We start from the raw sequence: 55,491 nt of genomic DNA on the forward strand, positions 1-55,491 counted from the left end.
TCTCGAAACCGGTCGCTCACTCAAAGCTGACAGGTTCTGAATCAAATTCAAAAACCTGACTTACTTTTGTGTGAGACTCTTGATACTTTCGCTACTCCCGGCCATTCCCGAAAGAATCACCAGGTCACGAAACCCATCAAGCGCCCACACTTATCGGCTGTAAATTTTTAAAGATCGCGTCGCACAAGGCACCGGAACAGCTTCGAACTACCCGGCGCTTTCTGCGTTGCTGCGTCAGCAGCAGAGAAACGAGATTATGCAGACTCTCTGGCGTTTCGTCAACATCTTTTTTAACGTCACCGTTTAAAAACTGAAGACTTTCCCGCCCCCCCGCCGTTTCTCGCGGCGGGCTTCGCTGGCATACATCGGCTGGCGAAGGGGGCGAATCTTAGCGCTAGCGAAGCCGGCGCGCAAGCCCCTCTGCACAAAATCCTTACTTCCCGCTCAGCGCCGCCAGCGGCACGGCGTTCGCCATCGCCGCGTAGCCCGCGTCGCTCGGGTGAATATGATCGCCGCTGTCGTATTCGCTGCGCAGGCGCAGCGGGTCCGCTGGGTTGCGCAGCGCCCCATCGAAGTCCACCACGCCGTCGAACGCATGGCTCGTGCGGATCCACTCGTTCACCTGCGCACGGATTGCTTCGCGCTCCGGCGGCAGTGCCGCGGGCGTGAGCGTTGCACCGAGAATGCGCACGCCGCGGGCATGCGCCGCCGCAATCACGCGGCGATACCCTGCGATCAGGTCATCGGCATTCACGCGCGTGTGCGGGAAATCGCAGTCGAGGCCAGAACGCGCCGGCATCGCCTGGAAGTTGATGTCGTTGATGCCAATGAGCAGCACAGCCGTCCGCACGCCCGGGCGCAGCGCGTCGCGCTCGAAGCGCCGCTCGAGCGCCTCGCCATAGCAAGGAGAATCGCTCAACAGACGGTTGCCGCTGATCCCCATGTCGATCACGGCCAGACTGGCGCCCTGCTCGCGGACGAGACGACGCGCCAGCGCATCGGGCCAACGCCGGTTTTCATTGAGCGAAGAGCGCATGCCGTCGGTGATGGAGTCGCCGATCGCGGCAATCGTCGACGCCCCCGGCGCGTCCACCGCCAACCCCGTCACCCACGCGTATTGCGTGAAGCGCTGGGTGAACGCGCCGGTCGACGAATCAGCCACGTGGTCGCCGGGCCGGGACACATAATTCAACTGGCTCGCCACCCGATGCCAGGCGACCATCTTCTGCTGCGGTCCCATATAGGTGCTGACCGCGTACGGCGCGCCACGCTTCAGGCCGATTCGAACCGGATCGCTATCGAGCTCGGCGCCGGGCGGCAATGACACCGACGCCCGCCCACCAAACGTCACTCGCACCGTTCCAGCCTCGCTGACCGCCGCGCCGCCGGCCGACGGCGCAATCGCCATTGCCTCGATCACGAGTGGCGTGCGTCCATAGAGATTGCTGATATGCACGCGAGCGACCTCGCCACCAAGCGTCGGATAGACGATCTGCCTGACGGTGCGGCCGGCGACATCCGGGGCGCGATACAGCGGCGGCAGCGCATCGCGCTGGGGAATGGACTGGAGCGGCGTCGCCCAGCTCGTCACCCATGGGGCGCCGGGAGGCTGTTCGGCAAAAACACGTGCGGAAAAAGCGAGTGCAACGAGCAGCGCGGAAGCAGCCGCGGTGGTGGCGAGGGAAATCTTCATCCGGAAACGAGAGGGAGTAAGCGGGCAAAGCGCCCATTGTGCCGCATAGCCGGCTCACGACCTTCCATCGTCATGACAAAACCGTGCCCCCGACGTTAGTGCATGCCACGCGCGAAATCGGCCTCGCCCAGTTGTCTATCTACTAAAACTCAGTAGCGAAGCATCCGATGTTCGCCTGCGACTCGAACCCTTTTTTGACAAAGCGCAAAAAATTGATTTACCGACCGGTCGGTTGGTTTATACTGCGCCATACCCAACACCGAAGAGAGCGTCTCCATGTACACGCAATCCCTCGATATTCCCGGCAATGTCGCCCCGCTCGATGCTGACGCGGCGTCGCCAGAGCAGGCGCAGTTCGACGCCATCATGGCCGCGGACGGCAAGATCGAGCCGCAGGACTGGATGCCCGAAGCCTATCGCAAGACGCTCGTGCGCCAGATTTCGCAGCATGCGCACTCGGAAGTGGTCGGCATGCTGCCGGAAGGCAACTGGATTTCGCGTGCGCCGAGCCTCAAGCGCAAGGCCATCCTGCTCGCCAAGGTCCAGGACGAAGCGGGCCACGGCCTCTATCTCTATAGCGCAGCGGAAACGCTCGGCGTTTCGCGCGACCAGTTGGTCGATGCGCTCCACGCTGGCAAGGCCAAGTATTCGAGCATCTTTAATTATCCGACGCCCACGTGGGCCGATGTCGGCGTGATCGGCTGGCTGGTCGATGGCGCCGCAATCATGAACCAGATCCCGCTGTGCCGCTGCACCTACGGGCCGTATGCACGCGCGATGATCCGCATCTGCAAGGAAGAGTCGTTCCACCAGCGTCAGGGCTTCGACGCCCTGCTCGCCATGATGCAAGGCACCGAAGCGCAGCGTGAACTGGTCCAGCAGGCGGTGAACCGCTGGTGGTGGCCGGTGCTGATGATGTTCGGCCCGAGCGACGCCGATTCGGTCCACAGCAACCAGTCGGCCAAATGGGGGATCAAGCGCATCTCGAACGACGATCTGCGCCAGAAGTTCGTCGATGCCACGGTCGAACAGGCCAAGGTGCTCGGCGTCACACTGCCCGACCCCGATCTGAAATGGAACGAGGCACGCGGCCATTACGACTACGGCGTAATCGACTGGGAAGAATTCTGGCGCGTCGTGAACGGCGACGGCCCGTGCAATCGCGAGCGTCTCGGCACGCGCGTGAAAGCGCACAACGAAGGCGCATGGGTGCGCGAAGCCGCCCTCGCCCACGCCGAAAAACAGCGTCAGCGCGCCGCAAAGCACGCCGCGTAACCCATACACAGGAAGCAAGGAGATCCACGGTGAACAAGGAATGGCCGATCTGGGAAGTGTTCGTGCGCAGCAAACAGGGCCTCGACCACAAGCATTGCGGCAGCCTGCACGCCAGCGACGCGTCGATGGCGCTGCGTATGGCGCGCGACGTCTACACGCGCCGTCAGGAAGGCGTGAGCATCTGGGTGGTGCCGTCCTCGGCGATCACGGCTTCGGATCCGAGCGAGAAGGCGGAGCTCTTCGAACCGGCTGGCGACAAGATCTACCGCCACCCGACGTTCTATACGCTGCCCGACGAAGTCAACCACATGTAAGAGCGCCAACATGACGACGCCCACGCAAGAACATCTGGCGTATGTGCTGCGCCTCGCCGATACCGCGCTGATCCTCGGTCAGCGCAACACGGAATGGTGCGGCCACGGCCCGATTCTCGAAGAAGACATCGCGCTCGCCAACATGAGCCTCGACCTGATCGGCCAAGCGCGCCTGCTCTACACGCACGCTGCCACGCTCGAAAAGGCGCTCAACGGCCGCGAACGCACCGAGGACGATTACGCCTATTTCCGCGCCGAGCGCGAGTTCGCGAATTACACGCTCGCGGAATTGCCGCACTTCGGCCCGCTCGTCGGCACCACGCATTCGGCCAACGATTACGCCGTGACGATTGTGCGCAACTTCCTCTACGCCTCGCTGATGGCGCATCTGTGGACCGCGCTGCTGCGTTCCGCCGATCCGCAACTGGCCGCGATCGCCGAACGCTCGATCAAGGAAACGCGCTATCACGTCCATCACGCGCGCGAATGGCTGATCCGCTTAGGCGACGGCACCGAGGAATCGCATCGCCGCGCTCAGGCCGCGCTCGACTGGCTGATGCCATACACGCGCGAGTTCTTCAGCACCGATGCAGTGGAAGCGGCTGTCGCCGAAGCCGGCATCGCGCCGCTTGCCGCGCAGCTCGAAGCCGCGTGGCGCGCGGACGTGGAAGCGGCGCTCGAAGAGGCGACGCTCACGGTGCCCGCGCCGGTCAAGCACGTCACAACCGGCAAGCTCGGCGAGCACTCGGAGCACATGGGCTACGTGCTTGCCGAGATGCAGAGCCTCGCGCGTCAGCATCCGGACGCACGCTGGTAAGCCGCCCAAGTACCCACGCCTGAAGAAAGGAAGTCACGATGCAAGCGACAGCAGATCAAGCGCTCGAGCGCGCCTGGAAAGCGCTGGAATCGGTGCCCGATCCGGAAATTCCAGTCGTGTCGATCCGCGAACTGGGCATCCTGCGCGACGTGCGCCGCGCCGCCGACGGCCAGATCGAAGTGGTCATCACGCCCACGTACTCGGGCTGCCCGGCGATGTCGCAGATCGCCGAAGACGTCGCGCACGCGCTCGACGTCGCCGAACTCGCGCCGTATCGCATCGCAACGACCTTGACGCCCGCGTGGACCACCGACTGGATCACCGACGAAGCGCGCGAGAAGCTGCGCGCCTACGGCATCGCGCCGCCCACGGGCAACTGCGGCTCCACCCAGCAAGCGGGCGAACAGACCATCACCTTCATGGCGAAACCGAAGCCGCTGCCCGCGCCCGCCTGTCCGCACTGCGGCTCGCACCATACCGAGCGCCTCGCGCAATTCGGCTCGACCGCGTGCAAGGCGCTGTACCGCTGCATCGACTGCCGCGAACCCTTCGACTACTTCAAACCGTACTGATATGGCCACTCCGCAATTCCATTCGCTGCGCATCCGCGAAGTGCGGCCCGAAACCGCGGACGCGGTCTCTGTCGCTTTCGAAGTCCCGCCCGAGCTGCGCGACGCGTATCGCTTCACCCAGGGGCAGTTCGTCACGCTCAAGACCCACATCGAAGGCGAGGAAACGCGACGCTCGTACTCGATCTGCGTCGGCGTGACCGATTACGACCGCGACGGCGAGTTGCGCATCGGCATCAAGCGCGTGCGCGGCGGCCGCTTCTCGAACTTCGCGTTCGAGCAGCTTGCACCGGGCCACGAAATCGATGTGATGACGCCCGATGGCCGCTTCTTCACGCACCTGAACGCCGAGCACGGCAAGCACTATGTGGCGTTCTCGGGCGGCTCGGGCATCACGCCCGTGCTCGCGATCATCAAGACGACGCTGGAAACAGAGCCGCGCAGCGCGTTCACGCTGGTCTACGGCAACCGCAGCGTCGACCAGATCATGTTCGCCGAAGAGCTGGAGGACCTGAAGAACCGTTACATGGACCGGTTCCGGCTCTACCACGTGCTTTCCGACGACCTCCAGGACGTCGAGCTCTTCAACGGCGTGCTCGATCAGGCCAAATGCGCGGAGTTCCTCGCGACGCTGCTGCCGGCCGACGAAATCGACGAAGCGTTCATCTGCGGCCCGGCGCCGATGATGGATGCCGCCGAAGCCGCGCTCAAGGAAGCTGGCGTGCCGCAGCAGAAGGTGCACGTCGAGCGCTTCGGGTCGCCGCTGCCGCAAGCGGGCGTGCCCGCGGTCGAGATCACCGAAAGCACGCCGGCCGCCGATCTGGAGATCGTCATCGATGGCAAGAAGCGCAAGCTGCGTCTGCCGTACGAGGGCGTGAGCCTGCTCGACGTCGGCCTGAAAGCAGGGCTCGCGCTGCCCTACGCGTGCAAGGGCGGTGTGTGCTGCACCTGCCGCGCGAAGGTGCTCGAGGGCGTTGTGAAGATGGACAAGAACTACACGCTGGAAGAGCAGGAAGTCCAGGATGGTTTCGTGCTCACGTGCCAGTGCCATCCGGTCAGCGAGCGCGTGGTGGTGAGCTTCGACGAACGATGATGAAAGCGGCGGGGGCCTGTTCGCGCCCCGTCACACGGTCCAGCATCATCAGGATGGGGGAATAAGCCTTAGATCGACGCCAAGCTTTCGGCCCTCAGGCGATCCGCTTACACTAGGGGCCGCCCGCTGGTGTTGCAGCGCAACGCTGCACGCTCGCGGGCGGCCCCTTTTGTCTTTGGCGCGCTTTCAGGCGCCTTCGGCATTCGCCCCGAACGCAACGAGTTGTCGATGACCACGATTCACCTCATCCACGGCGAGCCGGCAGCAGCTGCGCTGCGCCAGGCCCTTCTGGCCAGCGAAGCTCCGCGCGGCGGCGAAACCGCCCCTGCAGCGTGCACGGCCGGGCACGTGATCGCACTGGCCGACGACCTGACGGTCGGGCCGCTGCGCGACATCGACGAGGCCGGCGACCCGGGCGCGGCACAGCGCGCGGCTTTCTGGCAGCGCCTCGGCGGTGTATCGGAGATGCTCGTGCAGGACGACTGCGTGGCGCTCGCCGCTCTGGAGGCCGCCGATTCTCACGTGGTGATCTGGCACACGCCCGACGCCGCCGACCAGCTCGCGCTTCGGCGCGTCTGTTACCGGCTGCGCACCGCGCCGCAGCGCCTGAATGAGGTGCGCCTCGCGGCGGAAGATCTGGCCGGCCCGCCCGACGCCGCTGCCACACGCCTTCTCGCACATCTGCCGGACGCTGCGCCGATTTCGGTGCTGCGCATCACCCGGCTCGCGCTCGAATGGCAGGAAGCGAAATTCGCCAACGGCGAGATGCGCCGGTGGCGCAACAATACGTTCACGAGCGGCACGTGGGCCGATCTGGATACGCTGATCATCGAGGCCCTTGCCGCAGCCGCGCTGGATGGTACGCACGCCATGCCGGGTGCAACTGGCGCCCCCTGGCTCGCATGCGACACGCTCGGCGCGGCGCTTGTGCGGCGCGGTGCGGGCTTCACGGTCGGCGAGCCGCTGGTGCTCTGGCGCCTGCGCGAACTGGCCGCGGCAGGCGAGTTGCGACTGCGCGACGACATGTACGCCGCATGCGAGAGCCCTGCCGAAGCCGGTGCAGGCGTCGCCACCCAAAACTCACACGCCGCACGCGCCTCGCTACCGCACGCCGCAGCCCATCTTTCCCTTTCCCGCTGACACCCATCCATGGCACGCACCCGAGCGCCCGACCACGAAACGCAACGCGACCAGATTCTCGAGCTCGCGGCAGCCAAATTCGCCCAGACGAGCTACCCGAGCACATCGATGTCCGACCTCGCGGCAGCGAGCGGAACCTCGAAAGCACGCCTCTATCACTATTACGAGAGCAAGGAAGCCATCCTTTTCGATCTGCTCGACCGCTACACGAAGCGGCTGATGCTGATCATCGCGGAGGTGGAAGGCGCCAGCCAGCGGCGGGGCCTGGACGAGCGCGAGACGTTCGCCGAGCTGATCCGCGCATTCCTCGCCGAATACGAGACTTCGCACAGCCGCCATGTGGCGCTGCTCAACGACGTGAAGTATCTCGTCGACGCACAGCGCGAGATCGTCCTGAACCGCCAGCGCGACGTGGTCGCCGCGTTCACGCGCCAGCTTGCGCGCGCCTATCCCGGCCGCGTCACGGCTGAGAACCAGACCTCGCTGACCATGATGGTGTTCGGCATGATCAACTGGACGTTTACCTGGCTCAAGCCGGGCGGGCGCATGGGCTACCGGGACTTTGCGGAGCAAGTCATCGAGATGATCGACCACGGCCTGAAGGCCGCCTGAGCCGCCACAATTTTTCAGATCAAATTGACGCAACGCAACAAGATGTGCCGACACAACGGTTGATACGTCAAGTTATCCAAAAATAATATTCGTTTAAAATCAATTATTTATAGCTTAACACAGAAAAATTAGACGCAACCCTCAGACCGAAAATACGGGTTTTCCCTAGATCGCCCCCAGGGTTTCCGCTAGAATTCGTTTTGCATCGCATCATGCATGCGCTGCGCCTCGTATTCTAAGGAGAACCCATCATGACCCAGTATCCGACCCCAACCAACGAGCCCATCCTGCCGTCCGGCCGCTCGCTGTCGTCCGGTCATTCGCCGGCCATGGTGCGCGTCCTCACCTCCGCCGATCGGGAGCGCCTGCTGACCCACTTCCTCGCGCTCGACGTCGAGGACCGTCTCCTGCGCTTCGGCCAGGCCGCACCGGACCACGTGATCGAAAACTATGTCCGCTCGATGGACTTCACGCGCGACACCGTCTTCGGCGTGTTCGACCATCAGTTGCAGCTCGTAGGCGTCGGCCATCTGGCTTATCTGCCGGCAGACGGCAACGGCCGCACGGCCGAGTTCGGCGTCTCCGTGCTCGAATCCGCGCGCGGCCAGGGCATCGGCACGAAGCTGTTCGAGCGCGCCGCTATTCGCAGCCGCAACACGCACGTCACGACGCTCTATATGCACTGCCTGTCGCGTAACTCGACCATGATGCATATCGCGAAGAAGTCGGGCATGAAGATCGAGTACGCCTATGGCGAAGCCGATGCGTACCTCTCGCTCGAACCCGCCGACCAGAGCAGCATCATCGCGGAAATGCTCCAGGAGCAGGCTGCCGTGTTCGACTACGCGCTCAAGCGCCAGGCCCGCCAGGCGTCCAGGCTGATCGAGACGATCCTCCCGCAAGCGGTTGCGGCGTGACTCCTGCCCCGTTGGGTGAAGTAGATCGAAAAAGCGGCTTCGGCCGCTTTTTCGCCATCTGCGGGGCGGAATCGGCGCGCGCACGCTCAAAGCGAGGTTTCACAGGATCGGCAACGCCGTCGTCTCCTTGAAGGTCTGAAGCGAGAAGCTCGACTTCACGTCGATCACGGACGGGTGATGCAGCAACTGGTCCTGCACGAAGCGCGAGAAGTGCGCCATGTCCTCAACCTGCACCCGCAGCAGGAAATCCATGTCGCCTGTCATCGCGTGGCACGCCACCACTTCCGGCCAGGCCTGCACCGCCGCGCGAAAGAGTTCCGCGTGGGTGACGCCTTCGCGCCCCCCCGCCGTGGGCCCGCGCTTTTCCAGCCGCACGTTCACGTAGGCCAGCAGATCGAGCCCGAGCTTCTGCGCGTCGAGCAGCGCCACGTAGCCCCGTATCACGCCAATCTCCTCGAGCCGCCGAATGCGCCGCAAGCAGGGGCTGGGCGAAAGATTCACACGCTCGGCAATTTCCTGATTCGAGAGCCGGCCATTCTCCTGAAGAATCGCCAGAATCCGCCGGTCAATCGCGTCTAGTTCGAAGTTCGCCATTTTCTGCCATCTCATGTATCGACAATGGCAGTTTATAGCTCAAATTGCTGATCTATCGACCCAACTCGCAAGTTTTCGCCCAATCTGGACAGCTACACTTTGTCGCACGAAATCACCATTCTGCGATCGGCGCCAATCCGGTCGGCACAGGAGACAGTCATGCACATTCCCAACTGGGAGAACCCCGTCGGCACCGACGGCTTCGAGTTCATCGAATACACCGCGCCGGACCCCAAGGCGCTCGGCAAGCTGTTCGAACGCATGGGCTTCACCGCCGTAGCGCGCCATCGGCACAAGGACGTGACGCTGTACCGCCAGGGCGACATCAACTTCATCGTCAACGGTGAGCCGGATTCGTTCGCACAGCGTTTCGCACGCCTGCATGGTCCGTCGATCTGCGCGATTGCGTTCCGTGTGCACGACGCCGCCAAAGCCTACAAGCACGCGCTCGAACTGGGCGCCTGGGGCTTCGACAACAAGACCGGCCCGATGGAGCTGAACATCCCGGCGATCAAGGGCATTGGCGACTCGCTGATCTATTTCGTCGACCGCTGGCGCGGCAAGAACGGCGCAGCGCCGGGCAGCATCGGCGACATCAGCATCTACGACGTCGACTTCGAGCCGATTCCGGGCGCCGAGCAAAACCCGGCCGGCCACGGCCTCACCTACATCGACCACCTCACGCACAACGTGCACCGCGGCCGCATGAACGAATGGGCAGAGTTCTACGAACGCCTCTTCAACTTCCGCGAAATCCGTTACTTCGACATCGAAGGCAAGGTGACGGGCGTAAAGTCGAAGGCGATGACCTCGCCCTGCGGCAAGATCCGCATTCCGATCAACGAGGAAGGCGGCGAGACGGCCGGCCAGATCCAGGAATATCTCGACGCGTACCACGGCGAAGGCATCCAGCACATCGCGCTCGGCACCAATGACATCTACCGCACGGTGGATGGCCTGCGCGCCTCGCAAATCGCGCTACTCGATACGATCGATACCTATTACGAACTCGTGGACCGCCGCATTCCGAACCACGGAGAGCCGCTGGACGAGCTCAAGAAGCGCAAGATCCTGATCGACGGGATGCCCGAAGACCTGCTGCTGCAGATCTTCACGGAAAACCAGATCGGCCCGATCTTCTTCGAGATCATTCAGCGCAAGGGCAATCAGGGCTTTGGCGAGGGCAATTTCAAGGCGTTGTTCGAATCGATCGAGCTCGACCAGATTCGCCGCGGTGTGGTGAAAGACAAGGCCTGAAGTAGCGCGAAATTCCGCGCGTCAGTATGCAAAAAGGGCGAAGATCGCGTGATCTTCGCCCTTTTTAGTTTTTGGAGTCCGCCGCCGCACACCCGGCAACGGATTCGGATGAATGGAATGCTGCGCGGATCAGCGCGGCATTGAGATTAACGTTTGGCGCTCGGCCCGACCTTCACAGCCGGCATGGCGCTCGAATCAGCCTTTGCACACAGCGTGTACTGCGCGCACGACGTCGATGCATTCGCGCCGCTTTTCGTGCTGGCGTTCGAATGCAGGGGCGCGCTCATGGCGAAGAACGCGGCCGAGACCGTCAGAAAGGTCTGGATATGTCGATTGTTCATGCGGTACTCCTATTTTGAAACAGCCTTTCACTGCGCAATGGCGCGTTCGCACCCTGAATTTCTCGGGCGCGTCGCGATCTGCACAAATGAGGGAGTAGAGAGGATATTCAAGGGGAGCCTGTTGCGGTGCAACTTTTACATGCCGTTACCTCGCGCCTAACTCTGACACATCCTTTGTTACACAGCCCCTCCAGGCCTTTCAGCGTTTCTTACCCGGCTGCTGAACCAGACCCGACAGAGTCCGGCGACGCGCACGATTCATGCAGGGTTTCCCGTGGGGGCGGTGGGTTTGCCCGAGTGCTACCATCGCTCAAAAGCAGCCACGATGGCGAGCCTCGGCCGACGCGTTCACAAGACGCCAAGGCCTCCCGAAGCTCTGGCGATCCCACAATGGATTGAACGGATTGGTTCGATGGAGGAAGACACATAATGAATGCCCCGCTAGACGCAGGTCAGCGCGCTTCGCTCGAAGCCGCACTCGCTTCCGTCACGCTCGACGACAAATACACCCTCGAACGCGGCCGCGCGTACATGAGCGGCATCCAGGCGCTGGTCCGCCTGCCGATGCTGCAGCAGGAACGCGACAAGGCCGCCGGTCTCAATACCGCGGGGTTCATTTCAGGCTATCGCGGCTCGCCGCTGGGCGGGCTCGATCAGTCCCTCTGGAAGGCCAAGCAGCATCTCGCCGCCCATCAAGTCGTATTTCAGCCCGGCGTCAATGAGGACCTCGCCGCGACCGCCGTGTGGGGTTCGCAGCAGGTGAACCTGTACCCATCGGCGAAATACGACGGCGTGTTTTCCATGTGGTACGGCAAGGGCCCCGGCGTCGACCGCTGCGGCGACGTGTTCAAGCACGGCAACTCTGCCGGCTCGTCGCCGCACGGCGGCGTGCTCGTGCTCGCCGGCGACGACCATGCCGCCAAGTCGTCCACGCTCGCGCACCAGTCCGAGCACATCTTCAAGGCCTGCGGACTGCCGGTGCTGTTCCCCTCGAACGTGCAGGAATATCTCGACTTCGGGCTGCACGGCTGGGCGATGAGCCGCTACTCGGGCCTCTGGGTGGCTATGAAGTGCGTGACCGACGTGGTCGAATCGTCTGCATCGGTGGAGATCGATCCACATCGCACCAGCATCGTCCTGCCCGAAGACTTCGCGATGCCCGAGGGCGGCCTGAACATCCGCTGGCCCGATCCGCCGCTCGTGCAGGAAGCGCGTCTGCTCGACTACAAATGGTATGCGGGCCTCGCTTACGTGCGGGCCAACAAGCTCGATCGCATCGAGATCGATTCTCCGCACGCGCGCTTTGGCATCATCACCGGCGGCAAGGCGTATCTCGACGTGCGCCAGGCGCTCACCGACCTCGGCCTCGACGACGAAACCTGCTCGCGCATCGGTCTGCGGCTCTACAAGGTCGGCTGCGTGTGGCCGCTCGAAGCTCAAGGCGCGCATGCATTCGCGCGCGGGCTCGAAGAAATTCTCGTGGTCGAGGAAAAGCGCCAGATTCTCGAATACGCGATCAAGGAAGAGCTGTACAACTGGCCCGACGCGCAGCGCCCGCGCGTGTACGGCAAATTCGACGAAAAAGACGGCGCCGGCGGCGAATGGTCGGTGCCGATGGGCAACTGGCTGCTGCCCGCGCACTATGAACTGTCGCCCGCGATCATCGCCAAGGCCATCGCCACGCGTCTGGACAAGTTCGAGATTCCCTCCGACGTGCGCGCGCGCATCGCGTCGCGCATCGCGGTGATCGAGGCGAAGGAAAAGGCGCTCGCGAAGCCGCGCGTGCAGGCCGAGCGCAAGCCCTGGTTCTGCTCGGGCTGCCCGCACAACACGTCGACCAACGTGCCCGAAGGCTCGCGCGCGATGGCCGGGATCGGCTGCCATTACATGACCGTGTGGATGGACCGCAGCACGAGCACCTCCAGCCAGATGGGCGGCGAAGGCGTGGCCTGGGTCGGCCAGGCGCCGTTCACGAACGAGAAGCACGTGTTCGCGAACCTCGGCGACGGCACCTACTTCCATTCGGGCTTGCTCGCAATCCGCGCGGCAATCGCCTCGAAGGCGAACATCACCTACAAGATCCTCTACAACGACGCGGTCGCCATGACGGGCGGCCAGCCCGTGGACGGCGTGCTCACCGTGCCCCAGATCACGCATCAGCTCGCCTCCGAAGGCGCGGCGAAAATCGTGATCGTGACCGACGAGCCCGAGAAGTATCAGGGTGCGGCGGGCAATCCGATCACCACACTCGCGCCGGGCGTGACGATCCACCATCGCGACCAGCTAGACGCGATTCAGCGCGAGCTGCGCGAGATTGCCGGCACGACCATCCTGATCTACGACCAGACCTGCGCGACCGAGAAGCGCCGCCGCCGCAAGCGCGGCACCTATCCCGATCCGGCGAAGCGCGTCGTCATCAATGAGGCGGTCTGCGAAGGCTGTGGAGATTGCTCCGTGCAATCGAATTGCTTGAGCGTCGAGCCGCTCGACACCGAATACGGCACCAAGCGCAAGATCAACCAGTCCACCTGCAACAAGGACTTCTCGTGCGTGAAGGGCTTCTGCCCGAGCTTCGTCACGGTCGAAGGCGGCCAGTTGCGCAAGCCGAAATCGAACACCGTGGTGAGCGACGCGATGCCGCCCGTGCCGATGCCCGAGGTGCCCGCGATCGGCCAGCCCTATGGCGTGCTCGTGACGGGCGTGGGCGGCACCGGCGTGGTGACGATCGGCGCACTGCTCGGCATGGCCGCGCACCTCGAGGCGAAGGGCGTAACCGTGCTCGACGTCACCGGTCTCGCGCAAAAGGGCGGCGCGGTGATGAGCCACGTGCAGATCGCCAACCGTCCGACGGACATCCACGCGACGCGCATCGCCATGGGCGAGGCGGGGCTCGTGATCGGCTGCGACGCCATCGTGACCGCCAGCGACGACTGCGTTTCGCGCATCCAGGAAGGCCAGACGCACGTCGTGCTCAATAGCGCGCCCACGCCCACCGCCGAGTTCATCAAGAACCCGCAGTGGCGATTCCCTGGCGCCAACACCGAAGCCGACGTGCGCGCGGCAGCCGGCGCCGACAACGTCGCCACCGTCGATGCGAACCGCTATGCGCTCGCCCTGCTCGGCGACGCGATCTACACAAACCCGTTCGTGCTCGGCTACGCGTGGCAGCGCGGCTGGCTGCCGCTCATGCACGAATCGCTCACGCGCGCGATCGAGTTGAATGCGGTGCAGGTCGAAAAGAATCTCGCCGCGTTCGAATGGGGCCGGCGCGTCGCGCACGACCGCGAGACCGTGGACCGGCTCGTGAAATCGCCAGCACCGGATGCCGATGCCGGCGGCGCGAAGATCGTTTCGCTGCACACGCCCAAGGCGCTCGACACGCTCATCGAAAAGCGCGCGCAGTATCTCGCCGCATATCAGAACAAGGCCTATGCGCAGCGCTATCGCGCGTTCGTCGACGAAGTGCGCCGCGCCGAAGCGAAGCTCGAGCGCGCCGATATCAGCCTGAATAGTGGCCTGAACGAGCAGCCGTTGGCCGAAACGGTCGCGAAGAACCTGCACAAGCTGATGGCGTACAAGGACGAGTACGAAGTCGCGCGCCTCTACGCCGATCCGGCATTCGTCGAGAAACTCAAGGCAAGCTTCGAGGGCGACTGGAAGCTCAACTTCCATCTCGCGCCGCCGTCGTTCGCGAAGCACGACGAAAAGGGCCATCTGGTGAAGAAGCAGTACGGCCCGCGCATGCTCACGGCCATGCGCGGGCTGGCGAAGCTCAAGTTCTTGCGCGGCACGGCCCTCGATCCGTTCGGCCGCACCGAGGAACGCCGCCACGAGCGCGCATTGATCGGCGAGTACGAGGCGCTCGTGCGCGAAATCATTGGCGGATTGAGCGAGGCGAACCTCCCACTCGCGATCGAGCTTGCGAATCTGCCCGATGCGATTCGCGGCTACGGCCATGTGAAGGAGAACAACCTCAAGGCCACACGCGCGAAGTGGGCAACGCTGCTCGCGAAGTGGCGCTCGCCGGAGAACGGGGCCGCGCGCCACGCCGCTTGATCTCGTGGGTTGACCGCAAATTCGAAGCTGCAAAAACGAAGGGCGCTCCGCCAAAAGCGGAGCGCCCTTTTCATCCAGCCCGCAAAACCCCGCTTAGCGCGCGGCCTTGTTCACCGTGGCGTTCGCCGAAGCCACCGCCGTCATGTTGATGATGCGTCGCACCGTCGCCGCCGGCGTGAGGATATGCACCGGCTTCGACGCGCCCAGCAGGAACGGGCCCACCGTCACGCCTTCGCCGCCCACCACCTTCAGCAGGTTGTAGGCGATGTTCGCCGCTTCCACGTTCGGCATGATCAGCAGGTTCGCTTCGCCCGAGAGCGTCGTGCCCGGGAACGACTGCTTGCGGATCAGCTCCGAGAGCGCCGCGTCGCCGTGCATTTCGCCATCGACTTCGAGTTGCGGCGCACGCTCGGCGATCAGCTCGCGCGCGGCCTGCATGCGCTGCGAGGTCGACGAACGCACGCTGCCGAAGTTCGAGCTCGACAGCAGCGCCACCTTAGGCGTGATGCCGAACTTCTCGATCTCGCGCGCAGCGAGGACCGTCATGTCGGCGAGTTGCTCGGCACTTGGCACTTCGTTCACGTAGGTGTCGCTGATGAAGATGTTGCGGCCCGGCAGCATCAACAGGTTCATCGCCGCGTAGTTCTGGGCTTCCCTGGCCTTGCCGAACACCTGATCGACGAACTTGAGGTGATAGTCGAAGCTGTTGAGCAGACCGCATATCATGCCGTCCGCATCGCCCAGATGCACGAGAATCGCGCCGATCAGCGTGTTGAACTTGCGCACCGAAGCCTTCGCCACGTCAGGCGTGATGCCCTGGCGCGCGCCGAGTTCGTGGTACGCCTGCCAGCTTTTCTGGAAGCGCGGATCGTCTTCGGGATCGACGATCTCGAAGTCGGTGCCCGGGCGCAGCTTCGAGCCCATCTTCTTCAGGCGCATCTCGACCACCGAAGGACGGCCCACGATGATGGGCTTCGCGATCTTCTCGGTCAGCACGAATTGCGCGGCGCGCAGCACGCGCTCGTCCTCACCCTCGGCGAACACGATGCGCGCGCAGTTGGCCTTGGCCGCCGCGAACACAGGACGCATCACCATGCCCGAGCGGTAGACGGTCGCGCCGAGCTGCTCGCGGTATGCGTCCATGTCGGCGATCGGGCGCGTGGCCACGCCCGAATCCATCGCGGCTTGCGCAACGGCCGGTGCGATCTTGATGATGAGGCGCGGGTCGAAGGGCTTTGGAATCAGGTATTCCGGACCGAATTCGAGCGTGTGGCCTTCATAGGCCTTGGCCACTTCGTCGCCCTGATCGGTTTCCTCGGCGAGTTCCGCGATCGCGCGCACGCACGCGAGCTTCATCTCTTCCGTGATGGTGGTGGCGCCCACGTCGAGCGCGCCGCGGAAGATGAACGGGAAGCACAGCACGTTGTTGACCTGGTTCGGATAGTCCGAACGGCCCGTGGCGATGATCGCGTCCGGACGCACCTTCTTCGCTTCTTCCGGACGGATTTCCGGCTCCGGGTTGGCGAGCGCCAGGATCAGCGGCTTGTCGCCCATCTCCTTGACCATCTCGGGCTTGAGCACGCCGGCGCCCGAGCAGCCGAGGAACACGTCGGCGCCCTTGGTGGCGTCGCCGAGCGTGCGCGCTTCCGTGTTGGCGGCGTAGCGCGCCTTGGACGGATCGAGATTGCCGCGGCCTTCGTAGATCACGCCCTTCGAGTCGGCAACGAGGATGTTCTCTTTCTTCAGACCCAGCTTCACGAGCAGATCCAGACAGGCGATGGCCGCCGCGCCCGCGCCCGAGCACACGAGCTTGACGCTGCCGAGGTCCTTGCCCACGACCTTCAGGCCGTTGAGGATGGCCGCCGAAGCGATGATGGCGGTGCCGTGCTGGTCGTCGTGGAAGACGGGGATCTTCATGCGCTCGCGCAGCTTCTGCTCGATGTAGAAGCACTCGGGCGCCTTGATGTCTTCGAGGTTGATGCCGCCGAGCGTGGGCTCGAGCATGGCGATGGCTTCGACGAGCTTGTCCGGATCGTTCTCGTCGAGCTCGATGTCGAACACGTCGATGCCGGCGAACTTCTTGAAGAGGCAGCCCTTGCCTTCCATCACGGGCTTGGCCGCGAGTGGGCCGATGTTGCCGAGACCGAGCACGGCCGTGCCGTTGGTCACGACGCCGACGAGGTTGGCGCGCGACGTGTACTTCTGCGCATCGAGCGGATCGGCGTGGATTGCCTCGCAAGCCGCGGCCACGCCCGGCGAATACGCGAGCGAGAGATCGAGCTGGTTGGAGAGCGGTTTGGTAGGCGTGACCGAAATCTTGCCGGGCTTCGGATTCTGGTGATACGCGAGCGCGCTTTGCTTCAGTTGTTCATCCATTTTCGGGCCTGCCAGGACGTGAGAGACGAGTGAAATTTTATGTTCGTAGGCCCGCCGGTTCACGCGACGCTCGGGCTCTCGGCAATGGCAGGTCCTGCGCACGTGCGGCAAACGCGGCAGCGGCAGGCCCGGACCATAGGCGAAACGGCGCGGGCGAAATGGCGGGGGATTAGTGTACACCTCGCCATGATCGCGGCGAGTCGGGGCAAAGACTGATACCGGGAATTTGTCGCGCGCCGGAGTCACTGCCGAGATTGCCGCGCATCACGCAGCATCACGCGGCATCAGGCCCCATACGCGCGCCAGCGAGACGCGAGATGCGACGTTGCGCCGCATCCGATATGCCGTCTCCGCGAAATTCAGCGCTTATTCGAGCGCTGCGCCGCGCCGTTCGGGAATCAAGAGGAGCGTCGCGAGAATGTCCAGCACGTAGATCGCCGCGAGCATGCCGAGCGCCGCCGTGAACGAATAGCGGGCCGCCATCGCGCCGACCGCGAGCGGCCCGAAGCCGCCCACCGCCCGACCGATGTTGAAAAGGACATTCTGGGCGGTGGCGCGCGCGGCCGTCGGATAGAGCTCCGAAATAAGCGCGCCATAGCCGCCGATCATGCCGTTCACAAACACGCCCATGGCCGCCCCGCCGATCAGCAAGGCGAACGGCGTGCTCAGATGCGCATAGACATACACCATTGCCACCGCCCCCACCTGATAGAACAGGAACGTGGGCCGGCGCCCGAAGCGGTCGGCCGCCACGCCGAAAAGCCAGATCCCGAGCGCCATGCCCGCGACAGTCGCGGCGGTCCAGAGGCCGGACTTCGTGAGCGAATAGCCAAAGGACTTCGAAAGATAGGCGGGCAGCCAGATCATGAGCCCGTAGTAGCCAAAGTTCTGCACCGAGCAGAGCACCGTTACGCCGAGACTCGCGCGCGCCGTGCGGGCGTCGGCAACCAGCAAACGGACCGCGCGCAGCCATGCGCCGCGCTCGCGTGCAGGCGCCTCGGCCAGCATCCGTTCAACGCGCGCCCGATGGGCCACGAACAGCTCGGGTTCCTCCACGCTCCGGCGCACGATGAACGACACCACCGCGGGCAGAAGACCGATGGCGAACATGCCGCGCCAGCCGATCAGCGGCAGGAGCCACGGCGTGAGCAGCGCCGCGGCGAGCACGCCCACTTGCCAGCCCAGCCCGACATACGACGACGCCCGCGCGCGCAGCCGGTCGGGCCACGCCTCGGCAACCAGCGCCATGCCGATGCCGAACTCGCCGCCAAGCCCGATGCCGGCGATCGTCCGGTAGATCAGCAAATCGGCATAGCCGCGCGAAAGCGCGCACAGCCCGGTGAAGACGGCGAAGACCAGAATCGTCCAGGTGAGCACGCGCACACGCCCGAAGCGGTCCGAAAGCAACCCGAACACGATGCCGCCCACCACAGCGCCCACGAGCGTCCACGTGACAAGCGAGCCGGCCTGCGCGCCCGAGAGATGCAGATCCGCGCTGATGGCGGGCAGCATGAAGCCGAGCATCAGCAAGTCGAAACCGTCCATGGCGTAGCCGAGCACCGAGGCAATCAGCGCGCGCACGGCGTGGCCGCCCACGGGCGCCGCGTGCAGGGCTTCATCTGCGGTATGCGGGACGGCAGCGGGCGCGATGGCGGTATCGGCGGGCGAGAGTGCCGAAGACCCGGAAGCGGGTTCGGGATACGGTTCAGGACGGGAGGCGGCAGTCATTCGGACAATCCTTTGCGGGGCGCGGGCCAGACGAAAACCGGCGTGAGTTTACTGGCGCGCCTGCGCAGCCACAACCAGGACCGCGTGGCCGGCGCGCTCCCCGGCGCGACCCCGATCCCACCCCAGATCCCACCCTGCAAAGCCGGCGGGCGCTGTCAGTGCGACTCGTCGGCGAACGTCAAGTCGGGTAAAATACCCGGCTACGCGCGCAAGAAATACCGTCCGGAGCGAGCGAGTCGCCAGAAGCCAAACCTCTGGCGATCGACGCCATCCGGGCCGCGCATCGCGAGTTCCGCTACATGCCAGACTCGCCGTGCCAGCGCCACCGGGCCCAGCGCCCACCCTCCTCCGCATTCATCTATCCAAGGATTCGCCCATGACAGGCAACGATCGCCAGACGATCTCGGACGCAACCGCGAAAATGCTGCTCGAAGTGAAGGCCGTGCACTTCAATGCCGAAAAACCCTTCATCTTCACTTCCGGCTGGGCGAGCCCGGTCTATATCGACTGCCGCAAGCTGATCTCGTATCCGCGCGTGCGCCGCGGCCTGATGGAAATGGCCGAGGCCACCATTCTGCGCGACGTCGGCTACGAGCAGATCGACGCCGTGGCCGGCGGCGAAACCGCGGGCATTCCGTTCGCGGCATGGCTCTCGGACCGCCTGATGGTACCGATGCAGTACGTGCGCAAGAAGCCGAAGGGCTTTGGCCGCAACGCGCAAATCGAAGGTCTGCTCACCGAAGGCCAGCGCGTGCTGCTGGTCGAGGACCTGACCACCGACAGCCGCAGCAAGATCAACTTCATCAACGCGCTGCGCACCGCCGGCGCGCAGGTGAACCACTGCTTCGTGCTGTTCCACTACAACATCTTCAAGGAAAGCGTCTCGGTCCTCAAGGATATCGACGTCGACCTGCACGCGCTCGCCACGTGGTGGGACGTGCTGCGCGTTGCCAAGGAATCGGGCTACTTCGAAACGAAGACGCTCGACGAAGTGGAGAAATTCCTCCACGCGCCGGCCGAATGGTCGGCGGCGCACGGCGGCGCGACCTCGGCACCGCAATAAGCCTGCGAGTGGGCTCGCGCGCGGCTCACGCTCGGCGCGCCCCGATCACAAGCCAAAAAAGCCATCTGTCCGAAAGGCAGATGGCTTTTTTCATGCGCCGCGCAAAACGTCGTGCGGCGGCGCGCGCTCAGGACGCGGCTTCGCCCGTCGCACCTTCTTCAGGCGCATGCGATGAGAGATTGAGCAGGCCGTTGCTCTGTGCGTACTGGAACAGTTCCGAATCGCGATCGAGCCCGAGCTTGCGCATGGCCGTGTTCTTCTGAGTGCTGATCGTCTTGATGCTGCGGTTGAGCTTCTCGGAAATCTCCTTGATCGTCATGCCCGAAACGAAAAGCCGCACTACTTCGAGTTCGCGCTTCGAGAGGATGACTTCCTCGTTCTTGCCGCCGCTGTTGATGCGCAATGATTCGAGTGCCACCTTCACCTGCGGGCTCATGTATTCGAGATTACGGCTCACGTGCTGTACGGCTAACCCGATATGGCTCAGGTCATCGGACTTGTGAACCACCGCGATCACGCCGAGTTCGCCCAGCCGCTTCAGGAGCGCCGCGTTTTCGAGCATCGTAAGGACGACGATGGGAATATTCGGGAAATTGCGGCGCAGATAGCCAATGAGCGGCAGGCCGTCGCCGTACTGGCCGCCCGGCATGGCGAGGTCGGTCACGAGCACGTCGCATGGCGTGGTCTGCAGCGCCTTGATCAGTTCCGTGGACTGACGGGCACGGCCGACGACCTGAATACCCGGGAACTTGAGTAGCGCATGCTCGGCGCCGAACAAGATCACCGGATGATCGTCCGCGACTACGACCCTGATTGGCTGCTGCATTACCCCTCCGTGGAAACCGTCCTGGTCATCTTTCTTTGTGGTCGGCCAGTTGCCCGAGAAACCTCTCGTTGCCGAAACATCGCCTTTTGCGCAGGCAGGAAAGCAGGCGACTATAGCTGATTTCCCCGCGCGCGCGGCCTTCAGACGGCCAAAACATATTAGCTTAACGCTTTAATATTGAACGAAGTTCAGTGTGGCACACAATTCGAAACACCCCGTCGGCAGTGTGTCATGCGTCTTTGACAAACATATAGGAGAACGGACCCATGCCAGCTCCACGCATCCATGCGCGCGCATGTACCCCGATGCTGTCCAGCAAGTCCTGGCGCGCCACCGGCGCACGGACGACTTGTCTCGTCGGCTCAGGCCTGGTTGTCTTGGCGCTGGCATGCGCAAATGTACACGCGCAAGCCCCATTTGCGCTCAGCAGCGCGGACTTTCGCGACGGCGGAGCGGTTGCCGCGCCGCAGGTGTTCAACGACAACGGCTGCACGGGCACGAATCGATCACCGCAACTGGCATGGCGCAACCCGCCGGCAGGCACGCGCAGCTACGCGGTCACGGTTTTCGATCCCGATGCGCCGGGCCGCGGCTGGTGGCACTGGGCCGTCGCCAACATTCCAGCGCGCGTGAATGAGCTGGCCCAAAACGCCAGCGCCTCGGGCGCGCTAACGAAACTCGGCGCGCTCGAGGCGCGCAACGACTTCGGCAGCACCGGCTACGGCGGCCCGTGCCCGCCGCCGGGCAAGCCGCACCGCTATGTCGTGACCATCTACGCACTTGGCGTCGACAAACTCGCGCTCTCCGCAGGCGGGCCCGCGATGGCGTTCGATCACGAGATTCACAGCGCGGCGCTTGGCAGCGCGCGGATAACTGTCATGTATGGGCGCTGAAATATACGCCTGCCGCGCGGTTTGTGCGTAGTCCGGACGAATCGCAACCAATAAGATGTCATGCGATGTCCCAGCGCAATCCGGGCGCTCCTTCCGTCGTCCAACCTTTCTGTTGGAGTCTTACATGTCTCGAATCGTCATTGCTTATCACAGCGGCTACGGCCACACGAAGAAGCTGGCCGAGGCCGTTTTCGCCGGCCTGCAAAGCGCGGGTGCCGATGCAAAGCTGCTCGCGGTCGCCGAGATCGACGATGCGGGCTGGGCCGATCTCGACGCCGCCGATGCCATCGTGTTCGGCGCGCCGACCTACATGGGCGGCCCGTCGGCCGACTTCAAGAAGTTCGCCGACGCAAGCTCCAAAGCCTGGTTCACGCAAAAGTGGAAGGACAAGATCGCCGCGGGCTTCACGAACTCCGCCACCATGAACGGCGACAAGTTCTCCACCATCCAGTATTTCGTGACGCTCGCGATGCAGCACAGCATGATCTGGTCGGGCACCGGCATGATGCCCTCGAACACGAAGGCGGCCACGCGCAACGACCTGAACTTCGTGGGCGGCTTCACGGGCCTGCTCGCCCAGTCGCCCGCCGACGCCCCGCCCGAAGAAGCGCCGCCCGCCGGCGATCTCGAAACCGCTCGGGCGTTCGGCGCGCGCATCGCCGCCGTTACGGCACGCTGGCTGGCCGGGCGCGCCGCCACCGTTTGATACGGGTTCCTCCCGATTTTTTCCGCCGGCCGCCGCACGTCGCGCGGCCATCGGCCTCAAATCGGTCTTAAAATACCGTTCCGGCGCCGCATGAGTGAGCGCCGCGCGGCGACCCTCGCCAGCGCGGCGGGTAGCGCCCGCAATCCCCGAGTTTCAGAGAGACCGAGATGAGCACGAAAGTTTTTGTCGACGGACAGGAAGGCACGACCGGCCTGAAGATTTTCGAATACCTGTCGCAGCGCGCCGACGTCGAGATCCTGCGGATCGACGAAGCGAAGCGCAAGGACGTCGAGGAACGCCGCCGCCTCATCAACGCGTCCGACGTGACCTTCCTGTGCCTGCCGGACGTCGCCTCGCGCGAGTCGGCGTCGCTGGTCGAGAACGAGCGCACGGTGCTCATCGACGCGAGCACGGCCTTTCGCACCCATGCCGACTGGGCCTACGGCCTGCCCGAGCTAACCCGCGCGCAGCGCGAGCGCGTGCGCAGCGCGAGGCGCATCGCCGTGCCGGGCTGCCACGCGTCGGCATTCGTGCTGGCCATGCGTCCGCTCGTCGAGGCGGGACTCGTGGCACCCGATTTCGCGGCGCACGCCTACTCGCTCACCGGCTACAGTGGCGGCGGCAAGAAGATGATTGCGGAGTACGAAGCCGGCGGCAACGCCAAGCTCATGAGCCCGCGCCCCTACGCGCTCGGCCTCACGCATAAGCATCTGCCGGAAATGGCGTTCCACGGCGGCCTGAAAAGCGCGCCCGTATTCACACCGATCGTGGGCCCGTTCTACAAGGGCCTCGCGGTCACGACCTATTATTCGCCGCAGCAGCTCGCGCGCCGCGCCAAGCCCGAAGACGTGCTGGCGCTCTACGCCGAGTACTACCGCGGTGAACAATTCGTTCGGGTGATGCCGTTCGACGCCGAGGCCAATCTGGATTCGGGCATGTTCGACGTCCAGGCGAACAACGACACCAACCGCGTCGACCTGTTCGTGTTCGGCAACGACGAGCAGTTCGTGACCGTCGCGCGTCTGGACAATCTGGGCAAGGGCGCTTCGGGCGCGGCGATTCAGTGCATGAACCTTGCGATTGGCGCGGCCGAAGACACCGGACTGAAGGCCTGAGGCTCCGGCAAGCTACCCGGCATCCCTGCGGCGGATAACAGCAAAAGACCCGGCACTGCGAAGTGTCGGGTCTTTTTGTTTGCGCGCGGATACGAGTACTAGTACGAAGCGCACAGGCAAAAAAAAGCCCGCCATGGTTGGCGGGCTGAATCCATATCAGAGGAGACATGGAGGAGACAGAAACAAGTATAGCGAACTACTTGGTGCAATGCAACATGTAAAGTAGTATGGACCCTGAACGTTGCAAATAAGCAACAAAATAGTAATCAGGATTACCCGGATAGGGTTCCACGGGCTCGCGTGGCGCGGCAGCCGTGTGCGGGAGCGGGCCGGGATGGCCGTGAGAGACCCCGGCAGCCGCTACTGGGAAACCATCGAGAGGATGAACGCCAGCTGGTCGAGCCCCACCGGGCGCACCAGATGCACGTCGAAGCCGGCAGCAAGCGCTTCGTCGCGGTGGCGCGACTCGCCCCAGCCGCTCAGCGCGATCAGGAGCGGCGGGCGGGCGCCGCAGGCTTCGCGCAGACGCTGCACGAGAGCGGCCGGCTCGTCGTCGGGTGCGAGCGACAGTCCGACGATCGCCACGTCCGGCACGAAACGCGAAGCAGCTTCGGCGGCGTCGTCGAGTGTTTTCGCCATGGCGGTCGCGTAGTGGAGGTCGGCCAGCAACGTGCCGAGCCCCGCCAGCGACTTCTCGTCATGGTCGGCGATCAGGATGCGCGTCTCCATCCGCCGTCTCCATTCCCACTGTTCCCACTGGTTTGCATCCCCGTCCGCTTGGGTGCCGCAGGGCCTTGCCATCAGCCTCTTATCAAGCGCCTTTTTCGTCTCGCATTATCCTCCTGTGCCCGCCCTCGCTGTGTGCGTCAGCGCGCAAGGGGCCCAGGATTTTGACCGCGCCGGTCAAGCACGCCCCGCCCGGCGCGCCGCAACCTTGCCGAGCACCGCGAAATCGCTTTCGCCGTCGCCGTGTGCAACCGCATCCAGCAGGCTGTCGCGCAGCACGCTCGCGACGGGCAGCGGCGTCGCGACCGCGTCGGCGGCCTCCAGCGCGAGCCGCACATCCTTCAGGCCGAGGCGCGCCTTGAACTGCGCCGGCTCGTAGCGGCCTTCCGCGATCATGCCGCCATAGCCCGCATACACCGGACCCGGAAACGGCCCGCCCGTGACCACGTCGAGGAAATCGCGCATCGCCACGCCGTGGCCGCCCAGCAGCGCCGCCGCCTCGCCGAGCGCCTCCACCGCCGCCGCCAGCATAAAATTCGCAGCCAGCTTCATCACGTTCGCCTGTTGTGGCAGCGCGCCGATGCGCCAGGTCTTCTGGCCGATGGCGTCGAAAAGCGGCTGCACGCGGTCGATGGCTTCGGCTGCGCCCGCCGCGATGATCGTCAGCTTCGCGGCTGCGGCGACGTCGGGCCGGCCGAGCACGGGCGCGGCAACATAGTGCAGGCCCAGTTCGGCGTGCTCGCGCGCGAGCGTCTCGGCAAGCGCCACCGAAATCGTCGCCATATTCACGTGCACGAGACCGCGTGGCGCGTGCGCGAGCAGCGCAGCGTCGAACACTTCGCGCAGCGCCGCGTCGTCGGCGAGCATGGACATCACGGCGTCGCCGCCAAACGCCTCGGCTGGGGACGCGACCACGCGCGCACCCGCGTCGGCCAGCGCCTGCGCCTTCGCCGGCGTGCGGTTCCAGACGCGCACCGTATGCCCGGCCTTCAGCAAGTTCACGACCATCACGGCCCCCATTTCTCCAAGGCCGATAAAGCCGATATCCATCGCCTGCTCCTCATGGTGAAAAACGCGAGTAAAACACAGGATGCCCGGGGCCGCAGTGCATCGTGCAGCAACCGGGCGCCGCGCCAGGCGCACGCGCCGGTGCGATACTGGCGCCATGGTCACCGCCACTTTTCGCTTCTACGAGGAACTGAACGATTTTCTCGCGCGGCCGCTGCGCCGGCGCGCGTTCAGTTGCGCGTGCGCGCGCGACGCCACGGCGAAGCACATGATCGAGGCGCTCGGGGTGCCGCACACCGAAGTGGAACTGATCCTCGTGAACGGCGAATCGGTGGGATTCGAGCATCCGCTCGCGGATGGCGACCGCGTGGCCGTCTATCCGAAGTTCGAGGCGCTCGACATCCGGCCCTTGCTGCGCGTGCGCGCGAGCCCGCTGCGGGAGCTGCGCTTCATCGCCGACGCCCATCTGGGCGGCCTCGCACAGCTATTGCGGCTGGTGGGATTCGACACGCTTTACGACAACCATTTCGCCGACGACGCCATCGAATCGCTCGCCCAGACCGAGCATCGCATTGTCCTCACGCGCGACCGCGAGTTGCTCAAGCGGCGCAGCATCACGCACGGCTGCTACGTACGCGCGCTCAAGCCGCGCGCGCAGCTCCACGAACTCTTCGAGCGGCTCGACCTCGCCGCGAGCGTGCAGCCGTTCCGGCTCTGCCTCGCGTGCAACGCTCCGCTGCGCCACATCGCGCGCGCGGAAGTGCGCTCGCGCGTGCCCGCCGGCGTATTCGAGCGGCAGACGCGCTTCGTCACCTGCGACATCTGCGGGCGGGTGTTCTGGGAGGGTTCGCACTGGCAGCGCATGCGCGCGCTGATCGACGAAGTGCGCAACGGCAATCACGACGGCAGCGCGACGCCCTGATACGCATTGCCGCGATGGACGCGCGCGAGCGTTTGCGTACAATGCGCGCCACTGCCCAAACTCGGAGCTGAACCCATGGCCATGAAGAAATTCGACCTTGAGAAAAACAAGGCGCTCAAACTGATGCAATCGACCCACAAGGCTGGCCCCGACCGCTTCGGCAAGGGCTCGGCGGCCGCCGCGCTCGACCGCCGGGAGCAGCGCAAACTCGATCAGGCCGCCGGTCTCGTGCCGTTCGCCTGCAAGCTCAACGCCGATCTCGTGGAAAAGCTGAAAACTCGCGCACAAAGCCATCCGCAGGGCATGACCGGTCTTTTGACGGAATTGCTCGAAGCCGGGCTCGCGCCTGACGCGTAAAATAAGCGCCACATCAAGCGCCCCAACCCGAACAAAAAAGCTGGGACAAAAAAAGCCAGGACATGTGTCCTGGCTTTTTACTTTCCGCTGGCCGCGCCCGCAACGCGTTGCCGCGCGGCCCAACGAATGCTTTATTCAGCTTTAGTTCGCCGTACCCTTGTCGCTCGTACCGGCGGCCGAAGCGGCGTCTGCCACCGGAGCGCGCTTGCCGTGGTGCTTGAGCGTCTTGTGGGGCTTCTTGGCCTTGGCCGGAGCGCTGGCAGCGGTTGCTGCTGCGGTACCCGATGCTTCCTGAGCAAAAGCCTGAGCCGAAATCAGTGCGACGGATGCTGCGATGAGCGAGGCGAGAATCTTTTTCATCTGTTGTTCCCCAAACCTGATATGACCGGCACGTTGTGAATTGAGCATTGCAGTAAGGCGAAACGGCCCGCTGGCCGATCTGGACGGGCGATTCGCGCGAAGCAGTATCACGCAGCGTAGGCCGTTTGTCATCCGTAATTGGGCCAGTGTATTTTCGGTGAGACATTTTGCTTTCAATTCAGATACGATCGAGGTTTCGCACGGCTGTTCGCCCTGCGGATCTGCCTCTCATGGCAGAGTCACACCAGAATCGAGAATTTCGCTTGCAACCCCGTTCGAAACCCCGCCTGAAACCCGCCAATCACCACCTGCGCGCCAATCTGCTGATGTTGGTCACGGCCATGATTTGGGGCTCTGCATTCGTCGCCCAACGACTGAGCCTCGACGCCATCGGCCCATTCCTCTTCACCGGACTGCGGTTCCTGCTAGGGGCCGGAGTCGTATCTGCATTCGTCGTCGTGATGAACCGGCTGCAGCGCATGCGCCAGGGGCTCGACCAGGCCGACCACGCCTGCAAGCCCCGAATCGATGCAGCGCTGCTGCGCTCCGGCGCGGTGCTCGGGCTCGTGCTCGCCGTGGCTATCTCGCTGCAGCAAATCGGTTTGCGCTACACGAAGATCGCCAATGCGGGGTTCATCAGTTCGCTTTATGTAGTCATCGTGCCCATGCTGGGCGTGCTGCTGCGCCATCGCACCGGTCCCGGCACGTGGATCGGTGCGGCGCTCGCGACGGCCGGGCTCTATCTGCTGAGTATCAACGAGCATTTTTCGATCATGTATGGCGACTGGTATCAGCTCGGTTGCGCGCTCGTTATCTCCATTCAGGTGATGCTCGTGGGTCATTACGCGCCGCGCCATGACCCGCTTCTGCTCTCGATCGTGCAGTTCATCGCCTGCGGACTGATTTGTCTCGTCATCGGCGTGGCGATCGAGCCCATGCATCTGGCCAGCATCGTCCGCGCGGCGCCCGCCATTCTCTACGGCGGCGCACTCTCCGTGGGCGTGGGCTACACGATCCAGGTGGTCGCACAACGCGACGCGGCGCCCTCGCACGCCGCGGTGATCTTTAGCATGGAAGGCGTGTTCGCGGCGCTCGCGGGCTGGATCGCGCTTGGCGAGACACTCAGCACTCGCGCGCTCGTGGGCTGCGCGCTGATGCTCGCGGGGCTGCTTGCCTGCCAGTTGCTGCCAACCGCGCGCGAACGCGTCGAAGCACACGAGCCCCAGTCGGCCGAATCCGCGTGAATACGCGGCAAAAAGCGTACGGCGGTTTCGTCTGCTCGATTCATCGGCATTAATTCGGGTTTCCGCACCGGCCTGCGGATATTCACCGCCAAATAGCGTCGCCTTCGGGCGGCGTTTTTTTTTGCCTTCAGCGATGGTGTGGATATCACGTCGCCACCCAGGTTATCCACGCCAGGCTCTGGACAAGCTGGGGATGACCTGGCGAATGATCTGTGGATCACTTCTTGATAACTTCTGGCGGTTCATCAAAGGCCGAAAAGTTATCCGCACAGTTCGAAATGCATACAGAAATTGTCCGCATGCCTGTCCGGTTTGCATCGAATTGAACTGAATAAGAAATACCGCGTTATCCACAGGAAATGCCAGGGCTTGTTAACTACTACTACGTATACATATATAAATTCATAACCCTTATTGAATAACGCGCGTAGCCGGATGCAGCGTCAGCATGCAAACGCATCGACAAAGCGCGGCAGCCCCAGCAACGCACGACGCGCAATAGAGCGCCTGAGCTCCGCGCGACGCCCGGAAAAGATGACGGTCTCGCTTGCCGACACCACCTGGCCTGCCTGCCTGTACGCCCATGCAAAGCAGTGCGCGACGCTCGCCCTGCCCTCCTGCTCCGGCGTCGGCCATCCGATGCTTGCAAGCACTACGTTTGCATATCCGGCGCGCTGCGCGAGCAACGCTTCGGCCAGCGCACGGGCAAGCGGCTCATCCGGCTGCGCCCTGCCCGCCGCGCCGGGCAAACCCGTCAGGGCCGCGCTCGTATGGGCGACGACGCCGATATCCAGGCACCCGGAAGCGCCCGCCACATCGGCGAGCATGCCTGTGATGGCTCCGGCGGTGCAGGTTTCGATGCTCGCGAGCACGAGCGCGCGCGAACGCAGATAACCGACGATCTGCTTCGATATGTTCATGGTTCGTAGAACCTTCGTGAGTGCAGGCAACAAAAAGGGCGTGCAGCCGTTCAGCCAGCACGCCCGCGCGGCAATTCCGATTGCGGCTGCGTTAGCCGCTTTCCATCATCCGCTCGATGGCCGGTTCAAGCTTGCTCAAGCCGACGGTCGCCGGCTCCTGCTCGACCACGCCAAAAAACTCCGTGCGCTGCGGCGCGGGGTCGACGAGCATATTGCGCGCGTAACGGCCATAGCGTGTGGGCGGCAGCAGCCGCTCGGGCGGAATCACTTCGAATGCCGTGCCAACGGCGATGAACAGATCGTCGTCGGTCATAGCCTGCTGAATGCGCCAGAGCGTCTGGTATTCGGGCGCGGCCTCGTTGAAGAACACAACGCCCGGCTTCACGCTTTCCACCTGGCCGCAGGACGGACAGGCCGCGCCCGGATCGAGCTTCGCGCCGATGCTCGGAAAGCGGTAGTCGCAGTCGGTGCAGAGCAGCGAAATCATGTCGCCGTGCAGATGCGTGACCTGGCGCGCGCCGGCCTGCTCGAGCATGTCGTCGATATTCTGCGTGACGAGATGCACGCGCTCGGTGCCCCAGGTGTTTTGCCACTGCGCGAGCAGGCGGTGGGCATCGTTCGGGCGCGCGCCCGAGCATTCGGCAATGCGCTGGTTGTAGAAGCGAAATACCGCGGGCCGGTTGCGGCGCCACGTGTGGTAATTGCAGACCTCGTCGATGCTCGTGTGCGTCCAGATGCCGTCGCCGGTGCGAAACGTCGAAATGCCGCTTTCCGCCGAGAGTCCCGCGCCCGAGAACACATACAGGCGGGGCAAGCGCACCTGCGGCGCGCGTTGCTGACCCGGTTGCCGGACTTGCTCAAAATCGGCCACTTTTATCTCCTGAATTCGATCGGAGCCATTATGGCCTTGCATTCGGGCTTTCGTCAGGAGGCGGCGGAACACGTGGAAGCAAGCCGGCTGTAAGCGTTTTCTTACAGACGGTTACAGCAGAGCGCATAGCGTTTCACCTTGGAGCGATTCCAGTGTCTAGTATCCAGGCATCCGCGGGCGCCTCGCAGCGTCCGGACACATCAAGACAAAAGACGAGGAAGCACCATGAAACGCGCACTGATTCTTTCCGCTCTCGGCGTAGCCCTGGCGGCTGCGTGCGGCGAGGCGTCGGCGCATACCGACCTGAGCGTGATGCTGGGCGTCCCGGCGCCGGTCTATGCCGCGCCGCCGGCCGTGGTCTATGAACAGGCTCCGGTGGCCTATGCCGCGCCCGCCTACGGCTATGGCTATGGTTATCGTGAAGATGACGACTGGGATCATCGCTGGCACGACCACGGCCGTCATCGCGGCTGGTACAAGCACCATCGCGAAGACGACGACGATTAAGCCTCTGCTTCAGCTGCGGTATGTGTAGACTTCGTCGCCCGGCTTGAAGGTTTCCCACATCCGCTGCATCACGGCCTCGGAACCGACGCCCATGCAGCCGTGGCTAAAGCCGTCATAACCCTCGCGCTGGAAATCATAAGAAAGGTGGAACGCCTGTCCCCTGCGCGCATCCTCGTCCCACGCGATAAACATCGCATACGGCATGGGCGTGCCGTAAAGACTGGAGACGTGATGGCGTGATTTCCAGTCGATCCGTCCGTGGCCATCCCCGGTGGCAAAGCTGGCGCCTCGCCCATCGCCGGGGCGGAAGGGGAAAGAAAACTGCGGCTCTCCGTTGATATAGGCCGTGGCCACGTAGGTAGTCTTGTCCGCGCAGATGATCCTCTTTGCCTTGGTGCATATCCCGGGGGCGGAGGCAGGGGTTGCGGCGGTATCGAAAGTGAATCCGGCCGGCAGCGCCGGTGAAGCTTCGCCCACATGGGGCTCCTGAGTTCCATTGGCGGTCCACTTCGTCGTAGCCGCGTTCTGGATGGCGCGGACCGCGTCCGGCATGGTCATGGGAGCCGGGCTCGCGCCCGGAGCGGTGGCAGGCGCCATCGCGACAGCCTGTGGCGCAGGTGCGGGCTTTGCCATAGCCAGGCGAGTCGTGGCGATGGCGATATTGGCGTTACCCTGACGGCCCTCGCCCCATACCGTGGCCGCCGTGACACCTCCCAAGCCGACAATCAGCACCGATCCGTATCCGATCAGGCGCTTCATCCCTACGCGTGATTTCACCACCGTTCTCCGCAGTCATTCACGGGCCGCTCCCAAGACTCCCAGGACCCCGAGCGATTCTACGCGACGCAACGCGAATATTACTGTCTTGAAAGGATTCAGGTGAAGGGCTAACGCTTTGCGTCAAATGCGAAGCGGGATCTCAAATCGCCGCCAACAAAAAAGGCCGGACACTCGTTGAGCATCCGGCCTTGTGATGGACGTGTCAGCGGCACGTCACACCTTGTCCACCCGCTTATTCCACCCGCTTATTCCACGGTCACCGACTTCGCGAGATTGCGCGGCTTGTCCACATCCGTGCCACGCGTGCAGGCCGTGTGATACGCAAGCAGCTGCAGAGGCACTACGTGCAGGATCGGCGAGAGCAGACCGTAATGCTCCGGCATGCGGATCACGTGAATGCCGTCTTCGCTCGCGATATGCGTGTCCGCATCGGCGAATACGTAGAGCTGGCCGCCGCGCGCGCGCACTTCCTGCATGTTCGACTTGAGCTTCTCCAGCAGCGCGTCGTTCGGCGCCACCGTCACCACCGGCATCGCCTCCGTCACCAGCGCCAGCGGCCCGTGCTTGAGCTCGCCGGCCGGATACGCCTCGGCGTGGATATACGAGATCTCCTTGAGCTTGAGCGCGCCTTCGAGCGCAATCGGATAATGCAGCCCGCGGCCGAGGAACAGCGCGTTTTCCTTGCGCGCGAACTCCTGCGACCACGCGATGATCTGCGGCTCCAGCGCCAACACGCCATTGAGCGCCGCCGGCAGGTGACGCAGCGCCTTCAGGTACGCGGCTTCCTGCTGCGCGCTCACGTGGCCGCGCAGCTTGCCCAGCGTCACCGCGAGCACGAACAGGCCCACCAGCTGCGTCGTGAACGCTTTGGTGGATGCCACGCCAATCTCGCGCCCCGCGTGCGTGAGGAAGCGCAGCGAGGTGAGGCGCACCATCGCGCTCGTGGCCACGTTGCAGACCGCGAGCGTGTGCGCCATGCCGAGCGACTGCGCGTGCTTGAGCGCCGCGAGCGTGTCGGCGGTTTCACCCGACTGCGAGATCGTCACCACCAGCGCGCGCGGATTGGGCACCGACTCGCGGTAGCGATACTCGCTCGCGATCTCGACTTCGGTGCGGATCTTCGCCACCGATTCGAGCCAGTACTTCGCGGTCAGGCCCGCGTAGTAGCTCGTGCCGCACGCGAGAATCAGGATGCTGTCGATGCCCCTGAACACCTCGCCCGCGTTCTCGCCGAACTGCACGGGATCGAAGGCGGCATCGGCGGGAATCGTGTCGGAGATCGCGCGCGGCTGCTCGAAGATCTCCTTTTGCATGTAATGGCGATACGGACCCAGCTCGACCGCGCCGCTATAGGCCTGCACGTCGCGCGCCACGCGCTCGGCGGGCTTGCCCGCGCGGTCGACGATGCGCACGCCCTCGAGCGTGATCTCGCACACATCGCCCTCTTCCAGATAGCTGACGCTCTTCGCGCTGCCCGCAATCGCGAGCGCGTCCGAGGCGATGAAGTTGCCGCCCTCGCCATGGCCCACCACGAGCGGCGAGCCTGCGCGCGCACCCACCACGGTGTGCGGCTGATCCTTGTGCACCACGCCGATCGCGTACGCACCCGCGAGCTGCTGCACCGCTTCGCGCACGGCGGCGAACAGGTCGCCCTTGTAGAGGCTGTGAATGAGGTGCGCGATGACTTCGGTATCGGTCTGCGAGACGAACTCGTAGCCCTTGCCGCGCAGCGTCTCGCGCAGCGACTCGTAGTTTTCGATGATGCCGTTGTGCACGATCGCGAGCGTGTCGCGCGAGACGATCGGATGCGCGTTGTTCACCGTGGGCGCGCCGTGCGTGGCCCAGCGCGTGTGCGCGATGCCCGTGACGCCTTCGAAGTGAGCTTCGCGCACTTGATCTTCGAGCTCGGCCACGCGCGCAACGCTGCGCACGCGCTGCGGGCCCTCGGCCGTGACGATGGCCACGCCGCACGAGTCGTAGCCGCGGTATTCGAGCCGCCGCAGGCCTTCGATGAGAACGGGGACGATATTACGAAGCGCTACTGCGCCGACGATGCCGCACATGGAGTTCGATCCTTTGCAATGAGAGACGGGGCACCTGGTGGAGTCACGGCGCCCGCGATGTTCCGCCGTTCAGTTGTCTATCAGCGCTTGTTCTTCACCGGCCGAACGTAGCCGGTTTTCGCGATCTGGGTTTTTTCGTTGAGCACGAGCGTGTATTCGGGCACGTCCTTCCAGACGGTCGTGCCGGCCGCGATGGTCACGCCGCGGCCCACGCGCACGGGCGCGACGAGCTGCGTATCGGAGCCCACGAACACCTGGTCCTCGATCACGGTGCGATGCTTGTTCGCGCCGTCGTAATTGCAGGTGATGGTGCCCGCGCCGATGTTTACGCCCGCGCCCACGTCGGCGTCGCCCACGTAGCTCAGGTGATTGGCCTTCGAGCCCAGGCCGATGTTCGCGTTCTTGACCTCGACGAAGTTGCCCACATGCACTTCATCGGCGAGCTGCGCGCCCGGGCGCAGACGCGCGTAGGGCCCAAGCACGGCCTGCGCGCCAACGGTGGCGCTCTCGATGTGCGTGTAGGCATCCACGCGCGTGCCCGCGCCGATCACGGCATCGCGGATTACGCAGTTCGGGCCGATGCGCACGTTGTCCGCAAGCGTGACCGTGCCTTCGAACACGCAGTTCACGTCGATGAACACGTCGCGCCCGCAGCTGATCGAGCCGCGCAGGTCGAAGCGCGCCGGGTCGGCAAGCGTGACGCCCGCCGCCAGCAATGCGTCGGCGGCGTTGCGCTGGTACACGCGCTCGAGCTCGGCAAGCTGTTGCTTGCTGTTCACGCCGAGTGTTTCCCATTCGGCATCGGGCTGCGCGGTCACGACCGGATGGCCCGCCGCGATGGCCGCTTCCACGACGTCGGTGAGGTAGTACTCGCCCTGCGCGTTGTCGTTGCCGAGCGCCGCGAGCCAGTCCGCCAGCGGCGCGGTGGGCGTCACGACGATGCCGGTGTTGATTTCGTCGATGAGGCGCTCGTCGTCGTTCGCGTCCTTCTGCTCGACGATGCGCAGCACCTCGCCGGTTGCGCCGCGCACGATGCGGCCGTAGCCGGTCGGGTCGTCGAGCGTCACGGTTAGGATGCCGTAACCCGCTTTCTTGCCCGCCCCGGCCGCGGCCTCGGTCAGGCGCTTGAGCGTGGACGCGCGCGTGAGCGGCACGTCGCCGTAGAGCACGAGCGTGGGCTGATTCGCATCGAGCAGCGGCAGCGCCTGCGCAAGCGCGTGGCCGGTGCCGAGCTGCTGCTCCTGCACGGCGAACTGCACGTCGGGGGCGGAAACGGCTGCGCGCACGGCCTCGCCGCCATGGCCGATCACGACCACGAGACGCGTGGGCGCGAGGCTGCGTGCGGTGTCGATGACGTGCGAAAGAAGCGGCTGGCCGGCGAGAGGATGGAGTACTTTCGGCAGGGCGGAGTGCATGCGTTTGCCCATGCCTGCCGCGAGGATCACGATGTTCATTGCATCGGTGACTTGAGAGGGAATGAAGCGGTCGATTTTAGCATGGGGGGTATCCCCAACGCCGCTGGCCGGCGGGCGTTCGCCGCACCTTTCCACACTCCTTGACACTGCCGCGTCAGGCCGAAAGTCGCGCGCAAAAAAAAGCGGCCGTGACAGGCCGCCTTGGGGTCCGATGCCGTTTTGCAAACGGCGCTCGCTCGCGTCGCTTGCGGCATGTTTTCAGAGTTCGTCCAGCGGCGTGAACTTGAGCGTTGCGCCGCCGCTGCCGGGCATATCCGGCGAATCGGTCGAGCACGGCTCTTCGTCGAACGCGATATCGCCCGCCGGGTCGGCCACGCCCGTCGCGCGCAGGTCCTTGAAGCCGAACAGCGAGGCATCCATCAGGTGCGAAGGCACGACATTGCCGAGCGCGTTGAACATGTTCTCGACGCGGCCCGGGAAGCGCTTGTCCCACTCGCGGATCAGCGCCTTCATTTCCGCGCGCTTGAGATTGGGCTGGCTGCCGCACAGGTTGCACGGAATGATCGGGAATTCGCGCAGTTCGGCGTACTTCTCCAGATCGGTTTCCTTCACGTAGGCGAGCGGCCGGATCACGATATTCTTGCCGTCGTCGGACTGCAGCTTGGGCGGCATGCCCTTGAGCTTGCCGCCGTAGAACAGGTTCAGCAGCAGCGTCTGGAGGATGTCGTCGCGGTGGTGGCCGAGCGCGATCTTGGTCGCGCCAAGCTCCCCCGCCACGCGGTACAGAATGCCCCGGCGCAGGCGCGAGCACAGCGAACAGGTGGTCTTGCCCTCGGGCACGAGGCGCTTGACGATGCTGTAGGTGTCCTGATTCTCGATGTGGTACGGCACGCCCACCTTGTCGAGATATTCGGGCAGCACGTGCTCCGGAAAGCCAGGCTGCTTCTGGTCGAGGTTCACCGCGACGATCTCGAAGTCGATCGGCGCGCGCTCGCGCAGGCGCATCAGGACGTCGAGCAGCGCATAGCTGTCCTTGCCGCCCGACAGGCACACCATCACCTTGTCGCCTTCTTCGATCATGTTGTAGTCGCCGATCGCCTGGCCGACCTGGCGCACGATGCGCTTGAACAGCTTGTTGTTCTCGTAGGCTTCCTTCTGCTCGCGACGCGTGAGCGCGCGACGGCCGGTTTCCTCGGCGCAGGCGCTGGCGTCGGCAGACGTTGCGGTAGCGAGCGTTTCGGGGGCGTTCATGAATCAGTCCTCCTTGATGCGAAAGACCTCGACGCCCACCGCGTCGCAGTCCGGGTACACGTCGGGCTTCTGGGTCGACACGCACACGGCGCGCACCTGCTCGTGCGAGAGCAGCGCTGCGGCGAGGTCGTCGCAGAGCGTCTCCTGCAGATGGATATGGCCCTGGCCCACGCGTGCCGCGACGGTCGCGCGCATGAAATCGTAATCGACGACTTCGCGCAGCTTGTCTTCGCGCGGCGTGGTCGACGAAAGGGGAACGAACAGGTCGACGTTGATGATGACGCGCTGTTCACCGCGTTTTTCGAAGTCATGCACGCCGATGTTGATGTGCACTTCGTAGTTGCGCAAGAAGAGCCGGCGGCAATCGGCGAGCCGGGGATGCAGGAGTACAGCGGACATGTTCGTTCCAGTCGATAAAAGCGTGCGTGTTCTTGCACGTGCGCGGGCGCTGCGCGCCACGCGGGTCAAACGGGTTACAGACTTACCGGGTTGCAAAGCCTTCGTGCGATTGCATCGCCGGCGCGTTTGCGGAATCCGGGCCGCGATGGAATGTTTTCGCAGCCATCGCGGTTTGTGCATTTAGTTGCATTATTTGGCGTCGATCGCGAAACGCGTCCGCAACGCGATTCGCCGCCCGATCAGGTCAACTCAGTCCATACGCGGTCCAAACTCAGCCCGGCGCCTGATCGCCAGTCAAAAACATCACGTCGCGCGGCAGCGGCACGAGATGCTGGCCGCCGTCGACCACTAGCGTCGTGCCGGTCACGCCCGAGGCCTGGGCGAGATACAGCGCGGCTTGCACGAGATCGCCGGGGCGCGACGCGCGCCCAAGCGGCGTGACCTTGTGCGCGGCGGCGAAGCTCTCCGGCGTCTGATCGCCCGATTGCAGCGTGAGGCCGGGTGCGAGACCCACCACGCGCATCTTGGGCGCGAGCGCCTGGGCCAGCGCGACCGTGGCGTTCTGCAAGGCAGCCTTGGACAGCGTGTACGACAGGTAGTCGGGATTCATGTTGTACAGCTTCTGATCCAGCACGTTGATCACGCAGGTGCGCAACGATTCGTCTTGCAGCGCGGCTTCGGGCGTCGCCGCCCACAGCATGCGCGCCAGCACGAGCGGCGCCCCCACGTTGATCGCCATGAGGTGCTGCAGCCTCGCGTAGCCGACATCGCGCGCCGTGTCTTCCTCGAAGCGCGATGCGTTGTTCAGCACGCACGCGGGCAGGCCGAGCGCAGCGGCGCAATCGGGCACGAGGCGCGCCACCTGTGCCTCATCCGCCAGATCGGCGTGCAGCGCGACCGCGCGGCGGCCCATGTCGCGGATCTGCGCGACGACTTCATCGGCCTCGGCCCGCGAGCCGCCGTAATGCACCGCCACGTCCCAGCCGCGTTCGGCAAAACCCAGCGAAAACGCGCGGCCGATGCGGCGCGCGCCGCCCGTCACGATGATCACGCGCGCGGCAGCGGCTGCGCCAGAATGCGGAGACGATCCGGACGGCTGGCTCGCGCTCGATGCGGGGTCGGATGGCTGGGTGCCCGATGGCGGGCCCCCAGCAACCCCGCCAGACCGGCGGATGCCCGATGTTTCGCTCATTTACAATGCCGGGATGAATCCGAAAGCTCACGAACCCGCTAGTTTACCTGTTCCCGAGCCGATCGCGCTCGCGCAGTCCGAGGCGCTCGCCGCAACCGTGCGTGCCGAAATTGCCGCGGCGGGCGGCTGGCTGCCGTTCGACCGCTACATGGAGCGCGCGCTCTATGCGCCGGGGCTCGGCTATTACAGCGGTGGCTCGCGCAAGTTCGGCCTCTTCGCCGACGATGGCAGCGACTTCGTGACCGCGCCCGAAATGTCGCCACTGTTCGCAGCCACGCTCGCGCGCGCCGTGGCCGAAGCGCTCGCGGCCAGCGGCACGCATGCGCTGATGGAGTTCGGCGCGGGCACGGGACGGCTCGCGGCGGGCGTGATGCTCGCGCTCGAAGCGCTCGGCGTGGCGTTCGAAACGTACGCCATCGTCGATCTCTCGGGCGAGTTGCGCGAGCGCCAGCGCGAAACCATCGCCGGGCTTGCGCCGCATCTGGCCGCGCGCGTGCAGTGGCTCGACGCGCTGCCCGAGCGCTTCGAAGGCGTGGTGATCGGCAACGAAGTGCTCGACGCGATGCCGGTGCGCCTCTTCGCGCGCAAGGACGCCGTGTGGCACGAGCGCGGCGTGAGCGTGAACATGGAGGCGAGCGGCGGCGGCGCGCTCCAGTTCTCGGACCGCCCGGCCATGAGCGGGGCCGACGCGGGTTGGACGCAGAGCGGGCCCGGCAGCGTGCTGGCGCAGATCGAAGGCAGCGGAGACTACGTGACGGAAACGCACGAGGCCGCGCTGGCCTTCACGCGCACGATCTGCACAATGCTCGCGCGCGGCGCGGCGTTCTTCATCGACTACGGTTTTCCGCATGGCGAGTACTACCACGCGCAGCGCGCGCAAGGCACGCTGATGTGCCACTACCGCCACCGCGCGCACGGCGACCCGTTCCTCTACCCCGGTTTGCAGGACATCACGGCGCACGTGGAATTCAGCGGCATTGCGCAAGCCGGCGTCGAAGCGGGCGCGGACCTGCTCGGCTACACCTCGCAGGCGCGTTTCCTGATGAACGCGGGCATCACCGAAGTGCTCGGCGAGATCGATCCGCGCGACGCAGCGCGCTTTTTGCCGGCCGCGAATGCGGTGCAGAAGCTCGTCTCGGAAGCGGAGATGGGTGAGCTCTTCAAGGTGATCGCGTTCTCGCGCGGCATCGACGCGACCATCGCCGCGTTCGCGCGCGGCGACCGCAGCCACACACTCTGAACGCCCATGATCCGCTGGTTCATCACCACTTTCATCGCCGTGGCGATTCTCTCCAGCGCCCAGCCGTGGCTCAGGAAGCTCGGCATTGGCCGGTTGCCCGGCGATGTCACGCTACGCATTTTTGGCCGCGAATATCCGCTGCCGTTCATGTCGACGCTCGTGCTCTCGATGGCGCTTTCGTTTATCGTGCGCGCGCTTTGAGCGCGCTACGTCAGCTAGCCGCCAGCACCTCTTGCACCGCGGCTACGCGCGCGCGGTGCACCGCGTCCTTGATCTTCCCCGCAGCGTTCTTGTCCGCGCCGGCCTCGGTGATCGCACGCGCGATCGCGCCCGCATCCACGCTGCGCGCCGCGGCAAGCGCCACGCGCAGCCGCTCCGCCTGCGGATACGGCGCGTTCTCCCAGTTCAGGCGCCCGCGCAAATCGGCCTCGCAGGCCTGTAGCGCCTCCGCAAAGCGCGCGGGCTTGCGCAGCGCGTCGCTGCGCTCGAGCATGCGCACGAGCGCGGCCGCGCCCATGCCCATCACGCGATGCACGTTGCCGTGCTCGCGCGCGACCAGCAGCGCGAGGTCGCGGCATTCGTTGGGTACGCGCAGCCGGTCGCAGAGTGGCTTCAGCAGATCGACGCTGCGCCCTTCGTGGCCGATGTGGCGCGGCAGCACGTCTTCGGGCGTAGTCGCCTTGCCGAGATCGTGGGTGAGCGCCGCGAAACGCACCGGTAGCGCATAGCCCTGCGCGGCGGCATGGTCGATCACCATCATCACGTGGACGCCGGTATCGACTTCGGGGTGATAGTCGGCGCGCTGCGGCACGCCGAAGAGGCTGGCCACCTCGGGCAGCACGCGCGTGAGCGCGCCGCATTCGCGCAGCACCTCGAACATGCGCGAGGGCTTGCTTTCCATGAGCCCGCGCGAGACTTCCTGCCAGACGCGCTCGGGCACGAGCGCGTCGACTTCGCCCGAGGCCACCATCGACTGCATGAGCGCCATGGTCTCGGGCGCGACCGTGAAGTCGGCGAAGCGCGCCGCAAAGCGCGCGATGCGCAGGATGCGCACCGGGTCTTCGAGAAACGCGTCGCTCACATGACGGAACACCCGCGCGCGCAAATCGTTCGCACCGCCAAATGGATCGACCACGCGTCCGGTCAGCACGCCGCCGGGCTGGACCTCGCGCGCCATCGCGTTGATGGTGAGGTCGCGCCGCGCCAGATCCTCCTCGAGCGTGACGTCGGGCGCATAGAAGAACTGGAAGCCGTGATAGCCCGCGGCCGTCTTGCGCTCGGTGCGCGCGAGCGCGTACTCCTCCTGCGTTTGCGGATGCAGGAATACCGGAAAGTCCTTGCCCACCGGCCGATAGCCCTGCGCGGCCATCTGTTCGGGCGTCGCGCCCACGACCACATAGTCGCGGTCGCGCACGGGCAGGCCCAGCATTTCATCGCGGATCGCGCCGCCTACCACGTAAATCTTCATGCGTCGGGTTCGTCGTGCTCGATACGGTGGGTTTCCTTGCGCGCGGCTTCGATCCATGCCGCGACGGCGGGCTCGGCGCTCATGCGCGCCGCATAGGCGGCCGCTTTGGGCGAGAGCGCGGGGGCGTAGCTGTTGAAGCGCATCACGACGGGCGCGTACATCGCATCGGCGATGCTGAATTCACCGAACAGAAACGGGCCGCCGCTGGCGTCGAGACAGGCGTTCCACAGCGCGTCGATGCGCGCGATGTCCGCGAGAGTGCCGGGCGTGGCGCCCGCGCCCGGCTTCGACGTGCGGATCGCCATCGGCATGGTCGAGCGCAGGTCCGTGAAGCTCGAATGCATCTCGGCGCTCACGCTGCGTGCGCGCGCACGCGCGTCGGCGTCACGCGGCCACAGTGCGTGCTGGGGGAAGCGCTCCGCGAGCGTTTCGGCGATGGCGAGCGTATCCCACACGGCGAGGCCGTCGTCCGTGACGAGGCAAGGCACCTTGCCCGACGCCGAAAACGCGAGAATCGACGCTTTCGTTTCGGGCTCGCCGAGCTCGATCAGCACCTCTTCGAACGGAATGCCGAAATGCGTCATCAGCACCCAGGGGCGCATCGACCACGACGAGTAATTCTTGTCTCCAATGACGAGTTTCATATCGACCGTTTTACCGTTGAATAAAGAGTCAAGGTTGGACGCGCCACGCGCCGGAGCCCGGCTTCGTGGTGCGTGGCGCAGGTGCTGCGCGGGTGTTACGTATTGCGTTTCGTTCGTGCGGCCTCGGACGCTATCGGTGCGCGCTCGTGCGAAAGAGATTCAGGCGCGAGCGCAGCGAGGCGTCGGCGAGATAGAGCGGCGCGATCGTCTCGATGCTCGCGGGCTCCACGCCCAGCTCGGGGGCGAGCGGACCGGAGAGCACGCTGTCGACTTTCATTGAATCGAGATTATCGCGCGTGAGCACCGGCACGCCGGGCGCCAGCTCGAACGAAAGCGCCTGCAACCGCGCGAATGCATCGGGCAAGCGCACGATGCGCGCGTGACGGCCCACGACTTCGCCGCAGTACTGCACCAGTTGCTCGAGCGTGTAGACCGTCGGGCCGCCGAGTTCGTAAGTGTGCCCGCTCGCGGCGTCGAGATCGAGCACGTTGACGATCGCCTTCGACACGTCGCCCACATAGACCGGCTGGAACTTCGCATCGGGCATGCCGAGCGGGATCACCGGAAAGAGCTTTTGCAGCACGGCGAAGCGGTTGAGGAACGTGTCGTCCGGGCCGAACACCACGGACGGGCGCAGGATCGTCGTGGCAAGCGCCGTGGCCGCGTGCACGGCTTTTTCGCCGTCGCCCTTCGAGCGCAGATACATGCTCGGCCCGCGCGTGTCCGCGCCAATCGCGCTCATGTGGATCAAGCGGTGCACGCCCTTGCTCTCGCAGGCGGCAACGATCCTGGTAGGCAGCTCGACATGCAGCTTCGCAAAGCCCGTGCCGTAGGGCGTGCCATGCCCGCCGTTGAGCGTGCCGATGAGATTGATGACGGCATCGGCGTTTTCGACGAAGCCCGCGAGCGCGACCGGATCGGTCACGTCGGCTTCGACCACGTCGATGGGAAGCAACGTGAGATGGCGGGCATTGGCGCGCCGCCGGGTGGCCACGCGCACGTCCTTGCCTGCCTCGACAAGCGCGTTGACGAGATGGCTGCCGATGAATCCCGACCCGCCGATGACTGCGATGGCTTGATGTCTCATCCTCGACCTCCTCGTGCGTCCTCACGCGGCCCCCGACGGCGCGCGCCGGAGTTCGTGCGGCGGCGCGGCTCGCGATCGGGAGAACGCGAGCCGTACCGCGCGACGTTCACTGCAGCGGCGAGATAAAGCCGAGACGCGTCTTCAGCGATTGCGGACGGCCCTCGAACAGCGCCGCGTAGTAGACCGTGTTCGACAACACGTTTTTCACGTAGTCGCGGGTCTCCTGGAACGGAATGGTTTCCGCGAAGATTGCGCCCTCGACGCCGCGCGGCATGTTTGCGCGCCACTGGCGCGGGCGGCCCGGTCCGGCGTTGTAGCCCGCGGTGGCGAGCACGGCGGAACCGTCGAACTGATTGTAGACCATCGACAAATAGTTCGTTCCGAGCAGAATGTTGGTGTTCAGGTCGTTGAGCTGGTCGCGCGAGAGCGGGCCGAGGCCGATCTTCTTTGCCACCATCTGCGCGGTGGCCGGCATGATCTGCATGAGGCCGCTCGCGCCCACGCCCGACTTCGCGTTGAGGATGAAGCGCGACTCCTGGCGAATCAGGCCATAGGCCCATTCGACGTCGAGGCCGTTGCTTTGCGCGTCGCGCTCCACCACGTCGCGGAACGGCGCGATATAGCGCAGCGAAAAATCGTGCTCGGTCTGCGTGCGGTCGGCGGTGTTGACGGTGCGATCGAGTAGCTGGATGCGCTTCGCGTATTCGGCGGCCGCCAGCAACTGGCGATCGCTCATGCCGCGCAGCGGCCAGTTCCATTCGCGATTGCCTTCGAGCCGCAGGTTCAGCGCGTAGAAGCGCTGCGCAAGCGCGAAGCCCGGTGTCTGCGCGGCCTGAGCGATCTCGGCATCGCTTGCCAAGGTCTTCGGCGGGATGGTGATCTTCTGGCCGAGTTCCTCGGTCGCAAGCTGGCCGTAGAAGTTATAGCCTGCCGCGATCGACGAGAACTCCTGGTTCGCCTGATTCGTCTCGCCGGCCTGCTTGAGCGCGCGCGCGTGCCAGTAGACCCACGAGGGTTGCGAGCGCAATGCTGCGGGCATCTGCTCGATCGACCAGCGCACCATGGTCCAGTCGCCGCCGAGCAGCGCGGCGCGCGTGCGCCATTCGTATGCGGGATTCGAGAGCGGCGCGTTGGCCGAGAGGCGGTACCAGTCGAGCGCGGCCGGCATGCGCTTGAGCGCGCCCTGATAGCCGATCGTGCCCCAGCCGATCGCGCGTTCTGGCGAGGTGAGCGAAGGCGCGACCTGCGCGAACGTGGCGGCCGCCATGGCGGGGTCGTTGCGCGCCATCAGGGTGAGCGCGAGCAGCGCGAGCTGATGCGATTGCGGATCGGCGCTCACGCCGCGCGCGAGCGTGAGCGGAGGCGTGCTGACTGCCTGGCTGAACGCGGTGGGGTCGGGGCGTTGCGCGAGGCCGTCGAGCAGCTTCGCGCCCGTCGAGGTCTGGTTCTGTTCGTAGGCAAGGCGGATCTGCTGCCAGACGTCGTCGCTCGTGAACTGGCCTTTGATCGCGAGCGCCGTGATGAGGTCGACGCAGCCGTCGCCGTAATAGCGCGGCTCGACCAGCAGCGCGCGTGCATCGCTGGCGACGTTTTCGCCGCGCGCCGCGCGCGACTCCAGCGCGTAGCACTTCACTTGCGTATCGTCGTTGAGCACGAAGCGCGCATACTGCTGGTCGAAGTTCGCCCAGTCGTGGCGCGCGCCGAGCACGGTCAGATAGTCGTTGCGCAGGCGGTCGGCGATGGCCTCGCCGTCGTGGCGCTGCAGGAACGACAGCACCGGCGCGTCGGGCGCGTCCACGCGCGCATGGCCCTGCGAATCGAACAGTTGTGGCTTCAACTGGAAATATTCGAGGTACGACGGCGCGGGATAATCCGGAATCGTTGCGGCGAGCTGCGCGGCGCGCGCGGCGTCGTTATTGCGCGCGGCCTCGCGAAGCTGGATGAAGGTTTGGTCGTCGCTTGAAAGCTCAGCGCCCGGAGCGAGGGCAACAGGCCGCACGGCAGAGGCCGTGCTGCACGCGACGAGTGCCGCGGCGGCTAGTGCAAGACCGGCCGCGCGATATACTCGGACAAGGCGTTTGGACATCGTTATTTCTGGAGCGCGAGGTGAACCCAAGCATAGCATGCAACCCTGCGGCCGAATCCAAAAAGGCGTGGCGTTTACGACTTCGCGCAGGCCGTCTTGAAGCGTCTTCCGACGCGCTGGCCAACGCGGCGTTGAGCGAGCACCTCGACGCGCTCGTGGGCCATCTCGCGCCGCGTTCGATCGGCTTTTACTGGCCGTTGCCAGGCGAGTTCGATGCACGCGAATGGATCGCTTCGTGGCTCGCCGCCGATGCCTCGCGTCGCGCTGCGCTGCCCGTCATTGCCGAGCGCCACGCGCCGCTGCATTTCTATTTCTGGACCCCGGGCGCGCCAATGCGCGAAGGTCATCACGGCATTCCCGAGCCGGACTCTGCTGAGGCGGCGCTGCCCGATCTGCTGCTCGTGCCCTGCGTGGGGTTCGACCGCGACGGCTACCGGCTCGGCTACGGCGGCGGCTATTACGACCGCACGCTCGCTGCCTGGCCCGGCGCGGCGCTGCCGCTCACGGTAGGCATCGCGTATGAAGCGTGCCGCATCGACGAGGGCGTGCCCGAACGCGGCGCGCACGACCTGCCGCTCGACGCCGTGGTCACCGAAGCCGGCGCGCATCTCGTGGGTCGGCTCGCTGCGCGCTGAGCTGCGTATCGAGTTGGGCATTGAGTTGCGCGCCGGGCCGCGCCCAGGCGCGGCGCGTGCTCAGAGCGACGCCGCGGCGCGCGCCGCCGTGTCGTAAAGCCCGGACGCATTGCGCATCAACTGCGCCGCGTCGCCAATCTGCTCATTGGTGAGGCCGCTTTCCTTGAGCGTGGCGATCAGGCAGCTCTCGCGCACGTCGCGATAGCGCATGCATAGTTCACGCCCCGCCGGCGTCACTGAAAAGAACGCCTCCTTGCCGCTTTTCTCGCTCTCGACGAGGCCGCGCGCGACCAGCTTCTTGAGCGCGTATGTGGCGACGTGCGTATCCTCGATATTGAGCACGAAGCAGATATCGGCGAGCTTCTTGCGGCGCTCGCGATGGCCCACGTGATGGAGCAGCGACACCTCGACCGGCGTCATGTCCTTCGCGCCGGCCGCCGACATGCAGCGCACCATCCAGCGATTGAATGCATTGCTTGCCATGATGAGCGCGTACTCGAACTCGGAGAGCTCGGCGCTCGTCTCGGAGATGAGATGCTCGGACGAAACAATCTTGGTCGGCTGGCGCGACATGACACAACCCTGTGGTCGAAACGGTGTGCCGCCAGTGTAGTGAGGTCGCGCGTGCGTCGCGCCTGGCAGAAACGCTTATTGATAATTTATCGATAAATTGTCGAGAATGTATGCTGATCAAAATCGGACGCCGGCCGCGATGCCGGAGCCTGGACCGCCAAACCGTTTGAGACGATGAGCCATCCTGTCCCCCGTATTTACTTCCTCGGCGACGAGGCGCTCGTCTGCGAGGCCCCGCCGCCCGCCACGCTGGAGGTCCAGCGCCGCATCTGGGCCATGGCCGCGAGCGTGCGCGGCTGGGACGCCGTGCGCGAAGTGGTGCCCGGCATGAACAATCTGACGATCACCTTCGATGCGCTGTCCGCCCGCGCCGCCGCGCTCGCCGCCGCGCTGGAAACGGCATGGCGCGACGCCGGCGACGCGGCCGATGCCGCCTTCGAGGGCCGCGAAGTCGAGATCCCGGTGAGCTACGGTGGCGCGGCGGGTCCCGATCTCGCTGCGGTCGCGCAGCACACCGGGCTCGCGCCCGCCGACGTCGCCGCGCGTCATGCGGCAGGCGTCTACACCGTGTTCTTCCTCGGCTTTCAACCGGGCTTCGCCTATCTCGGTGGCCTCGACGCCGCGCTGCACACGCCGCGCCGGCGCGCGCCGCGCCTCGCCGTCCCCGCCGGGTCGGTGGGCATCGGCGGCGAGCAGACCGGCATCTATCCGGCGCAGGCGCCCGGCGGCTGGCAGCTAATCGGCCGCACCGCGCTCGCCCTCTTCGACCCCGCGCGCAATCCGCCCACGCTGCTCATGCCCGGCGACCGCGTGCGCTTCGTCGTCGAGAACATCGACGAAGCCATCCCTGAGGAGACCCACGCATGATCGAAGTGCTGCGCGCAGGTCTGCTCACCACGGTTCAGGATCTCGGCCGGCCGGGCTACCGGCATCTCGGCGTCGCCACCGGCGGCGCGCTCGATACGCTCGCGCTCGAAGTGGGCAACCGCCTCGTCGGCAACCGGCACGACGCCGCGGGGCTCGAAATCACCTTCGGTCCGGTGGCGCTGCGCTTCGCGCGCGCGACGCGCGTGGCCATCACCGGCACTGACTTTGGCGCGACGCTCGACGGCAAGCCGGTGTGGTCGTGGTGGAGCCTGCCAGTCGCGGCCGGCGAAACGCTGGTGCTCAACGGCGCGAAGCGCGGCATGCGCGCCTACGTGTGCGTCGCGGGCGGCATCGACGTCTTGCCGATGCTCGGCTCGCGCAGCACCGATCTCGCGGCCGGCTTCGGCGGGCTCGCGGGCCGCGCGCTCAAGGACGGCGACCGCCTTGCCACCGGCGCGTCGTTCGCGGCGGGCGGCGAGCGCGCCTCGCTCGCCGCGGGCGCGCCGCCGTTCGGCGTGAAAGCGCCGGCGCAATGCGGCTTCGTGTACCCGGACGAAGTGCCGCCGAGGCGCGGCCGCCATCCGGACGGCATGCTGTGGGCGGTGCCCGTGCGCGTGCTGCGCGGCCCCGAGTACGACAGCTTCACGCCCGAGGCGCAGCGCGCCTTCTGGTCCGACGAATGGCAGGTCACGCCCAACAGCAACCGCATGGGTTATCGGCTCGAAGGCACGCCGCTCGCGCGCGAAACACCCGCCGACCTGCTCTCGCACGCGGTGCTGCCGGGCACGATCCAGGTGCCGCCGAACGGCCAGCCCATCGTGCTGATGAGCGACGCGCAGACCACGGGCGGCTATCCGAAGATCGGCGCCGTGATCCGCGCCGATTTGTGGAAGCTCGCCCAGGTGCGGCTCACGACGGGCGTGCGCTTCGTCGAGACGTCGCCGGCCATCGCGCGCCGCGCGCTAGAAGAGGAACGGGCGTATTTACGGCAGATCGATACCGCGATCGCCATGCAGGACGAGCGCCATGCGAGCCGCCGCGTGCGTGCGGCGATGGCCCGGAGCCCAGGCGCATGACGCCAGGCGGCGAGCGCCGCGAGACAGCATCGAAGCAAGGCGCGCCGGGACACAGGGGCGCGCAGCAACACGGAGAGAATCACCATGACGACCATCGATCTGAACGCCGATCTCGGCGAAGGCTGCGGCTCCGACGAGGCGCTGCTCGACCTCGTGAGCTCGGCCAACATCGCGTGCGGCTGGCATGCGGGCGGCGCCAACGCCATGCGCGAATGCGTACGCTGGGCCGTGGATAAAGGCGTGTCGATCGGCGCGCATCCGAGCTTCAACGACCCCGAGAACTTCGGCCGCAAAGAGATGAACCTGCCCGCCGAGGAAGTCTACGCGGGCGTGCTTTACCAGCTTGGCGCGCTCTCGGCGATCGCGCAGGCCGAGGGCGGCCGCATCGCGCACGTGAAACCGCATGGCGCGCTCTACAACCAGGCCGCGCGCGACCCGAAGATCGCCGACGCGATCGTCTCGGCGGTGCACGACTTCGATCCTTCGGTGACGGTGTTCGCGCTCGCCGGCAGCGGGCTCGTGAGCGCCGCGCGCGAAGCGGGCCTCGTGGCCGTGGAGGAAGTGTTCGCCGACCGCGGCTATCGCGCTGACGGCTCGCTCGTGCCGCGCAGCGAGCCAGGCGCGCTGCTCGACGACGAAGACGCCGTGCTCGCGCGCACGCTCGCGATGATCCGCGAGCAGCGCGTGCAAGCCGTGGACGGCGCATGGGTGCCGCTCAACGCGCAGACCATCTGCCTGCACGGCGACGGGCCGCATGCGCTCGCCTTCGCGCGGCGCATCCGGGCGGCGCTGGACGAGGCCGGCATTGGCGTGCGCGCGGCGGGCGCCGCCGAGGCCTGAGCGCCTACAAGACAAAAAACATCACAGAGGCAAGCGCAGAGGCAAAAACAGGGCCGACAAGAGCCGGGCAGTCAGAGCGCCGCGCCGCGCCACACGCGTCGCACTGCGTTTCATCACCGCGACCGCTGCACATGACGCAGCGGGCCGCGGCAATAACGACGCACAAAAACTGGAGACAAAGAGATGCAGAGCACCGTCAACTTATGGCCGCTCATCGGGGTGGCCGTCATCATCGTCGGCTTCGTATTGCGCTTCAATCCGATGCTGATCGTCGCGGCGGCGGCGATCGTCACCGGCTTCGCCGCCGGGTTCCCGCCCGGCAAGATCCTCGCCGCCATCGGCACCGGCTTCATCAAGACCCGCAACCTGCCGCTCATCATCCTGCTGCCGCTCGCCGTGATCGGGCTTTCGGAGCGCCACGGCCTGCGCGAGCGCGCGCAGATCTGGATCGGCAACATCAAGGCCGCTACGGCCGGGCGTCTGCTGATCGTCTACCTGCTCGTGCGCGAGCTCACCGCCGCCGTCGGGCTCACGGGCCTCGGCGGGCATCCGCAGATGGTGCGTCCGCTGATCGCGCCCATGGCCGAAGGCGCCACCGAAAACCGCTTCGGCAAGCTTCCCGACACGGTGCGCTACAAGCTGCGCGCCTGGTCCGCCGCAACCGACAATGTGGGCCTCTTCTTCGGCGAGGACATTTTCGTGGCGTTCGGCGCGATCGTGCTGATGGTGACGCTGCTCAAGGAAGCGGGCATCGCGGTCGAGCCGATTCACGTCGCGTTCTGGGGCATTCCTACTGCGATCTGCGCGTTCCTGATCCACGGCGCGCGGCTGTGGCTCCTCGATCGCAAGCTCGAGCGCGAGCTGGGCGGCATCCGGCGTGGCGCGCAGCGCGATGCCTCGAGCCATGAGCAAGGAGACCAGGCATGACTATCACCCTCAGCTGGCTCTACTGGCTGCTCGGCATCGTGCTGCTGATCGTCGGCGGCATGATCGTGCTCGACCGCGAGCATCCGCGCCGCCTCACCGCGGGCGGCTTCTGGATCCTCTACGCGCTGATCTTTCTCATTGGCGACCATCTCCCCGCCGAAGTCGTGGGCGCGCTCGCGCTTGCAATGGCGGCGATCGCCGGCTTCGGCGGCGTGACCGGCGGCAAACCGAAGGTGCTCCCGCTCGAAACGCGGCTCGCGAGCGCGAAGCGGCTCGGCAACAAGCTCTTCGTGCCCGCGCTCACCATCCCCGCCGTCACCGTGGTGCTCACCTTCGCGGCCAGCCATCTCGTGATGGGGTCCACGCCGCTCGTCGATCCGAAGAACGTCACGCTGATCGGCTTCGGCATTGGCTGCGTGCTCGCGCTCGTTATCGCCTGCATCATCACGCGCGACAGCGTCGGCCAGTCGATGCAGGAGACGCGCCGTCTCGTCGACGCGCTCTCGTGGGCCGCCGTGCTGCCGCAGATGCTCGGCATGCTCGGTCTCGTGTTCTCGGACGCGGGCGTGGGCAAGGCGGTCGCGCACGTGACCACGGCGTACATCAACATGGACCTGCGCTTCGTGGCCGTGGCGGTTTACTGCATCGGCATGGCGCTCTTCACCGTGATCATGGGCAACGGCTTCGCGGCGTTCCCGGTGATGACGGGCGGCGTGGGCGTGCCCGTTCTGGTGGGCGTCTTCCACGTGAACCCGGCGATGATGGCAGCCATCGGCATGTTCTCGGGCTACTGCGGCACGCTCATGACGCCCATGGCCGCGAACTTCAACATCGTGCCCGCCGCGCTGCTGGAATTGCCCGACAAGAACGCGGTGATCCGCGTGCAGGTGCCCACGGGGCTCGGCATTCTGGCGGCCAATATCGTGCTGCTGTACGTGCTCGGGTTCTAGGCGAGTCCGGGCGGCTTTACCGCTCGGACGGTGCTTCGCGCAGCGCCTCGACGAACTGCGCGAGGTGCGGGAAATGCCGCGTCACGAGCGCCTCGGGCAGGAGGTACTGCGGAAAGCTCACCATGGCGTTGTGCGCATGATGGACGCGCAGACACAGACCGATGTCGTCGGCAAAGTGCGCGAGGTTCGCGCCGCGTGTGAGCGCGGCATGCAGGAACTCGCCGTCCTCATTGGACGAACCCGACTCGAACGGGCCGGCGGCCCACAGGCGCTTTGTGTAGACGTAGCTGAAGCCGTAGCCGGAATGGTTGTCGGAGAAGGCCCGGTGGTCGGCGGGAAAGCTGAGCGCCGTCATCGGCTGCGGGCTCCAGTGGAAATGCAGCCCGCTCTTGTGCAGCAAGTCCCACCAGCCGAACTGGTCGTACACGCGGCTATACAGAAAGAACGCGCTGAGCTTGACGAAATCCGCGCGGCGCTCGCTCAATTGCGTACACATGACGCGCAGATATTCGGGCGCGTAGTATTCGCCGTCGTCGAAATGGGCGATGACTTCGGCGCGCGCGAGCGCCACCGCGAGATTGCGCTTGGCGCCGGCGCTCATGCGCTGCGGCACGTGCCGATACACCACGCGCGCGTCGCCGAGATTCTGCATGAATGCGCTGGGCCGCTCGCTGTCGTCCACCACGATCCATTCGCAGGCCGCCAGATCCTGGCGCGCGAACGACCGCCAGGCATGCTGCAGCATGGCCTCGCGCCCTCCGGTGGGCGTGATGACGCTAACGACTGGCGCCATCGGCACAATAGGCTGGCCAGGCGCATCGGGCCTGGCCTTCGTTGAATTCGTCATGTTGCGCTCCTGGCCAGCCAAAAGAGCTGGAAAAAGCTGGATGGTAGAGGCGCCTCACATGAACCGAAATCGAATTCCCACTAAAGCCGTGTTCGCCAGGCGGCCTACCGGGATGTTTCGTCATCAACCGCAGTGCTTTCGGAGTTTTCTTATCGATGCGGCGGAGCCGGACCCTTACCCTGTACGGTTCTCCCTCATTCCGGTCAGATGCGCGTCCATCGCCCCGCACGCGCGATCGGCCTCACCTGCCATGACTTCGAACGCCTCCGGTTCCGCCGCTCCCGACCGTTTCTCCGCGCCTGACGCGTCCGCCGACCCCGCCGATCCCGGCGCGCGCCTTGCCGCCGCGCTCGAAGCGCACGGCGCGGGGCGTCTTGACGAGGCACAAGCGATCTATCGCGCCCTGGTCGAACGCGATCCCGCCCATGCCGACGCCTTGCATTACTGGGGCGTGGCGCGCCATCAGCTTGGCGATCATCGGGGCGCACTCGCGCTCATGGATCGCGCGCTCGGGCGTGCGCCCAACGACGCGGTCTGCTGGAGCAACCGCGGACTCGCCGCGCTCTCGCTCGGCCAGCACGAGGAAGCGGCGCACAACCTGCGCGAGGCACTGCGTCTCGCACCCGGGTTCGCCGATGCGCACAACAACCTCGGGCTCGCGCTGCGCGAAGCGGGCGACCTCGCGGGAGCCGAGCGCCATTGCCGTGCCGCGCTCGCGCTGGCGCCCGCATCCGTGAACGCGTATGTGAACCTGGGCAGCGTGCTCGCGAAGCTCGGGCGCGGCGAAGAGGCGCTCGCCTGCTATCGCGAAGCGCTCGCGCTCGCGCCCGACGACGCCGCCATCCACTTCAACCTCGGCAACGCGCAGCGCGCACTCGGCGATGATGCTGCGGCCATCGTCCATTACCGCCAGGCCGTCGAGCTGGCGCCCGGCTACGCGGCCGCCTGGGTGAATCTCGGCACCACGCTCGGCCAGACCGGCGACTATCGGGCCGCGGAAACGTGCTATCGCAAGGCCGTGGAGCTGGAGCCGAACGCGGCGAACCTCGTGTGCCTCGGCGCCTCGCTGGGCGCGCAAGGACGCAACGACGAGGAAGCGCCCTACTACCAGCGCGCGCTCAAGATCGACCCGCAAAACGCCGACGCGCGCCAGAACCTCGTCTGGCTCAAGCTCAAGCGCGGCGAGTATCGCGAAGGCTGGGCCGAGTACGCACGGCGCTGGCGCGCCTGTGACTACGCGCCGTTCGACATCGAAGGCATCGCCGAGTGGCAGGGCGAGCCGCTCGACGGCAAGCGCCTCTTGCTCGTGCACGAGCAGGGTTTCGGCGACCAGATCCAGTTCGTGCGCTATGCAAGCGTGCTGGCCGCGCGCGGCGCAAGCGTGGACGTATGCGTGCCGCAGCCCCTGCAGCTGCTCGCGCAGTCGGTGCCGGGCGTGCACCGCGCGTGGACCGGCACGCCCGCGGGCGACTACGACTACTGGCTATATGTGATGAGCGCGCCGTCCGCGTGCGGCACCGAACTCGACACGGTTCCGGCCACGGTGCCTTATCTCTTTGCGCGCGACGTCGACATTGAGGCGTGGAAGCCGCGCGTGCAGGCAGCGATGCTGGCGGACCTCGCGCGCCAGGCCGGCAAAGCATCGCCCACTGCCCCGCTGGCGGCGCCCGAAGCCGCCGCCAAATTGACCAGCGCGACCGGTGCGACCGATGTGACCGATGTGACCGATGTGACCGATGTGACCGATGTGACCGATGTGACCGATGTGACCGATGTGACCGATGCGACCAGCGCAGCAAGCACGCCCGGCCGCGTGCGCAAGCCCGCTGGCTACCGCAACATCGGACTCGTCTGGAGCGGCAATCCCGGCTTCTACAACGACCGCAACCGCTCGGTAGCGCTGGCGGCACTCCAGCCGCTCTTCGCGCTGGAGAAAATCAGCTGGTTCTCGCTGCAAAAGGGCGAAGCGGCCCGCGCGCAGCTCGCGGCGCTAGCCGGCGGCGCACCGGTCCACGACTTCAGCGACGATCTTCGCGACTTCGGCGACACGGCCGCGCTCATCATGAATCTCGATCTCGTGATTGCCGTGGATACCTCGGTCGCGCATCTTGCCGGCGCGCTCGGCAAGCCGGTCTGGATCCTCGTGCCCGCGAACGGCGAATGGCGCTGGCTCGAAAAGCGCGCGGATTCGCCGTGGTACCCCACAGCGCGGCTGTTCCGCCAGCGCGAAGTGGGCGACTGGCAGCCCGCGCTCGAAGAACTGCGCGAGGCGCTCGCAGAAAAACCCAGGCGCGTGACAAGAACCAGCAGCGCAAGCGGCAGCAGCAGCGCAAGCGGCAAAAGCAGCACGGGCGCGCGCAAATCCGCGCGCAAAGCACCCAAGGCAACCGCGTCGCCTGGCAACGAAGAGCTGGACCTCAGCCCGGATCGACGGTGAAGCCGCGCTGCTGCAGCAACTGGAGCACGCCGTTGCGTCCGCCCAGGTGCAGCGCGCCGACCGCCACGAAGAGCGGCTTGTTGGGCGCGGCATACAGCTGCATGCGCGCGACGAAGCGGCGGTTGCGCTCGTAGACGATGCGGTTATCCACCGAGGCCGCCACACGCGGGTCGTGCGCGAGCTTTTCGGTGCGCGCGGCGTCCCAGGCCGCGATCGCGTCGGCGTCGCCGAGGCGCCACAGGCGCAGCAGCGTCTGCACGTCGGCGACGTTTTGCGCGGGCGTCTGCGCGAGATCCTGCGCGAGCATTTCGCGCTGCTGAGCAAGCGTGAGGTGAGTGAACGCGCGCATCTGCTCGGCCAGCGTTTCCAGCCCGACCACGCGCCGCCCCTTCAGGCGCAGGTACACGTTCTGCAACTGCGCCTCGGTGCCGTACTCGGTCTGCAAACCCGCGCTCAGCGAATCGTAGGTTTCCACCAGCAGCGAGGCGAGCCACGGCTTCATCTTGCGGATCTCGGCGAGCGCCTCGGGATTGCCGCGCAAGCGCGCCGCGAGCTTCGCCCACAGCGGTTCGGGCAGCAGTTGTTGCAGGCAGGGCTTACGGCACACGCCGTATTTCGAGACGTCGTCCTGCGAGACGAGCAAGTCGTCGGGCGAGAGTTCGAGCGCGAGCGTGGGCGAGGCGTTGAGCGCCGCGAGGACCGGCGCACGGAACGGCTGGTTCGGCGGATAGTCGGCAGGGTCGCCCACGTGCAGCGTGCCGAGCAGATAAATGGTGGTGGTGCCGCGCGTGGCGACATAGAACGGCATGCGCGCCGGTTGCGTGCGCACCGGGCCGCCCGCCGTCGTGCCCGATGCGTAGCTCGGCATGGACGGCGGCGCGTGAAAGCCCGGCAGGCCGCCGCCAGAAGGCTGGCGAGGCGTGGGAACGGCGGGATACACGCCGGGGACATTGGCGGCGGTGGCGGCGGCAAACGCGCTGGGCATGAACGAGCGCAGCGGCTGCCCGAGCGATGGTCCAATCGATGGCCCAAGCGCAACGGCCAGCGCGAGCGCCGTTGCCAGCGCCGCGCGCAACCATGAGCGCCGCGCGCAGGCAGCGGCGAATGCAACTGCAAGCGCTCGCGCAAGCCCCCGTGGAAGCACGCCGCCCGCCCGAAGGCGGCCCCGGTTTTGCATCGTCGATGCGGCGCGATGGCCGCCCTTTGGCTTGCGGCGCTTGAAACGGCATATAAGCCGGCGCGCCGCCGTTACTTCAGGCCGGCATGGGCCGCCCATCTTCTTCCCCCACCTCCTCAGCACGATGGCAGGATACCTGACGCCCATCCACTTCGCGTAATACCGGGACCTCTTTTCGGCACCGTTCGACCGCATACGGACAACGCTGATGGAAGGTGCAGCCCGAAGGCGGGTTCAGCGGCGAAGGCAGCTCGCCCTCCAGCTTGATCTTCACACGCCGGTCCGCTTCGAAGATCGCGGGCGTGGCCGAAAGCAGCGAGCGCGTGTACGGATGGCGCGGCCGCCCGATCACCGTGTGCTTGTCGCCAAGCTCGGCCACGCCGCCCAGGTACATCACCATCACGTCGTCGGCGATATGCTCGACCACGGCCAGATTGTGCGAGATGAACACGTAGCTGGTGCGGAACTGCTCCTGCAGGTCCATAAACAGATTGAGGATCTGCGCCTGGATCGACACGTCGAGTGCCGACACCGGCTCGTCGGCCACCACGATCTGCGGGTCGAGGATCATCGCGCGCGCAATGGCGACACGCTGACGCTGCCCGCCCGAAAACATATGCGGATAGCGCTTCGCATGCTCGGGCCGCAGTCCCACGATGCGCATCATGTGCGCGATGCGGTCCGCGCGCTCGGTCGCCGTGAGCTTGGTGTTGATCGCGAGCGGCTCGCCGAGCGTCTGCTCGACGGTCTTGCGCGGGTTGAGCGACGCGAACGGGTTCTGGAACACCATCTGCACGCGGCGGCGCAGCGCGGCGATCTTCTCGTGGTTCGCGTGCGCGACGTCCTCGCCGTCGATGGTCAGCTTGCCCGAGGTGGGCGGCTCGATCATCGTGAGCTGGCGCGCGAGCGTGGACTTGCCGCAGCCCGACTCGCCCACCACCGCGAGCGTGCGCCCGCGCGTGAGCGAGAACGACACGCCGTTGAGCGCCTTCACGGTGCCCGTGCCGAACATGCCGCGCTTCACGCTGTAGTGCTTCTTGAGATCTTCCGCGACGAGTACTTTGTCATCCTCGCGAGCCGCGGATTGCTGGACTGCGTTCATCGCGCGCCTCCGTTGGGTTGAGTCAGTGCCACGTTCAGCGGCTTGATGCAGCGCACCTGCGCGTAGCCGCTTTCATCGGCGGCCGGATCGAGCGCCGGACGCGCCTTCATGCAGCTGTCCACCACGTACTTGCAG

The 55,491-nt window shown here is 65.6% G+C and carries 53 protein-coding genes (1 of these 53 only partly in view); 27 read left to right on the plus strand and 26 right to left on the minus strand.

Translation table 11 applies throughout. The features are described from left to right. Positions 1–433 precede the first annotated feature (433 nt). Complete coding sequence (locus NH14_RS06775; RefSeq protein WP_035534087.1) at positions 434–1,693, minus strand: SGNH/GDSL hydrolase family protein; 1,260 nt, start codon at positions 1,691–1,693, stop codon at positions 434–436. Positions 1,694–1,969: 276 nt separating this feature from the next. Here NH14_RS06775 and paaA point away from each other — a divergent pair, with 276 nt between their 5' ends. The 8 genes from paaA (at position 1,970) to NH14_RS06815 (ending at position 8,430) form a co-directional block, all read left to right on the plus strand. Further along, on the plus strand, positions 1,970–2,968 hold the full coding sequence (paaA, locus tag NH14_RS06780; RefSeq protein ID WP_035534086.1) for a 1,2-phenylacetyl-CoA epoxidase subunit PaaA: 999 nt from the start codon (positions 1,970–1,972) through the stop codon (positions 2,966–2,968). Between the two features lie 29 nt (positions 2,969–2,997). Beyond that, a complete protein-coding gene (paaB, locus tag NH14_RS06785; RefSeq protein ID WP_028221708.1) occupies positions 2,998–3,282 on the plus strand; it encodes a 1,2-phenylacetyl-CoA epoxidase subunit PaaB in 285 nt (94 codons plus the stop codon). Between the two features lie 10 nt (positions 3,283–3,292). Continuing rightward, positions 3,293–4,099, plus strand: coding sequence for a 1,2-phenylacetyl-CoA epoxidase subunit PaaC (gene paaC, locus NH14_RS06790; RefSeq protein WP_035534085.1), 807 nt, complete (start codon positions 3,293–3,295; stop codon positions 4,097–4,099). Between the two features lie 38 nt (positions 4,100–4,137). Beyond that, entirely contained in the window at positions 4,138–4,671 is a 534-nt protein-coding gene (gene paaD / locus NH14_RS06795) for a 1,2-phenylacetyl-CoA epoxidase subunit PaaD (RefSeq protein ID WP_035534084.1), read from the plus strand. A 1-nt stretch (position 4,672) separates the two neighbouring features. Next, positions 4,673–5,761: a 1,2-phenylacetyl-CoA epoxidase subunit PaaE gene (paaE, locus tag NH14_RS06800; RefSeq protein WP_035534083.1), complete on the plus strand. Its 1,089-nt coding sequence runs from the start codon at positions 4,673–4,675 to the stop codon at positions 5,759–5,761. 228 nt (positions 5,762–5,989) lie between these two features. After that, entirely contained in the window at positions 5,990–6,901 is a 912-nt protein-coding gene (locus NH14_RS06805) for a DUF1835 domain-containing protein (protein WP_084225972.1), read from the plus strand. Positions 6,902–6,910: 9 nt separating this feature from the next. Further along, positions 6,911–7,513, plus strand: a complete 603-nt coding sequence (locus tag NH14_RS06810) for a TetR/AcrR family transcriptional regulator (RefSeq protein WP_035534082.1) — start codon at positions 6,911–6,913, stop codon at positions 7,511–7,513. Between the two features lie 251 nt (positions 7,514–7,764). Beyond that, a complete protein-coding gene (locus tag NH14_RS06815; RefSeq protein WP_035534081.1) occupies positions 7,765–8,430 on the plus strand; it encodes a GNAT family N-acetyltransferase in 666 nt (221 codons plus the stop codon). 99 nt (positions 8,431–8,529) lie between these two features. Here NH14_RS06815 and NH14_RS06820 read toward each other — a convergent pair whose 3' ends face one another. Beyond that, complete coding sequence (locus NH14_RS06820) at positions 8,530–9,024, minus strand: Lrp/AsnC family transcriptional regulator (RefSeq protein ID WP_035534080.1); 495 nt, start codon at positions 9,022–9,024, stop codon at positions 8,530–8,532. A gap of 159 nt (positions 9,025–9,183) precedes the next feature. Between NH14_RS06820 and hppD the strand changes: the two genes are divergently transcribed. After that, complete coding sequence (gene hppD / locus NH14_RS06825) at positions 9,184–10,281, plus strand: 4-hydroxyphenylpyruvate dioxygenase (protein ID WP_035534079.1); 1,098 nt, start codon at positions 9,184–9,186, stop codon at positions 10,279–10,281. A 146-nt stretch (positions 10,282–10,427) separates the two neighbouring features. Here hppD and NH14_RS06830 read toward each other — a convergent pair whose 3' ends face one another. Further along, positions 10,428–10,622, minus strand: a complete 195-nt coding sequence (locus NH14_RS06830; protein ID WP_035534078.1) for a hypothetical protein — start codon at positions 10,620–10,622, stop codon at positions 10,428–10,430. Between the two features lie 429 nt (positions 10,623–11,051). On the opposite strand from NH14_RS06830, the gene NH14_RS06835 reads away from it, so the two are divergent. Continuing rightward, positions 11,052–14,678: an indolepyruvate ferredoxin oxidoreductase family protein gene (locus tag NH14_RS06835; protein ID WP_035534077.1), complete on the plus strand. Its 3,627-nt coding sequence runs from the start codon at positions 11,052–11,054 to the stop codon at positions 14,676–14,678. 93 nt (positions 14,679–14,771) lie between these two features. On the opposite strand, the gene NH14_RS06840 is transcribed toward NH14_RS06835, so the two are convergent. Together NH14_RS06840 and NH14_RS06845 are read right to left on the minus strand one after the other, a co-directional pair. After that, positions 14,772–17,054: an NADP-dependent malic enzyme gene (locus tag NH14_RS06840; protein ID WP_035534076.1), complete on the minus strand. Its 2,283-nt coding sequence runs from the start codon at positions 17,052–17,054 to the stop codon at positions 14,772–14,774. Between the two features lie 366 nt (positions 17,055–17,420). Continuing rightward, on the minus strand, positions 17,421–18,782 hold the full coding sequence (locus tag NH14_RS06845) for an MFS transporter (RefSeq protein ID WP_084225970.1): 1,362 nt from the start codon (positions 18,780–18,782) through the stop codon (positions 17,421–17,423). 376 nt (positions 18,783–19,158) lie between these two features. Between NH14_RS06845 and NH14_RS06850 the strand changes: the two genes are divergently transcribed. Further along, positions 19,159–19,845, plus strand: a complete 687-nt coding sequence (locus NH14_RS06850) for an orotate phosphoribosyltransferase (protein WP_035534075.1) — start codon at positions 19,159–19,161, stop codon at positions 19,843–19,845. 127 nt (positions 19,846–19,972) lie between these two features. Here the strand turns inward: NH14_RS06850 and NH14_RS06855 are convergent, their stop codons facing one another. Next, entirely contained in the window at positions 19,973–20,671 is a 699-nt protein-coding gene (locus tag NH14_RS06855) for a response regulator (RefSeq protein WP_035534074.1), read from the minus strand. A 305-nt stretch (positions 20,672–20,976) separates the two neighbouring features. Here NH14_RS06855 and NH14_RS06860 point away from each other — a divergent pair, with 305 nt between their 5' ends. The 3 genes from NH14_RS06860 (at position 20,977) to argC (ending at position 23,385) form a co-directional block, all read left to right on the plus strand. Further along, complete coding sequence (locus NH14_RS06860; protein ID WP_035534073.1) at positions 20,977–21,564, plus strand: YbhB/YbcL family Raf kinase inhibitor-like protein; 588 nt, start codon at positions 20,977–20,979, stop codon at positions 21,562–21,564. Between the two features lie 124 nt (positions 21,565–21,688). Next, on the plus strand, positions 21,689–22,270 hold the full coding sequence (locus tag NH14_RS06865) for a flavodoxin family protein (RefSeq protein WP_035534072.1): 582 nt from the start codon (positions 21,689–21,691) through the stop codon (positions 22,268–22,270). Positions 22,271–22,437: 167 nt separating this feature from the next. Next, positions 22,438–23,385, plus strand: coding sequence for an N-acetyl-gamma-glutamyl-phosphate reductase (argC, locus tag NH14_RS06870; RefSeq protein ID WP_035534071.1), 948 nt, complete (start codon positions 22,438–22,440; stop codon positions 23,383–23,385). Positions 23,386–23,745: 360 nt separating this feature from the next. Here the strand turns inward: argC and NH14_RS06875 are convergent, their stop codons facing one another. Further along, a complete protein-coding gene (locus tag NH14_RS06875) occupies positions 23,746–24,114 on the minus strand; it encodes a response regulator (RefSeq protein WP_035534070.1) in 369 nt (122 codons plus the stop codon). Positions 24,115–24,288: 174 nt separating this feature from the next. Beyond that, a complete protein-coding gene (locus tag NH14_RS06880) occupies positions 24,289–25,278 on the minus strand; it encodes an NAD(P)-dependent oxidoreductase (RefSeq protein WP_152617328.1) in 990 nt (329 codons plus the stop codon). Between NH14_RS06880 and NH14_RS06885 the strand changes: the two genes are divergently transcribed. Together NH14_RS06885 and NH14_RS06890 are read left to right on the plus strand one after the other, a co-directional pair. Then, the gene (locus tag NH14_RS06885) at positions 25,277–26,041 is read left to right on the plus strand and encodes a Mut7-C RNAse domain-containing protein (protein ID WP_035534067.1); all 765 of its coding nucleotides are present in this window, start codon (positions 25,277–25,279) and stop codon (positions 26,039–26,041) included. The genes NH14_RS06880 and NH14_RS06885 overlap by 2 nt on opposite strands. A 75-nt stretch (positions 26,042–26,116) precedes the next feature. Further along, complete coding sequence (locus tag NH14_RS06890; protein WP_035534066.1) at positions 26,117–26,398, plus strand: hypothetical protein; 282 nt, start codon at positions 26,117–26,119, stop codon at positions 26,396–26,398. 141 nt (positions 26,399–26,539) lie between these two features. Here NH14_RS06890 and NH14_RS06895 read toward each other — a convergent pair whose 3' ends face one another. After that, positions 26,540–26,758 carry a hypothetical protein gene (locus NH14_RS06895; RefSeq protein ID WP_035534064.1) on the minus strand — a complete coding sequence of 73 codons (219 nt, stop codon included), beginning with the start codon at positions 26,756–26,758 and terminating at the stop codon, positions 26,540–26,542. 326 nt (positions 26,759–27,084) lie between these two features. Between NH14_RS06895 and NH14_RS06900 the strand changes: the two genes are divergently transcribed. After that, complete coding sequence (locus NH14_RS06900) at positions 27,085–28,002, plus strand: DMT family transporter (RefSeq protein ID WP_052148555.1); 918 nt, start codon at positions 27,085–27,087, stop codon at positions 28,000–28,002. A 443-nt stretch (positions 28,003–28,445) separates the two neighbouring features. Here the strand turns inward: NH14_RS06900 and NH14_RS06905 are convergent, their stop codons facing one another. Together NH14_RS06905 and NH14_RS06910 are read right to left on the minus strand one after the other, a co-directional pair. Next, positions 28,446–28,922 carry a CinA family protein gene (locus tag NH14_RS06905; protein ID WP_035534063.1) on the minus strand — a complete coding sequence of 159 codons (477 nt, stop codon included), beginning with the start codon at positions 28,920–28,922 and terminating at the stop codon, positions 28,446–28,448. A 91-nt stretch (positions 28,923–29,013) separates the two neighbouring features. Then, positions 29,014–29,793, minus strand: coding sequence for an SIR2 family NAD-dependent protein deacylase (locus NH14_RS06910; protein ID WP_244143431.1), 780 nt, complete (start codon positions 29,791–29,793; stop codon positions 29,014–29,016). A 225-nt stretch (positions 29,794–30,018) separates the two neighbouring features. Between NH14_RS06910 and NH14_RS06915 the strand changes: the two genes are divergently transcribed. Then, positions 30,019–30,300 carry a hypothetical protein gene (locus NH14_RS06915; protein ID WP_035534062.1) on the plus strand — a complete coding sequence of 94 codons (282 nt, stop codon included), beginning with the start codon at positions 30,019–30,021 and terminating at the stop codon, positions 30,298–30,300. A 9-nt stretch (positions 30,301–30,309) separates the two neighbouring features. Here NH14_RS06915 and NH14_RS06920 read toward each other — a convergent pair whose 3' ends face one another. The 6 genes from NH14_RS06920 to NH14_RS06945 all read right to left on the minus strand — a co-directional run bounded on the left by NH14_RS06920 (position 30,310) and on the right by NH14_RS06945 (position 37,400). Continuing rightward, positions 30,310–31,059, minus strand: a complete 750-nt coding sequence (locus NH14_RS06920) for a L,D-transpeptidase (RefSeq protein ID WP_052148551.1) — start codon at positions 31,057–31,059, stop codon at positions 30,310–30,312. A gap of 266 nt (positions 31,060–31,325) precedes the next feature. Then, complete coding sequence (glmS, locus tag NH14_RS06925) at positions 31,326–33,143, minus strand: glutamine--fructose-6-phosphate transaminase (isomerizing) (RefSeq protein ID WP_035534061.1); 1,818 nt, start codon at positions 33,141–33,143, stop codon at positions 31,326–31,328. Between the two features lie 80 nt (positions 33,144–33,223). Further along, positions 33,224–34,597 (minus strand): bifunctional UDP-N-acetylglucosamine diphosphorylase/glucosamine-1-phosphate N-acetyltransferase GlmU, encoded by a 1,374-nt coding sequence (gene glmU, locus NH14_RS06930; protein ID WP_035534059.1) that lies wholly within the window; start codon positions 34,595–34,597, stop codon positions 33,224–33,226. A 219-nt stretch (positions 34,598–34,816) separates the two neighbouring features. Then, a complete protein-coding gene (ttcA, locus tag NH14_RS06935; protein ID WP_035534058.1) occupies positions 34,817–35,809 on the minus strand; it encodes a tRNA 2-thiocytidine(32) synthetase TtcA in 993 nt (330 codons plus the stop codon). 3 nt (positions 35,810–35,812) lie between these two features. Then, positions 35,813–36,208, minus strand: a complete 396-nt coding sequence (locus tag NH14_RS06940) for a dihydroneopterin aldolase (RefSeq protein ID WP_035534057.1) — start codon at positions 36,206–36,208, stop codon at positions 35,813–35,815. Between the two features lie 271 nt (positions 36,209–36,479). Further along, positions 36,480–37,400 carry an SDR family oxidoreductase gene (locus NH14_RS06945; RefSeq protein ID WP_084225967.1) on the minus strand — a complete coding sequence of 307 codons (921 nt, stop codon included), beginning with the start codon at positions 37,398–37,400 and terminating at the stop codon, positions 36,480–36,482. Here NH14_RS06945 and NH14_RS06950 point away from each other — a divergent pair. Next, positions 37,381–38,640, plus strand: coding sequence for a class I SAM-dependent methyltransferase (locus NH14_RS06950; protein ID WP_152617327.1), 1,260 nt, complete (start codon positions 37,381–37,383; stop codon positions 38,638–38,640). The two genes, NH14_RS06945 and NH14_RS06950, sit on opposite strands and share 20 nt — an antisense overlap. A 6-nt stretch (positions 38,641–38,646) precedes the next feature. Beyond that, positions 38,647–38,841, plus strand: a complete 195-nt coding sequence (locus NH14_RS06955; protein ID WP_035534054.1) for a DUF2905 domain-containing protein — start codon at positions 38,647–38,649, stop codon at positions 38,839–38,841. 10 nt (positions 38,842–38,851) lie between these two features. On the opposite strand, the gene NH14_RS06960 is transcribed toward NH14_RS06955, so the two are convergent. The 4 genes from NH14_RS06960 to NH14_RS06975 all read right to left on the minus strand — a co-directional run bounded on the left by NH14_RS06960 (position 38,852) and on the right by NH14_RS06975 (position 43,925). Further along, on the minus strand, positions 38,852–40,108 hold the full coding sequence (locus tag NH14_RS06960; protein ID WP_035534052.1) for a multifunctional CCA addition/repair protein: 1,257 nt from the start codon (positions 40,106–40,108) through the stop codon (positions 38,852–38,854). Beyond that, the gene (locus tag NH14_RS06965; protein WP_035534051.1) at positions 40,105–40,752 is read right to left on the minus strand and encodes a glutathione S-transferase family protein; all 648 of its coding nucleotides are present in this window, start codon (positions 40,750–40,752) and stop codon (positions 40,105–40,107) included. The genes NH14_RS06960 and NH14_RS06965 overlap by 4 nt, the downstream gene beginning before the upstream one ends. Before the next feature lie 130 nt (positions 40,753–40,882). Continuing rightward, the gene (locus NH14_RS06970; RefSeq protein WP_035534050.1) at positions 40,883–41,839 is read right to left on the minus strand and encodes a complex I NDUFA9 subunit family protein; all 957 of its coding nucleotides are present in this window, start codon (positions 41,837–41,839) and stop codon (positions 40,883–40,885) included. A 106-nt stretch (positions 41,840–41,945) separates the two neighbouring features. Then, the gene (locus NH14_RS06975) at positions 41,946–43,925 is read right to left on the minus strand and encodes a lytic transglycosylase domain-containing protein (RefSeq protein WP_035534048.1); all 1,980 of its coding nucleotides are present in this window, start codon (positions 43,923–43,925) and stop codon (positions 41,946–41,948) included. Positions 43,926–43,945: 20 nt separating this feature from the next. Between NH14_RS06975 and NH14_RS06980 the strand changes: the two genes are divergently transcribed. Continuing rightward, entirely contained in the window at positions 43,946–44,560 is a 615-nt protein-coding gene (locus NH14_RS06980) for a 5-formyltetrahydrofolate cyclo-ligase (RefSeq protein ID WP_084225966.1), read from the plus strand. 60 nt (positions 44,561–44,620) lie between these two features. On the opposite strand, the gene NH14_RS06985 is transcribed toward NH14_RS06980, so the two are convergent. Next, entirely contained in the window at positions 44,621–45,133 is a 513-nt protein-coding gene (locus NH14_RS06985) for a winged helix DNA-binding protein (protein WP_035534047.1), read from the minus strand. A gap of 174 nt (positions 45,134–45,307) precedes the next feature. Between NH14_RS06985 and pxpB the strand changes: the two genes are divergently transcribed. From pxpB to NH14_RS07010, 5 genes are all read left to right on the plus strand, one after another. After that, on the plus strand, positions 45,308–46,000 hold the full coding sequence (gene pxpB / locus NH14_RS06990) for a 5-oxoprolinase subunit PxpB (protein ID WP_035534045.1): 693 nt from the start codon (positions 45,308–45,310) through the stop codon (positions 45,998–46,000). Continuing rightward, on the plus strand, positions 45,997–47,076 hold the full coding sequence (locus tag NH14_RS06995) for a 5-oxoprolinase subunit C family protein (protein WP_035534044.1): 1,080 nt from the start codon (positions 45,997–45,999) through the stop codon (positions 47,074–47,076). The genes pxpB and NH14_RS06995 overlap by 4 nt, the downstream gene beginning before the upstream one ends. Before the next feature lie 84 nt (positions 47,077–47,160). Then, positions 47,161–47,916 (plus strand): 5-oxoprolinase subunit PxpA, encoded by a 756-nt coding sequence (gene pxpA, locus NH14_RS07000; RefSeq protein ID WP_035534042.1) that lies wholly within the window; start codon positions 47,161–47,163, stop codon positions 47,914–47,916. A 183-nt stretch (positions 47,917–48,099) separates the two neighbouring features. Beyond that, on the plus strand, positions 48,100–48,843 hold the full coding sequence (locus tag NH14_RS07005) for a DUF969 domain-containing protein (protein WP_035534041.1): 744 nt from the start codon (positions 48,100–48,102) through the stop codon (positions 48,841–48,843). Then, on the plus strand, positions 48,840–49,793 hold the full coding sequence (locus tag NH14_RS07010) for a DUF979 domain-containing protein (RefSeq protein ID WP_035534040.1): 954 nt from the start codon (positions 48,840–48,842) through the stop codon (positions 49,791–49,793). Before NH14_RS07005 ends, NH14_RS07010 begins: the two co-directional genes overlap by 4 nt. A 16-nt stretch (positions 49,794–49,809) precedes the next feature. Here NH14_RS07010 and NH14_RS07015 read toward each other — a convergent pair whose 3' ends face one another. Beyond that, positions 49,810–50,640, minus strand: a complete 831-nt coding sequence (locus NH14_RS07015) for a glycosyltransferase family 2 protein (RefSeq protein WP_052148549.1) — start codon at positions 50,638–50,640, stop codon at positions 49,810–49,812. A gap of 250 nt (positions 50,641–50,890) precedes the next feature. On the opposite strand from NH14_RS07015, the gene NH14_RS07020 reads away from it, so the two are divergent. Beyond that, positions 50,891–53,077 carry a tetratricopeptide repeat protein gene (locus tag NH14_RS07020; protein WP_052148548.1) on the plus strand — a complete coding sequence of 729 codons (2,187 nt, stop codon included), beginning with the start codon at positions 50,891–50,893 and terminating at the stop codon, positions 53,075–53,077. Here the strand turns inward: NH14_RS07020 and NH14_RS07025 are convergent. The 3 genes in view from NH14_RS07025 to NH14_RS07035 are tightly spaced (each overlapping or abutting the next) and all read right to left on the minus strand, a layout consistent with a single transcriptional unit that may run on beyond the window. Then, the gene (locus NH14_RS07025) at positions 53,058–54,353 is read right to left on the minus strand and encodes a TraB/GumN family protein (RefSeq protein WP_035534039.1); all 1,296 of its coding nucleotides are present in this window, start codon (positions 54,351–54,353) and stop codon (positions 53,058–53,060) included. The genes NH14_RS07020 and NH14_RS07025 overlap by 20 nt on opposite strands. Next, complete coding sequence (locus tag NH14_RS07030; protein WP_035534037.1) at positions 54,331–55,356, minus strand: peptide ABC transporter ATP-binding protein; 1,026 nt, start codon at positions 55,354–55,356, stop codon at positions 54,331–54,333. Before NH14_RS07030 ends, NH14_RS07025 begins: the two co-directional genes overlap by 23 nt. Then, positions 55,353–55,491, minus strand: partial view of an ABC transporter ATP-binding protein gene (locus tag NH14_RS07035; protein ID WP_035534036.1) — the end only. It continues 869 nt past the right edge of the window; 139 of the gene's 1,008 nt are visible here — the last part of the coding sequence; its start codon lies beyond the right edge, outside the window — the gene reads right to left on this strand; the stop codon is at positions 55,353–55,355. The genes NH14_RS07030 and NH14_RS07035 overlap by 4 nt, the downstream gene beginning before the upstream one ends.

The organism is Paraburkholderia sacchari, from assembly GCF_000785435.2.
Taxonomy (GTDB): domain Bacteria; phylum Pseudomonadota; class Gammaproteobacteria; order Burkholderiales; family Burkholderiaceae; genus Paraburkholderia; species Paraburkholderia sacchari.

What these genes read in the sequence shown, in the direction of transcription:
- NH14_RS06775 (WP_035534087.1), bottom strand. Translation starts at nt 1,693, where the DNA reads ATGAAGATTTCCCTCGCCACCACCGCGGCTGCTTCCGCGCTGCTCGTT.
- paaA (WP_035534086.1), top strand. Translation starts at nt 1,970, where the DNA reads ATGTACACGCAATCCCTCGATATTCCCGGCAATGTCGCCCCGCTCGAT.
- paaC (WP_035534085.1), top strand. Translation starts at nt 3,293, where the DNA reads ATGACGACGCCCACGCAAGAACATCTGGCGTATGTGCTGCGCCTCGCC.
- paaD (WP_035534084.1), top strand. Translation starts at nt 4,138, where the DNA reads ATGCAAGCGACAGCAGATCAAGCGCTCGAGCGCGCCTGGAAAGCGCTG.
- paaE (WP_035534083.1), top strand. Translation starts at nt 4,673, where the DNA reads ATGGCCACTCCGCAATTCCATTCGCTGCGCATCCGCGAAGTGCGGCCC.
- NH14_RS06805 (WP_084225972.1), top strand. Translation starts at nt 5,990, where the DNA reads ATGACCACGATTCACCTCATCCACGGCGAGCCGGCAGCAGCTGCGCTG.
- NH14_RS06810 (WP_035534082.1), top strand. Translation starts at nt 6,911, where the DNA reads ATGGCACGCACCCGAGCGCCCGACCACGAAACGCAACGCGACCAGATT.
- NH14_RS06815 (WP_035534081.1), top strand. Translation starts at nt 7,765, where the DNA reads ATGACCCAGTATCCGACCCCAACCAACGAGCCCATCCTGCCGTCCGGC.
- NH14_RS06820 (WP_035534080.1), bottom strand. Translation starts at nt 9,024, where the DNA reads ATGGCGAACTTCGAACTAGACGCGATTGACCGGCGGATTCTGGCGATT.
- hppD (WP_035534079.1), top strand. Translation starts at nt 9,184, where the DNA reads ATGCACATTCCCAACTGGGAGAACCCCGTCGGCACCGACGGCTTCGAG.
- NH14_RS06830 (WP_035534078.1), bottom strand. Translation starts at nt 10,622, where the DNA reads ATGAACAATCGACATATCCAGACCTTTCTGACGGTCTCGGCCGCGTTC.
- NH14_RS06835 (WP_035534077.1), top strand. Translation starts at nt 11,052, where the DNA reads ATGAATGCCCCGCTAGACGCAGGTCAGCGCGCTTCGCTCGAAGCCGCA.
- NH14_RS06840 (WP_035534076.1), bottom strand. Translation starts at nt 17,054, where the DNA reads ATGGATGAACAACTGAAGCAAAGCGCGCTCGCGTATCACCAGAATCCG.
- NH14_RS06845 (WP_084225970.1), bottom strand. Translation starts at nt 18,782, where the DNA reads ATGACTGCCGCCTCCCGTCCTGAACCGTATCCCGAACCCGCTTCCGGG.
- NH14_RS06850 (WP_035534075.1), top strand. Translation starts at nt 19,159, where the DNA reads ATGACAGGCAACGATCGCCAGACGATCTCGGACGCAACCGCGAAAATG.
- NH14_RS06855 (WP_035534074.1), bottom strand. Translation starts at nt 20,671, where the DNA reads ATGCAGCAGCCAATCAGGGTCGTAGTCGCGGACGATCATCCGGTGATC.
- NH14_RS06860 (WP_035534073.1), top strand. Translation starts at nt 20,977, where the DNA reads ATGCTGTCCAGCAAGTCCTGGCGCGCCACCGGCGCACGGACGACTTGT.
- NH14_RS06865 (WP_035534072.1), top strand. Translation starts at nt 21,689, where the DNA reads ATGTCTCGAATCGTCATTGCTTATCACAGCGGCTACGGCCACACGAAG.
- argC (WP_035534071.1), top strand. Translation starts at nt 22,438, where the DNA reads ATGAGCACGAAAGTTTTTGTCGACGGACAGGAAGGCACGACCGGCCTG.
- NH14_RS06875 (WP_035534070.1), bottom strand. Translation starts at nt 24,114, where the DNA reads ATGGAGACGCGCATCCTGATCGCCGACCATGACGAGAAGTCGCTGGCG.
- NH14_RS06885 (WP_035534067.1), top strand. Translation starts at nt 25,277, where the DNA reads ATGGTCACCGCCACTTTTCGCTTCTACGAGGAACTGAACGATTTTCTC.
- NH14_RS06880 (WP_152617328.1), bottom strand. Translation starts at nt 25,278, where the DNA reads ATGGCGCCAGTATCGCACCGGCGCGTGCGCCTGGCGCGGCGCCCGGTT.
- NH14_RS06890 (WP_035534066.1), top strand. Translation starts at nt 26,117, where the DNA reads ATGGCCATGAAGAAATTCGACCTTGAGAAAAACAAGGCGCTCAAACTG.
- NH14_RS06895 (WP_035534064.1), bottom strand. Translation starts at nt 26,758, where the DNA reads ATGAAAAAGATTCTCGCCTCGCTCATCGCAGCATCCGTCGCACTGATT.
- NH14_RS06900 (WP_052148555.1), top strand. Translation starts at nt 27,085, where the DNA reads ATGTTGGTCACGGCCATGATTTGGGGCTCTGCATTCGTCGCCCAACGA.
- NH14_RS06905 (WP_035534063.1), bottom strand. Translation starts at nt 28,922, where the DNA reads ATGAACATATCGAAGCAGATCGTCGGTTATCTGCGTTCGCGCGCGCTC.
- NH14_RS06915 (WP_035534062.1), top strand. Translation starts at nt 30,019, where the DNA reads ATGAAACGCGCACTGATTCTTTCCGCTCTCGGCGTAGCCCTGGCGGCT.
- NH14_RS06920 (WP_052148551.1), bottom strand. Translation starts at nt 31,059, where the DNA reads ATGAAGCGCCTGATCGGATACGGATCGGTGCTGATTGTCGGCTTGGGA.
- glmS (WP_035534061.1), bottom strand. Translation starts at nt 33,143, where the DNA reads ATGTGCGGCATCGTCGGCGCAGTAGCGCTTCGTAATATCGTCCCCGTT.
- glmU (WP_035534059.1), bottom strand. Translation starts at nt 34,597, where the DNA reads ATGAACATCGTGATCCTCGCGGCAGGCATGGGCAAACGCATGCACTCC.
- ttcA (WP_035534058.1), bottom strand. Translation starts at nt 35,809, where the DNA reads ATGAACGCCCCCGAAACGCTCGCTACCGCAACGTCTGCCGACGCCAGC.
- NH14_RS06940 (WP_035534057.1), bottom strand. Translation starts at nt 36,208, where the DNA reads ATGTCCGCTGTACTCCTGCATCCCCGGCTCGCCGATTGCCGCCGGCTC.
- NH14_RS06950 (WP_152617327.1), top strand. Translation starts at nt 37,381, where the DNA reads ATGCCCGATGTTTCGCTCATTTACAATGCCGGGATGAATCCGAAAGCT.
- NH14_RS06945 (WP_084225967.1), bottom strand. Translation starts at nt 37,400, where the DNA reads ATGAGCGAAACATCGGGCATCCGCCGGTCTGGCGGGGTTGCTGGGGGC.
- NH14_RS06955 (WP_035534054.1), top strand. Translation starts at nt 38,647, where the DNA reads ATGATCCGCTGGTTCATCACCACTTTCATCGCCGTGGCGATTCTCTCC.
- NH14_RS06960 (WP_035534052.1), bottom strand. Translation starts at nt 40,108, where the DNA reads ATGAAGATTTACGTGGTAGGCGGCGCGATCCGCGATGAAATGCTGGGC.
- NH14_RS06965 (WP_035534051.1), bottom strand. Translation starts at nt 40,752, where the DNA reads ATGAAACTCGTCATTGGAGACAAGAATTACTCGTCGTGGTCGATGCGC.
- NH14_RS06970 (WP_035534050.1), bottom strand. Translation starts at nt 41,839, where the DNA reads ATGAGACATCAAGCCATCGCAGTCATCGGCGGGTCGGGATTCATCGGC.
- NH14_RS06975 (WP_035534048.1), bottom strand. Translation starts at nt 43,925, where the DNA reads ATGTCCAAACGCCTTGTCCGAGTATATCGCGCGGCCGGTCTTGCACTA.
- NH14_RS06985 (WP_035534047.1), bottom strand. Translation starts at nt 45,133, where the DNA reads ATGTCGCGCCAGCCGACCAAGATTGTTTCGTCCGAGCATCTCATCTCC.
- pxpB (WP_035534045.1), top strand. Translation starts at nt 45,308, where the DNA reads ATGAGCCATCCTGTCCCCCGTATTTACTTCCTCGGCGACGAGGCGCTC.
- NH14_RS06995 (WP_035534044.1), top strand. Translation starts at nt 45,997, where the DNA reads ATGATCGAAGTGCTGCGCGCAGGTCTGCTCACCACGGTTCAGGATCTC.
- pxpA (WP_035534042.1), top strand. Translation starts at nt 47,161, where the DNA reads ATGACGACCATCGATCTGAACGCCGATCTCGGCGAAGGCTGCGGCTCC.
- NH14_RS07005 (WP_035534041.1), top strand. Translation starts at nt 48,100, where the DNA reads ATGCAGAGCACCGTCAACTTATGGCCGCTCATCGGGGTGGCCGTCATC.
- NH14_RS07010 (WP_035534040.1), top strand. Translation starts at nt 48,840, where the DNA reads ATGACTATCACCCTCAGCTGGCTCTACTGGCTGCTCGGCATCGTGCTG.
- NH14_RS07015 (WP_052148549.1), bottom strand. Translation starts at nt 50,640, where the DNA reads ATGACGAATTCAACGAAGGCCAGGCCCGATGCGCCTGGCCAGCCTATT.
- NH14_RS07020 (WP_052148548.1), top strand. Translation starts at nt 50,891, where the DNA reads ATGACTTCGAACGCCTCCGGTTCCGCCGCTCCCGACCGTTTCTCCGCG.
- NH14_RS07025 (WP_035534039.1), bottom strand. Translation starts at nt 54,353, where the DNA reads ATGGGCGGCCCATGCCGGCCTGAAGTAACGGCGGCGCGCCGGCTTATA.
- NH14_RS07030 (WP_035534037.1), bottom strand. Translation starts at nt 55,356, where the DNA reads ATGAACGCAGTCCAGCAATCCGCGGCTCGCGAGGATGACAAAGTACTC.